This window comes from Paraburkholderia sp. SOS3 (genome assembly GCF_001922345.1).
In the GTDB taxonomy this organism is placed as follows: domain Bacteria; phylum Pseudomonadota; class Gammaproteobacteria; order Burkholderiales; family Burkholderiaceae; genus Paraburkholderia.
In genome coordinates, this window is record NZ_CP018811.1 from 745,838 (window position 1) to 802,897 (window position 57,060).

A 57,060-nucleotide genomic window follows, 5' to 3' on the forward strand; every position below is an offset into this window, starting at 1 on the left:
GCCGCCTACGAGTTCGCCGCGTGTGCCGAGCACCTGATAAAACACGCGATCGATATTGTCCGCGCGCAGGAAGTCGCTCGTCGCATCGGGCAGCTTCAGTTCGGCCACGCCGTTGACCGGCTGGATCTGCCGCGCGAGCACGTACGCATCGGTTTCGAGCGCGCGATCGAACGGTGCATTGGCAATCGACTTCGCGACCAGATAGGTCACCGCGATGCTCATCGGCCATAAGAGCAGCAGCGGCGCGAGCATCCAGTCCAGAATTTCCCCGAACAGCGAGCGCGGACGCGTCTCGGCGGCCGCCTCGGTTTCGTCGGGCGGCGCGAACGGGTTCTCGTAGCGCGCGTCGCGGTCTTCGTCGAAGTTCGCCGCGTGCGCCGGAGCAGCCGTGGCGCGATCTGCGCGGGCGGACATGGCGCGGGTGTCGGCTTACTTGAAGTGATGGCTCGCCGGCATCGCGGCCGATGCGGCGGGGTCGAGCGTTGGAGCGGCTGCGGTTTGCTGCTGCGCCGGCGCCGGTGCTTGCGCTTGTTGTTGTGCGTGCGCCGGTGGCTGTTGCGCGGGCGCCTGTTGCACCGGTGCCGGTGCGGCTTTTTCAAGGCAATAGCCAAGGCCGCGCACCGTGATGATGCGCACGCCGCTCGGCTCGATTTTCTTGCGCAGCCGGTGCACGTAGACCTCGATCGCGTTGTTGCTGACTTCCTCGCCCCATTCGCAAAGATGATCGACGAGCTGTTCCTTCGACACGAGCCGGCCGATCCGCTGCAACAGCACTTCGAGCAGCCCGAGCTCGCGCGCGGACAGATCGATGACCTGCTCGTTCACATAGGCGATGCGCCCGACCTGATCGAACGACAGCGACCCGTGCCGCACGACGGTCGGGCCGCCGCCCGCGCCGCGCCGCGTGAGCGCGCGCACGCGTGCTTCGAGTTCGTTGAGCGCGAAGGGCTTGGCCATGTAGTCGTCGGCGCCGAGATCGAGGCCCTTCACGCGTTCGTCGACGCTATCGGCGGCGGTCAGAATCAGCACCGGCAGGTTCGAATTGCGCGCGCGCAGGCGGCGCAGCACCTCGAGCCCGGACATGCGCGGCAGGCCGAGATCGAGAATCAGCAGGTCGAACGTCTGCATCGACAGCGCGGTATCCGCCTCGACGCCGTTCTTCACATGATCAACGGCGTATGCCGATTGGCGGAGTGATCGAATCAGACCATCCGCGAGTATGCTGTCGTCTTCGGCAATAAGAATTCGCATGATGCGCTGGCAGGCATGCCGGCACCGGTGTGTCCGGCACGCAGCGTCTCTTGAAACTTAATTGTGGTGGGATTGGCATCCGATTGGCCATGCGTGTTTACACAGGCGTACACGCGCGCAAATTTCGTTGGAATTGCGCTAATCGGCGGTTAATTGGGCTTGCCAGAACCACTGTTTTTTTATACAGTATCTGCGTCTGACGTGCCGCCCGGATTGTATCTATAGGGAGGGGCGCGCACAGCCTGCACAGGCGCCGTTCATCATAGCAAAGGACGATTCATGGAAGAAAGCAAGAAAGGCTCGGCTGGACTGACGGCTGAAAAGAGCAAGGCGCTTGCTGCCGCGCTCGCGCAGATCGAAAAGCAGTTCGGCAAAGGGTCGGTCATGCGGCTCGGCGCAGGTGAGGCTGTCGAAGACATTCAGGTGGTTTCCACCGGGTCGCTCGGCCTCGATATCGCATTGGGCGTCGGCGGTCTGCCGCGCGGCCGGGTAGTCGAAATCTACGGTCCGGAATCGTCGGGTAAGACCACGCTGACGCTGCAAGTCGTCGCTGAAATGCAAAAGCTCGGCGGCACCGCAGCGTTTATCGATGCGGAACACGCGCTCGACATCCAATACGCGGCCAAGCTCGGCGTCAATGTGTCGGACCTGCTCGTGTCGCAGCCCGATACCGGCGAACAGGCGCTCGAAATCGCGGACGCACTCGTACGCTCGGGTTCGATCGACATGATCGTCATCGACTCCGTCGCGGCGCTCGTGCCGAAGGCCGAAATCGAAGGCGAAATGGGCGATTCGCTGCCGGGCCTGCAAGCGCGACTGATGTCGCAGGCGCTGCGCAAGCTCACGGGCACGATCAAGCGCACGAACTGCCTCGTTATCTTCATCAACCAGATCCGCATGAAGATCGGCGTGATGTTCGGCAATCCGGAAACCACCACCGGTGGTAACGCGCTGAAGTTCTACGCGTCGGTGCGTCTCGACATTCGCCGCATCGGTTCGATCAAGAAGAACGATGAAGTGATCGGCAACGAAACGCGCGTGAAGGTGGTGAAGAACAAGGTGTCGCCACCGTTCCGCGAAGCGATCTTCGACATCCTGTACGGCGAGGGTATTTCGCGTCAGGGTGAAATCATCGATCTGGGCGTGCAGGCGAAAATCGTCGACAAGGCGGGCGCCTGGTACAGCTACAACGGTGAGCGTATCGGTCAGGGTAAAGACAACGCGCGCGAATTTCTGCGCGAGAACCCGGACATCGCGCGCGAAATCGAAAACCGCATTCGCGAGTCGCTCGGCGTCAATGCGATGCCGGCCGATGCAGTGATCGGCGCAGACGCCAACGCGGAAGTCGCAGACGAGGAGTAAGCGCCGCGTGATGCGCAAGGGCCGACCGGGGTCTGAGTCTGGCAATGCCGGCACTGAACATGCCGGTTCCAGACATGATGATGGCGGCCCATTCGACAGCGGTGATTCCCCTGTCGACGCATCCGCTCCGGCATCCGCTCCCCCGACCGCGCCGGCACTCGATCCGGCATTCGACCCCTTCGAGTCGTTTGACGCACATGATCGGGCAGCGGGCCGTGGGCCTGCTATCCCGCCCGGTCCGCGCTTTGGTTCTCGTCGCGCGCGCGATGCTGCCGGCTCCGCCGCCTCGACCGAAGGCGAAACCACCTACACCCGTTCACGGCGGCAACCTGGCGACGGCGCAACTGGGTCAACATCCACCGCGTCGCAACGCCCGCGCCCGACGCGCTCGCTGAAAGGCCGCGCGCTTGGCTACCTGTCGCGACGCGAGCACAGCCGCGCGGAACTGTCCCGCAAACTACAGCCGTTCGTCGAAGAGGGCGATTCGCTCGACACACTGCTCGACTCACTCGAGCAGGAAGGCTGGCTCTCCGACTCGCGCTTCACCGAAAGTCTCGTGCATCGGCGTGCAGCGCGGCTCGGCACGAATCGCATCGTCGGCGAGTTGAAGCGGCAAGGCGTCGGCTCGACGCTGATCGAAGAAACCGCCGCCCAGTTGCGCGAAACCGAACTCGCGCGTGCCCGCGCCGTCTGGCAAAAGAAATACGGCCAGCTTGCCGAAACGCCCGCGGAGCGCGCAAAGCAGGCGCGCTTTCTCGTCTCGCGTGGATTTTCGCAAACGGTGGTCTCTAAAATTCTCAAGGGTTTCGACGAAGACTGAAGCGCCGTCAGGCAATCGGGCGTTGCAATCCCCCAATCCAGCAAGGCGATGCCGAACGCCGCCCCGATAAGCGTGTCCGATCCGCACGGGACAAGCCGGAGCGCCAAAACTCAATATGCTAAAATCCGCTGGTTTCCAAATCCGGCCTCCTGTCCCCTCGCATGCCGCTTTCCCCGCCTGTGCCCCGTCAGTTGCGCCATGCTCGCGCAATCCGAGCGGATGCCTTTGAGCGTGCGGATGGCTTGTGGGATATCGAGGCGTGCCTCACCGACGTCAAGCCGCGCGACACCGTGCTGGCGTCGGGCGTCCGGCCCAATGGCCTGCCGATCCATGAACTCTGGCTTCGCATCACGATCGATCGCAAGCTCAATATCGTCGACGCCGAAGCGTCGTCGGCCTGGGTTCCGTATCCAGGTCTGTGCGAAGCATCGAATCCTGCCTACCGGGCCCTCATCGGGCTCAATCTCCTCGATAACTTCCGTCGTCACGCCGCGCGTCTGCTCGGCGGCACCGTTGGCTGCACGCATCTCACCGAGCTTTGCGCGGTGGTGCCGACCGCGGCGATCCAGGCATTTGCCGGCGACGTGTGGAACACCGCAAACGGAAGCGCGCAGCAAAACGGCGCGGCAGGACAGGCAAGCGCCGACGCGCACTCAAACGCGAACGCGCCTTCAGACGCCGACGCAAACGAAATTTCAAACGATAAACCGCCATTCCAGCTGGGTCGCTGCCATACGCTGCGATTCGACGGCGAGGCGGTGCGACAGTTCTATCCGCGCTGGTACGGCCATGTGCCGCGTTCGCTGCGGCCTCGCGAGGCGCAGGGCGCCGGCGCACCAGCTGCGCACGCAGCTGCCGAGGAGACAGCCGGAAAAGAAGTTCTATCCAACTCTCAGACTGAAGGGAATCACGCATGAAGATTCACGAGTACCAGGGTAAAGAGATCCTGCGGAAATTCGGAGTCGCGGTACCGCGCGGCAAACCGGTGTTCTCGGTGGACGATGCGGTCAAGGCCGCTGAGGAACTGGGCGGTCCGGTGTGGGTCGTGAAGGCTCAGATCCATGCGGGCGGCCGCGGCAAGGGCGGTGGCGTGAAGGTCGCGAAGTCGCTCGAGCAGGTGCGCGAGTATTCGAACCAGATTCTCGGCATGCAGCTCGTCACGCACCAGACCGGCCCGGAAGGCCAGAAGGTCAACCGTCTGCTGATCGAAGAAGGCGCCGACATCAAGAAGGAACTGTATGTCGGTCTCGTGATCGATCGCGTGTCGCAGAAGGTCGTCGTGATGGCGTCGAGCGAAGGCGGTATGGACATCGAAGAAGTCGCCGAGAAGCATCCCGAAGCGATCCACAAGGTGGCCGTGGATCCGTCGAAGGGGCTGCAGGACGCGGAAGCCGACGGTCTCGCGAAGAAGATCGGCGTGCCCGACGCTTCGATTCCGCAAGCGCGCGCAATTCTGCAAGGTCTGTACAAGGCGTTCTGGGAAACCGACGCATCGCTCGCCGAAATCAACCCGCTGATCCTGACCGGCGACGGCAAGGTGATCGCGCTCGACGCGAAGTTCAACTTCGATTCGAACGCGCTGTTCCGTCATCCGGAAATCGTTGCTTACCGCGATCTGGACGAAGAAGATCCGGCTGAAATCGAAGCGTCGAAGTTCGACCTCGCGTACATCTCGCTCGACGGCAATATCGGCTGTCTCGTGAACGGCGCGGGCCTCGCGATGGCGACGATGGACACGATCAAGCTGTTCGGCGGCGAGCCGGCGAACTTCCTCGACGTCGGCGGCGGCGCGACGACCGAGAAGGTCACCGAAGCGTTCAAGATCATGCTGAAGAACCCGAACCTGACGGCGATCCTCGTCAACATCTTCGGCGGCATCATGCGCTGCGACGTGATCGCGGAAGGCGTGATCGCGGCGTCGAAGGCGGTGTCGCTGAAGGTGCCGCTCGTCGTGCGCATGAAGGGCACGAACGAGGATCTCGGCAAGAAGATGCTTGCCGACTCGGGCCTGCCGATCATCTCGGCGGACAGCATGGAAGAGGCTGCGCAGAAGGTTGTCGCGGCGGCGTCGGGCAAGAAGGCTTAAGGCTACCGCGCTCATCACCGGATACGAATGGCGGCGCGAGTGCGCGGCGTAGCCGCACGGGGAAGTTCGCAACACCGCAACACCGTGTGCAGACGCAGGCGACGCGAAGCCAAACGAACAGAGGTCAATACATGTCGATTCTGATCAACAAAGACACGAAGGTCATCACGCAGGGCATTACCGGCAAGACCGGTCAGTTCCATACGCGCGCATGCCGTGAGTACGCAAACGGCCGCGAAGCATTCGTCGCGGGCGTGAACCCGAAGAAGGCCGGCGATGACTTCGAAGGCATTCCGATCTACGCAAGCGTCAAGGAAGCGAAGGCCGAAACCGGCGCGACCGTCTCGGTCATCTACGTGCCGCCGGCAGGCGCCGCCGCGGCGATCTGGGAAGCGGTCGAAGCCGATCTCGATCTCGCGATCTGCATCACCGAAGGCATTCCGGTGCGCGACATGATCGAGGTCAAGGACCGCATGCGCCGCGAAAACCGCAAGACGCTGCTGCTCGGACCGAACTGCCCGGGCACGATCACGCCCGACGAACTGAAGATCGGCATCATGCCGGGCCATATTCACCGCAAGGGCCGCATCGGCGTCGTGTCGCGTTCGGGCACGCTGACGTACGAAGCAGTCGGCCAGCTGACGGCGCTGGGTCTCGGCCAGTCGTCGGCAGTCGGTATCGGCGGCGACCCGATCAACGGCCTCAAGCACATCGACGTCATGAAAATGTTCAACGACGATCCGGATACGGACGCCGTGATCATGATCGGTGAGATTGGCGGTCCGGACGAAGCGAACGCCGCCCACTGGATCAAGGACAACATGAAGAAGCCGGTGGTCGGCTTCATCGCCGGCGTGACGGCGCCTCCGGGCAAGCGCATGGGCCACGCAGGCGCGCTGATCTCGGGTGGTGCGGACACCGCCGAAGCGAAGCTCGAAATCATGGACGCCTGCGGCATCAAGGTGACGAAGAACCCGTCGGAAATGGCGCGTCTTCTGAAGTCGGTGCTGTAAGCCGCGCGGCTTCGTGATTCGCCGCGTGAGGCTTGACTAGCCAGTTCACGGTTTGCCTCACTGCGTTTCATTCCGCCGCGGTTAATCCTAAATACGCCGGCGTACCTTGCAGGTACGCCGGCGTATTTTTTTTGTTACTCTTACGGAATTCTTTCGTCAGTCACGCCTGTCACACGAAGCGAGAGAGCGCCGCTCCCTCGCTTTTTTGTCGCCCGCCCTTCCCGCAACCTTTTATCCTGCTTTCATGCTCGATTTCCTCGCGACGCTCCATTGGGGCGCGGTTTTCCAGATCATCGTCATCGACATCCTGCTCGGCGGCGACAACGCCGTGGTGATCGCGCTCGCGTGCCGCAACCTGCCGCCGGCGCAACGCACGCGCGGCATCGTCTGGGGCACGCTCGGCGCGATCCTGCTGCGCGTCGTGCTGATTGTGTTCGCGGTTGCGCTGCTCGACGTGCCGCTGCTCAAATTCGCGGGCGGCCTGTTGTTGCTGTGGATCGGCGTGCGCCTGCTCGTGCCCGCTCACGACGCACACGCGAACATCAAGCCCGCCGACAAGCTGCTCGCCGCGATCAAGACGATCATCGTCGCGGACGCCGTGATGAGCCTCGACAACGTGATCGCGATTGCCGGCGCGGCCGAACAGGCGGACCCCGAGCACCGCATCGCGCTCGTGATTTTCGGCCTCGCGGTGAGCATTCCGCTGATCGTCTGGGGCAGCCAGCTCGTGCTGCGATTGCTCGACCGCTATCCGGTGGTCATCACGCTCGGCGCCGCGCTGCTCGGCTGGATTGCGGGCGGGCTCATCATCAACGACCCGGCCGGCGACCGCTGGCCCGTTCTCGACACGCCGGCGGCCGAGTACGGCATGAGCCTCGCGTGCGCACTGTTCGTGGTAGTCGCCGGTTATCTGATCAAGCGCCGCAACGCGCGTCTCGCCGGCCACTCGTCGCATTAGCCGTTCGTCTCCGGCCGTTCGTCTCCGGCCGGTTGTCTCGGGCCGTTTGCGCTGGCGGTGCCGGCGTTCCAAGCGTCGCGGCGGCCACTCTACGGGAGTTTTCGCGCCGTGAATATATGCCGTTCGGCTGACTAGGTGAGCGCATCGCAACTCGCTACGATTGCACGCCTGTCCTGATGTCCGGGGCAGGCGTTTTCGTTTTGAGGAGTATTGCCGATGATCGCCGCTGTCACTGCCTATTCACTTGCTTCGCTGTCTTCGCTGTTTGCCCGCCGCCGCTTCGGTCCGCCTGACGGCAGATGGCAGTGGACCTCCGGGCTCGCGCGTACCTGCTACGCGGCCTACGGCTTCACGTTGATCGAGCTGATGATCGTGCTGGCGATCGTCGGCGTGATCGCGTCGTACGCCATTCCCGCGTACCAGGACTATCTGGCGCGCAGCCGTGTCGGGGAGGGCTTGTCGCTGGCCGCGTCGGCGCGGCTCGCGGTCGCCGAGAACGCGTCGAGCGGCAACGCATTCGCAGGCGGCTATACGTCGCCGCCGGCCACGCGCAACGTGAAGACGATCAACATCGACGACGACAGCGGGCAGATCACCGTGGCGTTCACCACGCGCGTCGCACCGGACGGAACCAATACACTCGTGCTCGTCCCGTCGGTGCCCGACAACGCGGACGCGCCGACCGCACGCGTTGGCCTCGCGAAAGGCGCCGCGCAGCCGGGCGCGTTGACGTGGGAATGCTTCGCCGGCGGCAAGAACGCATCGTCGCTACCGGCTCCGGGCGCGGGACCGTTGCCTGCAGAGGCCGCGACGCTGCCATCGAATCTTGCTCCGCCCGAATGCCGCGCATGATGCACGGTTCTTGCAATAGCGCCATGGTTAGTTGATCCCATCGGCGTATTTCGGCACCACCGGCGCACAGCGCAAGGAAACTTTTGTATAGTGCGCCGGTTGCCGACGTCTTACTTTGCTCATGCCCACGACTTTTGCACGCTATCTTTCGCTATTCCTGCTGGTCTGTGCGTTGATCCTGCCGTATGCGGTCGTCAACCATACATACCCGATCCCGACGTTCTACGCGGAATTCACTGCGCTCTCGCTGTATCTGCTGACCGGCGCGGCCGTCGCGCTGATGGTCTGGACCTCGCGCCCGCGCATCGCGTTCCGCTCGCCGGCGGTCGCGCTCGTGCCGCTCGGGTTCGGCGTCGTGCTGATCGCGCAGACGGTCGTGCTGCCGCTCGCGCAACCGTCGATGAACTGGCTCGGCGCGGGGTTCCTGCTCGCTGCGTTCATGGCCGTGCATATCGGCTACGGTTTCAATCGCGCGGAGCTTACCGAGACGGTGCTATGCGTCGGCGCCGGCGCGCTGATCATCGGTGCACTCTTTGCGGTGTTCTGCCAGTTGATCCAGCTGTTTCATCTCGAAGCGAAGGTCACGCCGCTCGTCGTTGCCTACAACATCGTGGTCGACCGCCGTCCGTTCGGGAACATGGCGCAGGCGAACCACCTGGCCACTTGCATCGCGTTCGGAATGGCAGGCGCGATGTTCCTCGTGCAGACGCGGCGTCTCAATGTGATCGTCTGGGCGGTGCTCGCGTCGATCTTGTCGTTGGGTCTTGCGCTGACGGTTTCGCGCGGCCCGTGGTTGCAAACGGGCGTGATCGTGGTCGCCGGGTGGTGGATGGCGTTTGCCGAGAAGCGCAGTCACCCCGAGCGCCGCCGCAGCGATCGCGAATGGCTGATTCCGTTTGCGCTCGCGTTGCTGTTCGTGCTCGTCAACGTCGTCGTGCGCTGGGCGAATGTCCGCTACCAGTTCGACCTCGCCGTGTCGGCCGCGGATCGTTTCAGGGAGGCGGGGCAAATCGCGCCGCGTCTTGCGCTATGGAAATACGGATGGACGATGTTCAAGGGCCATCCCTGGCTTGGCGTCGGCTGGGGCGAGTTTCCGCGCTACCAGTTCGACTTCGTGCGGCAACTGGGTCACGTCGAGATCGCGAACAACTCGCACGACATCTTTATCGACCTGCTCGCGAAAACCGGTGTGATCGGCTTCGCGATCGTGCTGCTCGGCCTCTTTGCGTGGCTGGTCCGCGTGCTGCGCGCGCCGCACACCGCGGCACGGGTATTCGGGCTCGCGATGATCGGCGTGCTGGTCATGCATGCTCTCGTCGAGTATCCGCAGCAGTACATGTTCTTTCTGCTGCCGTCGATGTTCATCTTCGGGCTGCTCGATACGAAGCCGTTACCGTGGGTGCCGGCACGTGTATCGCTCGCTGTCTATTCGATCGTCGTGTTCTTTGGTCTTGCGGCGCTCTATCCGGTGCTGCGCGACTATAACCGCGCGGAAGTGCTGTACTACGGCTCGCACCCGGCCGAGGAGTACGAGGCGCACCCATCGATCCTGTTCGGCGCATGGGGCGAGTATGGAATGGCGACGCTGTTGCCGATGAACAGCATGAACCTGCCGTACAAGCTCGAGATGCACAAGCAGGCGATCGCGCTGCTGCCGGGCGAAACCGTGTTGCGCCGCTACGCGGTGCTGCAGGCACTGAACGGCGACCTGCCGGGCGCGTTCGATACCGTCGAGCGTCTGAAGCTTTTCGCGGAAGAGCTCAACGACTGGCCGTCGCAGCTCGCTTCGCTGTATAGCCTTTGCGACGAACAGAAGACGCTCGCGGGCTTCAAGGCCGACCTCGTGAAGAAGTACGGCACGCCGCCGAAAGACACGAATCAGGACGACGGCGGTGATGACGAAGACGGTTGATCAAGCCGGGGCGACCCAATCGCCCGATTTGCCGCCGTGCTTTTCCATGACGCGCACATCGGTGATGGTCATGCCGCGGTCCACCGCCTTGCACATGTCGTAGACCGTCAGCAACCCGACTTGCACGGCGGTCAGCGCCTCCATCTCGACGCCGGTCCGTCCGCGCGTCTCGACTTGCGCGGTGCAATGCAAGCCGGGCAGCGTCTCGTCGAGTTCGAAATCCACCGTTACTCGCGTCAAGGCCAGCGGGTGACACAGCGGAATCAGGTCCGCCGTGCGTTTCGCGCCCTGAATCGCGGCAATCCGCGCGACGGCGATCACATCGCCCTTTTTCGCATTGCCGCCGCGAATCAGCGCGAACGTATCGGGCAGCATCGTGATCGACCCGCGCGCGATCGCAACGCGCCGGGTCTCCTCTTTACCGCCGACGTCGACCATATGCGCCTGCCCGGCCGCGTCGAAATGGGTAAGTTCAGGCATGGGTGTACTCCGCTCCTCTTGCTATCAGATAGGCGCCGGCGATCGCCGCGCCACGTGCAGTGACGACAGCATCAGCAGCATCGGCCGAAACACCGGAAACCGCATTGTGCCGCCCACTGAATTGCGTCTTCGCGCCGCGCGCTAGAATTTGACCATATGCGGCCTGTCTTCGCACGGTCGCCACGCGGCGGGCGACTGGTTACAATCGTACGAGACCGGCAAGCCGAGCCGTCAGTAGACGAGCAGTCCGGACGCGCGGTCAAAAGTGGTAGTCAAAACGCGCAGTCGAACGCAAACTCGAAACACAAATTCGAAACGCGCTATCAAACGAACACGCCGCGGGCCGCGATCTTCGTCCCGCTCCTTCAACCACGCGAACCGCGCGAACCGCGCACCACGCAATGCGTTCGAAACGGATTCTTGCCGCGTTGTTATCCGTCGCGCTTGCCGCACCGCAGCCCTTGCTTGCGCAAGCCGCGAGCACGAGTTTGCCGCTCGAATCCGGTCCTCTCGAACAGTATGCGTCGCCCGATCTGCCGCCCGACATCGCGCAAGGCATATTCGGCACCTACGGCGGCGCGCAATCGCGTTTCTCGGGCAACGTCGGCGGCAACGCGAGTTTGCGCGCGCCGATCTCGACGCAGCAATTGCCCGACCTTGGCGACGGCTCGGGCGGCTCGCTCACGCCTCAGGCCGAGCGCAAGCTCGGCGAGCGCGTGATGCGCGAAGTGCGCCGCGATCCCGACTATATCGGCGACTGGCTCGTACGCGACTACCTCAATTCGGTGTCCCGGAAACTCGCGGCCGCGGCGAGTGCGCAATACATCGGCGGATATCGTCCGGACTTCGATCTTTTCGCGATGCGCGACCCGCAGATCAATGCGTTCTCGCTGCCGGGCGGTTTCATCGGCGTGAACACCGGGCTTATCGTCGCGACGCAGACCGAATCGGAACTCGCGGGCGTGATCGGCCACGAAATGGGTCACGTACTGCAACGGCATATCGCGCGAATGATCAGCGCCAGCGAAAAGAGCACTTATGCGGCGCTCGTGGGCACGCTGTTCGGCGTGCTGGCCGGCGTGCTCGCGCACAGCGGCGACCTCGGTACCGCGATCGCGCTCGGCGGCCAGGCGTACGCCGTCGACAACCAGCTGCGCTTTTCGCGAGCGGCCGAGCATGAGGCCGACCGCATCGGCTTTCAACTGATGTCGGGTGCCGGCTACGATCCATACGGCATGGTGTCGTTCTTCGAACGGCTCGATCGCGCGTCGATGAGCGATGCGGGCGCGCCTGCCTATGCGCGCACACACCCGCTGACCGGCGAGCGGATCGCCGATATGTCCGACCGCGCGCGCCGCTCGCCGTACCGGCAGCCGCACCAGGCGGCCGAATACGGCTTCGTGCGTGCGCGCTCGCGCGTGTTGCAGGACCGCTCGCGCAGCGAATACGCGGACGAAATCGTGCGGATGCGCTCGGAAATCGAAGATCGCACGGCGTTGAACGTCGCCGCGAACTGGTACGGCATGGCCTACGCGCAGACACTGCTCGAGCGCTACGACGATGCCGACGCGTCGCTCGCGAAAGCGCGTCAGGCGTTCGAGTCGGGCGCCCGCAGCGAAGGCAGCACCGTGCGCAGTTCGCCGAGCCTCGACGTGCTTGCAGCCGACATTGCACGCCGCGCCGGCCGCAACGACGATGCGCTGCGTCTCGCGCAGCTCGCCCAGGACCGCTGGCCTCGATCGCACGCGGCGATCGAGATGCATCTGCGCACGCTGCTGACCGCGCGGCGCTTCAAGGAGGCGCAAGCGCAGGCGCAGCGCGAAACCGATGCCGATCCGCAGCAGCCGGCGTGGTGGCTTTATCTGGCGCAGGCGAGCGCCGGCTCCGGCGATGCACTGACGCAGCATCGGGCGCTCGCGGAGCAATTCGCGCTCGAGGGCGCGTGGCCTTCGGCGATCCGGCAACTGAAGGAAGCGCGCGACCTCAAGACGGCCGGCTATTACGATCTATCGACGATTGACGCGCGCTTGCATGAATTCGAAGCGCGCTACAAGGAAGAGCGCGAAGACGAGAAGAGCTGACCGCTAGGCGGCGCGCGCAGCCGGGCTGGCTACAAACCCGAAGCGCGTCTCGACCTCCGCACGCGCCACCGGCTGCAACGGCAATGCCCGCCCATCGCGCCAAACGAAGCGGCCGGCGAGCCCGTTGGCGGATAGTTCGGCATGCTCGGAAAAGAGATCGAGATCGTGATCGTGCAGCGCGGCCACACGACGCGGCGCCGACGCATCGTCGACAAACAGCACACCGCCTTCATCGTCGATAAAAGCCGCGCCCGGCGAAAATGGCTGCCCCGTATGATCGGTGAGCGTCAGCGCGCCGCTCTCGTTATCGACAGCAAGGCGCACGATCCACGGCGTATACACGAGTTCGACATACACGCGCTGTGGCCCGTTCTGAAAAAACCACTGCCCCGCCTGATCGCTTTCGTAGTTGCGGTTGATAAAGCCGATCAGCGCCGCATGCCGGATCGGCTCGCCGAGCGCGCCGCGCGCCTGTGCGGCTTCGTCGCGCATCCGCCACGTGCCGCGCCGGTCGAGCAGCAGCCAGCCCGTGCAATGCGGTACATTCGGCCACTTGGCCAGCGCCTGTTTGACGATTTCATCCATGGTGCGTGGCGTGGCGTTGTCGTGAACTAGGCGACGAGCGGCGCGAAATAACCGAAGATCCGTCGCGACAACCAGTCGATCTTGCCGGGGAACGGCCCGGTCATAAAGCCGACGTGGCCGCCGTGCGCGGGCTGGTCGAGCTCGACCGCGCCCGATACCTCGCGTGGCGACGGCAGCACCGCGCTCGGCAGGAACGGATCGTTGCGCGCATTGAGTACCAGCGTCGGCACCGTGATTTCGCTGAGCCACGGCCGCGTCGCGGCGCGCGTCCAGTAATCGTCGGCATTGCGGAAGCCGTGCAGCGGCGCCGTGACGAGGTCGTCGAACTCGTACATCGTGCGGCTTTCGAGCACCGCGTTCAGATCGTAGATGCCCGGATATTGCGCGAGTTTGTGCGCGGCTTTCTGCTTGAGCGTCTTCAGGAAGTTGCGCGTGTAGACCATGCCAAAGCCCTGCGACAGCGCGCGTCCGCCCGCATGCACATCGAGCGGCGCGGAAATCGCCGCGGCGGCCGCGACCAGCGAAGCGTCCTCGCGCCGCTCGCCGAGCCAGCGTAGCAGCACGCTGCCGCCCAGCGACACGCCCGCGACCACGATCGGCCCCGGATGCACGTCGGCGAGCCGCCGCAACACCCAATCGACTTCGTCGCTGTCGGCAAGGTGATAAAAGCGCGGCAGCAGGTTGAGCGGCCCGCTGCAACTGCGAAAGTGCGGCACCACCGCGTGCCAGCCGCGCCGGTGCGCGGCATCGGTCAGCGCGAGCGCATAGTGCGACGTCGAACTGCCTTCGAGCCCGTGAAACAGCACGAAAAGCGGTGCGTCGGTAGGCGGCGTGCGGTGGGCATCGTGAACGAGCCAGTCGAGGTCGATAAAGTCGCCGTCCGGCGTATCCCAGCGCTCGCGGCGGTAGTTCACCGCCGGGCGGCGCCCGAACAGCGCCGGCACGATGGTCTGCGCGTGGCTGCTCGGCAGCCACAGCGGCGCGCGGTAGAGCAGGTCGACCGTCGCCTCGACCGCCGCCGCGGCGCGGTCTCGCGTGGTGCAAGCGTGGTTGTCGTGCGTCGTGCTCATTTCTTCCGGTACCGGCTGACGGCAGGCGCGCGGCCGCCGCCTAATGCAGCGGCCCCTGACCGTGCCTCATTTTGGCAGCGAACTGGCTGGCCGTTTCGTTCGGCATCGCACTCGCGTGAATATGCGCAATGCGCCATTCACCACGTTCGTGGACCATCACGTAGGTCGTAAAGACCATTGACGGCATGGCTGCCGGGTTGGCGGGCCGGTGCGCTTCGGCAATCGCATAGACGACGGTGCCGAGACTGTCGTATACGCGAATGTCGAGCGGCTCGATCGAGACGGGCTGCGCCTCGAGCTGCGCGGTCAGCCCCGCGCGGATGCTTTCGAGGCCGTGCAGATGCGAGCCGTCCGCGCAGATGCAGGTGACGAACTCTTCGTCGATCCATAGGCCCATCAGGCTCTCGATGTTGACCTCCGCGACTGCCTCGTAAAAGGCGTTGAGGGTATCCGCAGCGGCTTCGAAGATGTGGGCGAAACGTGGCATGGCTCGTCAGTCTGTTAGGCGCGGCGTGCGCGGTTGCAGGTCATACGGGCATCGACGGGCCGCAGTCGTTACACCGGTGTGGGCCTACGCGGACAATGACAACCGCGAGAATGCCCGCGCCGCAAGACGCGCACATGACGTGCCGTTCGTGCGGCCCAGCAGCCCAGCAGCCCCTGCAGCCTCGCGGACATCGCTGCTGCCGCATGCGCGGTTGCGTGCGCAGTCAGGTGCGCTGTTGTTACGTACGTTGACACGGCCATCCCGCCCGTTTGCGCGTTTTTTACCGTTGCGCGATCAACATACCGCGTAAATCGTCGAATACCTGTTCAGCGCTCAGTTGCCGCAGACAATTCAGATGGCCGAGCGGACATTCGCGTTCGAAGCACGGACTACATTCGAGATGCAGCCATTGTACCTTTGCGAGGTCCGACAGGGGCGGCGTGTGGCGCGGATCAGTCGATCCGAACACGGCGACGAGCGGCCGGCGCAGTGCCGCGGCGACGTGCATGAGGCCGGAATCGTTCGTGACGACCGCATTGGCGCGCGAGATCAGCGCACATGCCTCGCCGAGCGCGGTCTGGCCGCACAGGTTGCGCACGTTCGGCGCGCGGTCGGCAATGGCCTGGGCGATCGGCGCGTCTTTCGGCGAGCCGAGCGCGACGATCTGCGTGTACGGGAACGACTGTCCGACCATCTGCGCGAGCGCCGCGAAGTGTTCGGGCGGCCAGCGTTTCGCGGGGCCGTACTCGGCGCCGGGGCAGAACACGAAGAGCGGCACGCGCGTATCGAGATTGAAGCGCGCGGACACGCGCGACGCCTCGTTCAGGTCCGCGTCGAGACGCGGCACGGGCAGGTCGTCGGGCACCTTCGCGCCGGGCGCATAGGCAAGCGCCGCATAGTGGCCGACCATCGGCGGGCGTTCGTCCTTGCGCGGATTTGCGTGACGCACGTTCAAGAGGCCATAGCGGCTCTCGCCCGTATAGCCGATGCGCAGCGGTATGCTCGCCAGCCACGGCACGAGCGCCGACTTCAGCGAGTTCGGCAGCACGTAGGCGGCGTCGTAGCCGACGTCTCGCAGATCGCTTGCGAGTTGCCAGCGGCGCAGCATCTGCAGCTTGCCGTGCGCGAGGTCGGTCGCATAGACGTCGCGGATCTCCGGCATCCGCTCGAGCACGGGCGCAACCCAGGCCGGCGCGACCGCGTCGATCACGAGGCGCGGGTGGAGTTTCACGAGGCGCGCAAAAAGCGGCTGCGCCATCAATGCGTCACCGATCCAGTTCGGTGCGATAACCAACGCGCGACGCATCAGGATAATTTTCCGATGTCGAAAGGAATCGCCGCGCGAAACGTGTGCGGCGTTCGGGTTATGAATCTGAAAGATGCGTTGAAAGACGCACTGAAAGATGCGTTCAACGATGCGCTGAAACAGGCATCGACGGCGGCATCGAAAGCTGCGTCGACAGCGGTGTCGAAAACAGGCGCCGGAATAGACGCACGCGCTATACGCGTAAGCACGCGCTCAGGCTCGAGGCTCCCACCGTTGCCGCGGTGCGAGGCCTGGCCTGTTCCCCGCCGGCGCTCGCTTCAGTGGCCTTTGACCACTTCGCCGTCGCGCAGCTTGTAGCGCGTGCCGCAATACGGGCAGCGCGCTTCGCCGTGCGTGACATCGATAAACACGCGCGGGTGCATGCTCCAGCGCGGCATTGCCGGATTCGGGCAGTAAGCGGGCAGATCTTTTGCCGACAGTTCGACCAGCGGCATTTCCTTGATTTCGCTCATGGGACTTTCTCGTCTATGCGGGGTGCCGGGCGCCGGTCGGCTTCGTCAAGCGCAGCGCGGCGCCCGCTCGGGTTTGCGCTTGAACAGGCTTATCAGATTTTCGTGAGCCAGTGCGCGTACTTCGCGCTCCTGCCGTTCACGATATCGAAGAACCCCGACTGCAGCTTCTCGGTGACCGGGCCGCGCGTGCCGGCGCCGATCGTGCGGTTGTCGAGTTCGCGGATCGGCGTGACTTCGGCCGCCGTGCCGGTGAAGAACGCTTCGTCGCACGTATAGACTTCGTCGCGCGTAATGCGCTTTTCGATCACTTCGATGCCCGCGTCCCGCGCCAGCGTGATGACCGTATCGCGCGTGATGCCGTCGAGGCACGACGACAGATCGGGCGTGTACAGCTTGCCGTTGTTGACGAGAAAGAAGTTCTCGCCCGAGCCTTCCGACACGTAGCCGTCGACGTCGAGCAGCAGCGCTTCGTCGTAACCGTCGGCCGTGGCTTCCTGGTTCGCGAGGATCGAGTTCACGTACCAGCCCGATGCTTTCGCGCGGACCATCGACACGTTCACGTGGTGACGCGTAAACGACGACGTCTTCACGCGGATGCCCTTCGTCATGCCGTCTTCGCCGAGGTACGCGCCCCACGGCCATGCGGCGATCGCGACGTGGATGGTATTGCCGCGCGCGGACACGCCGAGCTTTTCCGAGCCGACCCAGACGATCGGGCGCAGGTAGCACGATTCGAGCTTGTTCTCGCGCACCACTTCACGTTGCGCGGCCGAGATCGTTTCCTGATCGAACGGCACGTCCATCTGGAAGATCTTCGCCGAATTGAAGAGCCGCTTCGTGTGCTCTTTCAGGCGGAAGATCGAGGTGCCGCCGTCGGCCGTCTTATAGGCGCGTACGCCTTCGAATACGCCCATGCCGTAGTGCAGCGTGTGGGTAAGCACATGGATTTTGGCGTCGCGCCAGTCGATGAGCTTGCCATCCATCCAGATCTTGCCGTCGCGGTCGGCCATTGACATACGATTCTCCAGGGCGGTGCTGTAGCGTGTGATTCGAAATGATGCAGTTGCGGGAGCCTGGCCTGCGGGCCGGTTGCGAAATGGGCTGATCGCAATTCCTGCGAGGCGGTGAAGACCGCTATTTTAGCGTCTTTTGTACGTGGACCGGGATTTCCGAGCAGAGCGGACGCTATAATTCCGCGCACGCATAACATGAATTCTTTTACGTCATCGGGTTGCAACGCGCGTTGCAAGGTCCCGGTAGCGCTTTTTTGCCGATGCGCCGCAAGACGCGCCGGCGCCTTCCTCCTGATGCTCGCTCGCCTGTCCGAACCCGATCGCCGCGCCTTTCACGAAGGTTTGCGCACCTATTCCCCGACCTTGATGGCGATCTTCTCGTGGGGGCTCGTCACCGGCATCGCGATGAGCAAATCGATCATGACGGTGCCGCAGGCGCTCGGCATGTCGCTGCTGGTCTATGCGGGCTCGTCGCAGCTGGCGGTGCTGCCGTTGCTTGCCGCGAAGCTGCCGATCTGGACCGTGCTGCTCACCGCGGCAATGGTCAACACGCGTTTCGTCATTTTCAGTGCGGGACTCGCGCCGCATTTCGCGTATCTGCCGTTGTGGCGGCGGCTGCTCGTCGGCTACTTCAACGGCGACATCATTTACCTGCTGTTCCAGAAGAAGGCGTTCGCAACCGGCTATGTGCCGGGCAAGGAGCCGTTCTTCTGGGGTATGGCCGTTGCGAGCTGGGTGTCGTGGCAGGTGTCGTCGATCATCGGCATCCTGCTCGCGAGCCTGTTTCCTGACAACTGGGGCTTGAGCCTCGCCGGCACGCTCGCGCTGATCCCGATCATGGTGTCGGCGATCGCGAACCGCTCGACGCTCGCGGCCGTCGCGGTCGCGGGCGTCGTGTCGCTGATCGCGTTTAACCTGCCGTACCGCCTCGCGTTGCCGATCGCCGTCATCGCGGCGATCGCCGCAGGCAGCGCGACCGATCTGATGGTCGAGCGCGCGGACTTGCGCCGTGTGCGCAACCGCGCCGGAGACGCGCCATGACCGCCACGCAGATCTGGCTCGCGATACTCGGCATGATGTTCGTCACGGCGTTGACGCGCGCGCTGTTCCTGATCGGCGGCGAGCGCACCGTGCTGCCCGAGCGCGTGCAGCGGATGCTGCGCTACGCGCCGGCCGCGGCGTTGATCGCCGTCGTGCTGCCCGACGTGCTCGTGACGGACGAAGGCGTGTCGTTCGCGCTGACGAATCACGATTTCTACGCGACGCTCGCGGGGTTGCTCTGGTATTTGCTGCGTCGCAGCATGGTCGAGACGATTATTGTCGGCATGCTCGTTTTCACGGCATTGCGGCTGTGGTTGTAGGCGTTCGGCGCGCATGCAGGCCGAATCGGCCCGGCAGGCGAAAGGTCGGCGAAACATAATTGTGCGGAGTTCGCATGCAGGGCAGGGGCCGCGTTTCCCGAATATTGTCAATCAGCGAGGGGGCGGATCGAAACGGGGAGGGTATCGGTTAAAATGGCAGCCTTCGGTGGACCCGCCAGCACCCGCAGGCAGCCCGCAACCCGGCCGCTGCTTGCGCCACAGCAGGGCCGCAGCACGCACCGCGACCGTCTTCCATCAACGATCCCGGCGTTCTTGCCGCTGCTTCTGATTGGCTGCAGCGTCCGCCAACCGCCTTCCAATCAACTCGCAAACACATGTCCATGAGCCACGTATTGCGTCTCTCCGATCTGATCGCCGAAGGCAAGCTGTCCGGCAAACGCGTGTTCATTCGCGCCGACCTCAACGTCCCGCAAGACGACGCGGGCAACATCACCGAAGACACCCGTATCCGCGCATCGGTGCCCGGCATCAAGGCTGCACTCGATGCCGGCGCGGCCGTCATGGTCACGTCGCACCTGGGCCGTCCGACCGAGGGCGAGCTGAAGCCCGAAGACTCGCTTGCGCCGGTCGCGAAGCGGCTCGCCGAACTGCTCGGCCGCGACGTGCCGCTCGTGCAGCACTGGGTCGAAAACGGCGTGAACGTCGCGCCGGGCCAGGTCGTGCTGCTCGAGAATTGCCGCACCAACAAGGGCGAAAAGAAAGACTCGGACGAACTCGCGCAAAAAATGGCAAAGCTCTGCGACATCTATGTGAACGACGCATTCGGCACCGCGCACCGCGCCGAAGCAACGACGCATGGCATCGCGAAGTATGCGGCCGTCGCCTGCGCGGGGCCGCTGCTCGCCGCCGAGCTCGAGGCGCTCGGCAAGGCGCTGGGCGCGCCGAAGCGGCCGCTCGTGGCGATCGTCGCGGGTTCGAAAGTGTCGACCAAGCTCACTATCCTGAAGTCGCTGGCCGAGAAGGTCGACCAGCTGATCGTCGGCGGCGGCATTGCGAACACGTTCATGCTGGCCGCGGGCCTGAAGATCGGCAAGTCGCTTGCCGAAGCCGATCTCGTCGAGGAAGCGAAGGCGATCATCGAGCAGGCCAAAGCGCGCGGCGCCTCGGTGCCGATCCCGACCGATGTCGTCACGGCGAAGGAATTTGCGCCGACCGCGAAGGCCGAGATCAAGCAGGTCGCCGATGTGCAGGATGACGACATGATTCTCGACATCGGCCCGGAAACCGCGAAGGTGCTGGCCGCGCAACTCGGCAAGGCCGGCACGATCGTCTGGAACGGACCGGTCGGCGTATTCGAGTTCGACCCGTTCGGCAACGGCACGAAGACGCTCGCCGATGCGATCGCGAAGTCGCCCGCGTATTCGATTGCCGGCGGCGGCGATACGCTCGCGGCAATCGCGAAATACGGCATTCACGACAAGGTCAGCTATATCTCGACGGGCGGCGGCGCCTTCCTCGAATTCCTCGAGGGCAAGAAGCTGCCGGCCGTCGAAGTTCTCGAATCGCGGGCCTGACCGTGGCACAGCGCTCTCCTTCCAGTACCACTCGAAAAACGCGTTCCTCGTCGCGTGCGGGATCAACGGCAGGGGAGCGCGCAACACCAGCGAAAGACGGTGCGCGGCCGCAGCGAGCGGCCGGCGAACCGATGATCGAAGCACAAACGGCGGCCGACGTGGCCGTTGCCGATGCACCCGAAGTGGCGGTGCACACCGCCCCCGCTTCGACCACGCCTGCGCACCAGCCGCAGGCGCACAATAGCCAGAATACGCAGAACACGAATAGCGTGGCCCACCGCGCGGCAATACCCCAGAACCCGACGCCGATGCCGGCCGCCGCGCTTGTCGTACGCGGCGGGACCAGCAGCACAAACGGCGCACTCGCCCCGGCAGTCACCGTCGGCGCGCAGCCTCCGCATCCGACTCAGAGCGCACTTCCCAGCGGTTCAACCCACACGAGGAGACTCATGCATCGCGCCACCAAGATAGTCGCTACCATCGGCCCGGCTTCCAGCACGCTGGAAACCCTGAAACAAATGATCGAGGCAGGCCTCGATGTGGTGCGGCTCAACTTTTCACACGGCACCGCCGACGACCATCGTCAGCGCGCCGAATTCGTACGCGAAGCGGCCCGGCAAGTCGGCCGCGAAGTCGGCCTGATGGCCGATCTGCAAGGCCCGAAGATTCGCGTCGGCAAGTTCGAGAACAGCAAGGTCACGCTCGTCGCCGGTAATACGTTCATTCTCGATGCGGGGTACGAGGAGCTCGGCAATGACGAGCGCGTCGGTCTCGATTACAAGGACCTGCCGCGCGACCTGAAGCCGGGCGATGTGCTGCTGCTCAACGACGGCCTGATCGTGCTGAGCGTTTCGCGCGTGATCGGCAACGAGATCCACACGGTCGTGAAGATCGGCGGCGATCTGTCGAACAACAAGGGCATCAACCGCCAGGGCGGCGGCCTGACCGCGCCCGCGCTGACCGCGAAAGACATGGAAGACATCCGCACGGCGATGTCGCTCGGCGCGGATTACGTCGCGGTATCGTTCCCGAAGAACGCGACCGACATGGAGATGGCGCGCCAGCTCGCGAATATCGCGGGCGCGCCGTACAACATCAAGCCGAAGATGATCGCGAAGATCGAGCGCGCCGAAGCGATTCCTGCGCTGCAAGGCATTCTCGACGCGTCGGACGGCATCATGGTCGCGCGCGGCGACCTCGCAGTCGAAGTGGGCAACGCAGCGGTGCCGGCGCTGCAAAAGCGCATGATCAAGATGGCGCGCGATTCGAACAAGTTCGTGATCACCGCGACGCAGATGATGGAGTCGATGATCCACGCGCCGGTGCCGACGCGCGCCGAAGTGTCCGACGTCGCGAACGCGGTGCTCGACGGCACCGACGCGGTGATGCTGTCGGCCGAATCGGCGGCCGGCAAGTATCCGGTGCAGACGATCGAAACGATGGCGGCGATCTGCGTCGAAGCGGAGAAGTCCGAGCACGTCGAACTCGATCGCGATTTTCTCGACCGCACGTTCACGCGCATCGATCAGTCGATCGCGATGGGCGCGCTGTTCACCGCGTATCACCTCGGCGCGAAGGCCATCGTCGCGTTGACGGAGTCCGGTTCGACCGCGCTGTGGATGTCGCGCCACTGGACGCATGTGCCGATCTTCGCGCTGACGCCGCGCATCGGCAGCGAGCGCGCGATGCAGATTTACCGCAACGTGAACCCGCTGCATCTCGACAGCTCGACCGATCGCGACATCGCGTTGCAGCAGGCACTCGAAGTGGTGGTCAGCAAGGGCTATGCGGCGCGCGGCGATATGGTCGTGCTGACGGTCGGCGAGCCGATGGGTCAGGCAGGCGGCACGAACACGCTGAAGATCGTGCGCGTCGGCGAGCCGTACTGAAACTGGACTGGCAGGACGCAGCAAACCCGCACGGGAGACCGTGCGGGTGCAAGCGCGGCGCGGGATGGAGCGCGCCGCGGTAAAGACACTTAAAAGAATCACGCCCGCAACCGGCTGACCGATCGCCTTGCAACGCGACGTCAGCGCAGCAACGGCATCGCGCGGCGGGCCGCCTATCCCGGGAGAGGCGGCGCACCCCACAGCAGGCGCGCGTCGAACGCACGACGCGCGGCGCTCGTGCGGTGCGCACGGGAACGCGGCCTGCTTCACGTAAAATTGCGCTTTTGACGCAGAGATGCCGCGGGCCAAGGTTTTCGTTTGAAATCCAAGGAGTAGCAAATGCCTCTCGTATCAATGCGTCAATTGCTGGACCACGCGGCTGAAAACGGCTACGGATTGCCGGCTTTCAACGTGAACAATCTCGAGCAGGTGCAGGCGATCATGGCGGCGGCCGATCAGGTCGGATCGCCGGTGATCATGCAGGCGTCGGCCGGTGCGCGCAAATATGCGGGCGAGCCGTTTCTGCGTCATCTGATCGAAGCCGCGGTCGAGTCGTATCCGCACATCCCGGTCGTGATGCACCAGGATCACGGGCAATCGCCGGCGGTGTGCATGGCGGCGATCCGCAGCGGTTTCACGAGCGTGATGATGGACGGCTCGCTCGAAGCGGATGGCAAGTCGGTTGCATCGTACGAGTACAACGTCGACGTGTCGCGCAAGGTCGTCGAAGCGGCGCATTCGATCGGCGTGACGGTCGAAGCGGAACTGGGCGTGCTCGGTTCGCTGGAAACGATGAAGGGCGACAAGGAAGACGGTCACGGCGCCGAGGGCACGATGACGCGCGAGCAACTGCTGACCGATGTCGAGCAGGCCGCCGATTTCGTGAAGCTCACGCAGTGCGACGCGCTCGCAATTGCGATCGGCACGTCGCACGGCGCGTACAAGTTCTCGAAGAAGCCGACCGGCGATATCCTGTCGATCCAGCGCATCAGGGAAATTCACGAGCGCATTCCGAATACGCACCTCGTGATGCACGGTTCTTCGTCGGTGCCGCAGGAACTGCTCGCTGAAATTCGCGAGTTCGGCGGCGACATGAAGGAAACGTACGGCGTGCCGGTCGAAGAGATTCAGCAAGGCATCAGGCATGGCGTGCGCAAGATCAATATCGACACCGATCTGCGCCTCGCGATCACCGGCGCGATCCGCCGTTACTTCGTGCAGAATCCGTCGAAGTTCGATCCGCGCGACTATCTGAAACCGGCCCGCGAGGCGGCGAAAAAGGTGTGTGTCGATCGTTTCGTCGCGTTCGGTTGCGAAGGGCAGGCCGGCAAGATCAAGCCCGTCGCGCTGGACAAGATGGCGGAGCGATACAAGGCGGGCGAACTCGCGCAGGTGGTTCGCTAAGGCCAAAGCAGTCGAAGAGGCGCATGCGCGCGGGCGGCGACGCGGTTTGCAACGCGGTTGCTACGTTCCCGCCCGCGCGCCGTGTAGTTTCGAAGGCATCGCCGTTCCCGCTTGCCCCGGGGAACGGCGTTTTCCCTTTGCTGTTCGCCTTCACGTTGCACCCTTTTGTCAGGGCAGTGTTTTTGCCTCATTTTCAGCACTTTTTTTACGAGCCACGACGATGTCTACCCTTTACGAATCCACGCTCCGCTCGCTGCCGCTGCTGGGCCGCGGCAAGGTCCGCGACAACTATGCGGTGGGCAACGACAAGCTGCTGATCGTCACGACCGACCGTCTGTCGGCGTTCGACGTGATCATGGGCGAGCCGATTCCGGACAAGGGCCGCGTGCTGAACCAGATGGCCGACTTCTGGTTCGAGAAGCTCAAGGACATCGTGCCGAATCACCTGACGGGCGTCGCGCCCGAAACGGTCGTCGCGCCGGACGAAGTGGCGCAGGTGAAAGGGCGCGCGGTCGTCGTGAAGAAGCTCGAGCCGATTCTCGTCGAAGCGGTCGTGCGCGGCTATCTGGCCGGCAGCGGCTGGAAAGACTATCAGGCGACGGGCGCGATCTGCGGCGTCGAACTGCCGCCTGGCCTGCAGAACGCGCAGAAACTGCCCGAGCCGATTTTCACGCCGGCAGCGAAGGCCGAGATGGGCCATCACGACGAAAACATCACCTATAACGAAATGGAGCGCCGCATCGGTACCGAGCTGTCGGCGACGATCCGCGACATCTCGATTCGCCTGTACAAGGAGGCCGCCGATTTCGCCGCGACGCGCGGCATCATCATCGCGGATACGAAGTTCGAATTCGGCCTCGACAACCACGGCAAGCTGTATCTGATGGACGAAGTGCTGACGGCCGATTCGTCGCGCTTCTGGCCGGCGGACGAATACAAGGTCGGCACGAACCCGCCTTCTTTCGACAAGCAGTTCGTGCGCGACTGGCTCGAAACGCAACCATGGAAGAAGGAACCGCCGGCGCCGAAGCTGCCCGACGACGTGGTCGCGAAGACGGCCGGCAAATACCGCGAGGCGCTCGAACGGTTGACCGGGCAGACGCTCGCCTGAAGCACGCGTGAAAACGCATCAAGGACGCATGAAGGAATCCGTAGAACATGAGTGAAGTTCAAACCGCCGCAGTACATGCTCACGACGCGCCGCTCGTCGGCGTGCTGATGGGCTCCAGCTCCGACTGGGACGTGATGAAGCATGCGGTCGCGATGCTGCAGGAGTTCGGCGTGCCGTACGAGGCGAAGGTCGTCTCCGCGCACCGGATGCCCGACGAGATGTTCGCGTATGCGCAAGGCGCGCGCGAGCGCGGTCTGCGCGCGATCATCGCCGGCGCGGGCGGCGCGGCGCACCTGCCGGGCATGCTTGCCGCGAAAACCACGGTGCCGGTGCTCGGCGTGCCCGTTGCGAGCAAGTATCTGAAGGGCGTCGATTCGTTGCACTCGATCGTGCAGATGCCGAAGGGCGTGCCGGTCGCGACGTTTGCGATCGGCGAAGCGGGCGCGGCGAACGCGGCGCTGTTCGCGGTGTCGATGCTCTCGGGCACGCTGCCCGAATACGCGGACAAGCTCGCCGCATTCCGCGTGCGTCAGAATCAGGCGGCGCATGCGATGGTGCTGCCCTCGCTGTGAACCCATCGGATCCCGAAGCGACTTTGAATATGAGTTCTGACAACACCCCGGTTTCACCGATTCTGCCCGGCGCATGGCTGGGCATGGTCGGTGGCGGCCAGCTCGGCCGCATGTTCTGCTTCGCCGCGCAGGCGATGGGCTATCGCGTGGCCGTGCTCGATCCGGACGAAACGAGCCCGGCCGGTTCGGTCGCGGACAAGCATCTGCGCGCAGCCTACGACGACGAAGCGGCGCTCACCGAACTCGCCCGGCTGTGCGCGGCGGTCTCGACGGAATTCGAGAACGTGCCGGCGGCAAGCCTCGATTTTCTGGCGCGCACGACATTCGTGAGTCCCGCGGGACGCTGCGTCGCGGTCGCGCAGGACCGGATCGCGGAGAAGCGTTTTATCGCCGCGTCGGGTGTGCCGGTGGCGCCGCATGTGGTGATCGAATCGTCCGATGCACTCGCCGCGCTCGGCGACGCCGCGCTCGAAGCGGTACTGCCCGGCATTCTGAAAACCGCGCGCCTCGGCTACGACGGCAAGGGCCAGGTGCGCGTGAACAATGCCGACGACGTGCGGCAAGCGCATGCGTCGCTCGGCGGCGTCGCCTGTGTGCTCGAAAAGCGGCTGCCGCTCAAGTTCGAAGTGTCGGCGCTGATCGCGCGCGGCGCGAACGGCGCGTCGGCCGTCTACGCGCTCGCGCAGAACACGCATCGCGACGGCGTACTGTCGCATACGATCGTCCCCGCGCCTGATGCGAGTCCGACACTCGTCATGCAGGCGCAGCAGGCGGCGCTGCAGATCGCCGCGAAGCTCGGCTATGTCGGCGTGCTGTGCGTCGAGTTCTTCGTGCTCGAAGACGGCTCGCTCGTCGCGAACGAAATGGCGCCGCGGCCGCACAATTCAGGCCACTACACGGTCGACGCGTGTGCCACGAGCCAGTTCGAGCAGCAGGTGCGCGCGATGACGGCGATGCCGCTTGGCGACACGCGCCAGCATTCGCCGGCGGTCATGCTCAATATTCTCGGCGACGTGTGGTTCCCCGGCAGCGCGAACGATGCGAAGGGCGCAGGCGCGGCGAAGGGCGGCGCGCACTGCGGCGCCGCGGTGACGCCGCCGTGGCACGAAGTGGCCGCGATGCCGGCCGCGCGCCTGCATCTGTACGGCAAGGAAGAGGCGCGGCCGGGCCGTAAGATGGGCCATGTGAATTTCACTGCGGCGACGCTCGACGAAGCGCGCACGGCCGCTCGCGATTGCGCGCGGCTGCTGCATATTCCGACGAGCTGAAGCCGGTTCCGATCATGCCGGATCAATCGAAACAGCCTGATGGCAAAGTGGGCACATCGGCGTCTCGCGATGGCGTCGCTGGCGTGAGCGGGCGCGACCGAGACGCTACGCGTGCGCCTGCGCCTTCGCCAATCGACGCCGCGCAAATCGAGCACGCGGCAGCCTTGCTCGATGCCGGCGAACTCGTGGCGTTTCCGACCGAGACCGTTTATGGTCTTGGCGGCGATGCGCAGAGTCCCGAGGCTGTCGCGCGCATTTACGCGGCGAAGGGGCGTCCGGCCAATCACCCGGTGATCGTGCATCTCGCGCCGCATGGCGACCCGCGTTACTGGGTCGACCATCTGCCGGCCGACGCGCAGCGGCTGATCGATGCGTTCTGGCCCGGCCCGCTCACGCTGATCCTGAAACGCGCGGCGCATATCTCTGCCGCCGTCAGCGGCGGGCAGGATTCGGTCGGCTTGCGCTGTCCGTCGCATCCGGTCGCGCAGGCGCTGCTCGACGCGTTCAGCGCGCGTCGCGGCGGACATGGCGGCGTCGCGGCGCCGTCGGCAAACCGTTTTGGTCACGTCAGCCCGACGACGGCGCAGCATGTGCGCGACGAGTTCGGCGCGGCGCTTCATGTGCTCGATGGCGGGCCGTCGAATGTCGGCATTGAATCGACGATCGTCGATCTGTCGCGCGGCTTTCCAGCGCTGCTTCGTCCCGGACATGTGACGCCGCAAGACATCGCCAAGGTGCTCGGCGAGATGCCGCGGCTGCCCGATGGCTCCGATGCGACGGCGCCGCGAGCATCGGGTACGTTGAAGGCGCACTATGCGCCGCGCACGCCGCTCGCGCTGTTGCCGTTCGATGCGCTCGAGCCGCTGCTCGCGGCCGCGCGCGATGCAGGCGAGCGTGTCGCACTGGTCGCGCGCGCTTCGCGCGCGGGGCGTTGGGCCGATGCCGATGGCGTTCACTTCGTCGCCGCGCCCGAAGACCCGCATGCCTATGCGCGCGATCTGTACGGACTGCTGCGCGCGCTCGATCGTGCAAACGTCGCGCGAATTCTGATCGAGAAGCTGCCGGATACGCTCGCGTGGATCGCGGTCAACGATCGGCTCGGCCGTGCCGCGGCTGCATTCGAGGCATCGGGCGCCGACTAGGCCCGAAAAAAATGCCCAACCAGGCAAACGGATTGGGCATTCTTGTCTGGCGCGACACGCGCGAAAAATAGCCGCGTAATCGTGTACTCGTGTACTCGTGTACTCGTGTAATCGCGCGCCGACCGCCGCACTACGCCTCGCGCCTCACTTCCCAAGCCCCGTCGCCGCGATGGCCTGCTCGACGTTCGCTGCGAACAGCGCGTGCAAATGCGTAGTCGGGTGAATCGTATCGGCGAACATGTAGCTCTGGTCCGCGCCCGCCACCGTGTAGAGCTGCGGCGAGCAGAACAGCGACGACGCAAACGCACTCGGATCCGATTCGCCGAACTGCTGCGCCGCGGCCTGCATCTCCGCGAGCTTGCACGCGGTGCCCGTATTGGACACGGTAAATCCGTTCGCCTGATAGTTCGCCACCGCGTTGTCGATCCACTGATCGGTCTGCACGTAGATCACCTTGCTCATCAGGCCGGTGGCGGCGAGCGTGCCCGCGAGCGACTGGTTGAACGCGCCGACGAGCGTCTTGAACAACTGCTGACCCGACGGTCCGGAACTGACACCGAGCGGTGCAACGGCAATATCGGGGACATTCGCGACCACGACATGCGTCGCGCCGGCCGCGAGGACGGGCGCGACCACTTGCTGCACCATTTGCTGCGCGGTGGCGACGAGCGTATTGGCCTGTGCGCTGACCGCCTGAAGCGTCGCCGTATTCACATCCACGCCTTGCGCGACGGCCGCCTGAATCGTCGCTTGCGCGGTTTCTGCCGCGACCAGCACGTCGTTCGCGCCGCCTTCGACGAGCACCAGTTGACCGGCATTGAAGCCGCCGTGCGCGGACAGGTAGTTCTGCACCTGTGTCACGAGCGGCACGGTTGTCGCTTGCGCATACGGAGGCAGGTTCGCGGGCGCATGTCCGATGCCGTTCGGGCCGCTCACGAGCGAGCCGCCTTGCGCATAGTCGAGCCCCGTCGATGCGACGAGCGGTTGACCGAAGCCGCCGAGATAAGCGGGCGTCAAGGCGCCGCCGTAGTATTCGGCGACTTTCTGCGTCCAGACTTCGCCCGGGTTCGTCGTGAATCGGCCGCCGCCGAAGTTTGCCGTGATGACTGGCGAATAGGTGCCGGCGTCGGAAAGGCTCGTGCCGAACGACACGACCTGCAAATTGACGCCGCCCGCCGGCGCGCTGCTCGTGTTGCTATTGTTGTCTCCGCCGCCGCATGCGGCGAGCACCGCGAATGCGGCGCTCGCAATACCGATCTGCGCGGCGCGCCGCAGGCGGGACGGCAGTGATGCTTGCTTCATGTTGTCTCCGGTCTTCTCGTTTATGTAGCGGGCATCGGAGCCCTATGCCGCAAGATGGACGCGCCGCGCGCGATGCGAGCCGCGTCTTGACGCCTGTTCGGTGCTGGGCGGTCGTCCGGTTGAACGGCATGTCGAACTGATACTTGAGTGCAATGCAATGCGGATCGCAGCACCCTGCACGGCTACGCCGGTTGCTGCAAGGCGATGACCGACGCAAAGACAGGCGCGAGCGATTCCATATTGAGTGGCATTGATGTCTCCCTCCGGGGCGCGCGCAACTGCATGCCGTTACGTCGTCGCATGCTGCCGCTGACGCGATCGTTGTAGTTTGATTTTCATAAGCGCATCGACCGCAATACGCTGCGATGAGTCGCAACAGGCCACGTTGGCCGCGTAGATCACGGCGAGCGCTGCCCGACAGCGTACACGCTTCGCTCTGCGCGCGCGCACGCGTTGCTAGAAGGATTCCTCAATGCGCGCCGCGCTTCGGGTTTTTCCTTAGCTTGCTGCGCCGCGGCTCAGTTGCCGGTTCGGCAGCAGGTTCGGCGAGCGATGCGGTCAAGGCCGCTTGCGGCCCCTGATAGACCCATTCGAGCAGGCTGTCATGCGCGGCGCGCGCGGCTTCGGCATGCGGATCGTTGATGAGGCTCACGACGACATAGCTGAAGCCATCGGCCGACGCGACGTAACCGGCAATCGCGCGTACATCGCGCAGCGTGCCGGTCTTGATATGCGCATTGCCGTTGACGGGCTCGCGCGTCAAGCGATGGCGCATCGTGCCGTCGACGCCCGCGATCGGCAGCGAATCGACGAACACCTGCGCGACCGGGCTCGCGTTCGCCGCCTGCAGCACGTCGGCGAGCGACAGCGCCGTGACCTGCTCGTTGCGCGACAGGCCCGAACCGTTTTCGAGCGTCAGATACTCGGTCGGCAGTCCGCTGCCCTGCATGAACGAATCGATCGCGCGGATCGACTTCGCCGGCGTCGCGGGCGGTTTGTTTTCGACGGCGCCGATCGTCAGGAACAGATTGCGCGCCATCGTGTTGTTGCTGAATTTATTGATGTCGTGAACGATGTCGGACAGGACCGGGCTCAGATGCGTGGCAACGAGCCGCGCGCCGACCGGCACGGCGCCTTCGCGCGTCGTGCCGCTGAAGGTGCCGCCGGTCTGCTTCCACAGCGCGAGGAAGCCGCCTGCGAAAAATGCCGAATGATCGAGCGTCGCGACGTTGATGGTCCGGTCGCCGCAGCGCATCGGGTAGTTGCCGTCGAACGATGCCGTGACGAGGCCGCCCGCTTCGGGCGTGACGACCGGATTGAGCGCGCTCAGCTCGCCGCGGCACGGACCGCCGGTCGCGCGCAGACGGTTGTCGATCTGCAGTTGCGCGAGCGCCGGCAGTACGTCGATTGCGACGCGGCCATCCGGCGACGGCGTCAGCGTGAACGACAGCGACTTGAATGCATACAGCAGCGGGTCCGGGCCGACGTTGTACGGCGCTTCGGTGTCGTCGTCGAAAGCGGGCAGGTCGCGCGTCGACGGATCGAAGAAACGCTTGTCGAGCACGAGCGCGCCGTCGATGCCGGTGATGCCCGCGCGGTGGATTTTCTGCACGAGGTCGATCAGTTCCTCGGGCACGAGCTTCGGATCGCCGGTGCCCTGGATGTACAGATTGCCGTGCAGCACGCCGTTCGGATCGACGTTGCCGTCCGCGTACGCGGTCGTGCGCCAGCGGTAATCCGCGCCGAGCATCGACAGGCCCGCGTAGGTCGTGACGAGCTTCATCGTCGAGGCCGGCATCATCGGCTTGCCGGCATTCAGTGCAAGCATCGGCGTGCGATCGCCGACCTTCTCGACGACCACGCTGACCGCCGACAGCGGCACATGCGCGCGCTGCAGGCCTGCCATCACGGCGGGCGGCAGCTCCGTCGTCACGTTGACCGACGGGTGCTGCGTTTTTTTCCGCGCCTGCGCGGGCGCCGCGCAGACGAGCGCGGCACACGCGAACAGCACGGCGGCGCTGCGTGAAAAATATCGTGCGTACGAAGAAATGCGGACAGGGCGGCGGGAGCGACGGGAGCCGCGAATAAGCGCAGAAAATGATGCGGGCGTCATGTACGGTCGATCTTCGGGAAAGCTTTCGTATTCGGGTCTTGCTGCGGCGCGCGACGCCCACGCCGTGGATTGTGTGCGGCCAGCACCGGCAGCGCAAGCGCGGCGTGCGCGCATGAAGCGCAAATGCAACTACGTGCCGGCGCGTTGCCGGCAACTCGCCGGCGCGCAAAAGCGCTCATTGTAGAGAGTTGCCGCGCCGCTGCGCAAAAAAGCCGTTCGTCGCGAGCTTTCGTAAGCGGGCGCTAGAATGCAGGCTTCTCCTCCGCGGATTACGAAAGCCATGCGCATACTGCTTGTCGAAGACGACCGGATGATCGCCGAAGGCGTACGCAAGGCGCTGCGCGGCGAAGGCTTCGCAGTCGACTGGGTGCAGGACGGCGAAGCGGCGCTCAGCGCCGTCTCGGGCGAACCGTACGATCTGATGCTGCTCGACCTCGGGCTGCCCAAGCGCGACGGCCTCGATGTGTTGCGCACGGTGCGCACGCGCGGGCTGTCGGTGCCGGTGCTGATCGTCACCGCGCGCGACGCGGTGGCCGATCGCGTGAAAGGCCTCGATGCGGGCGCCGACGACTATCTCGTGAAGCCGTTCGACCTCGACGAACTCGGCGCGCGCATGCGCGCGTTGATCCGCCGCCAGTCGGGCCGCAGCGATTCGACGATCCGCCACGGCGCGCTCACGCTCGATCCGGCTTCGCACCAGGTGACGCTCGATGGCGCGCCGGTCGCGCTGTCCGCGCGCGAATTCGCGTTGCTCGCCGCGTTGCTCGCGCGGCCCGGCGCAGTGCTGTCGAAAAGCCAGCTCGAAGAAAAAATGTACGGCTGGGGCGAGGAAATCGGCAGCAACACCGTCGAGGTGTATATCCATGCGCTGCGCAAGAAGCTCGGCGCGGACCTGATTCGCAACGTACGCGGCCTCGGCTACATGATCGCGAAGGAAGCCTGACACGATGCGTTCGATTCGTCGTCAACTGCTGTTCTGGCTGCTTGCAATCGTGCTGCTCGGCGTCGGTATCGCGGGCTGGCTCATTTACCGTCAGGCGCTCGCCGAAGCGAACGAACTGTTCGACTATCAGCTGCAGGAAATCGCGGCGGCGCTGCCGGCCGAACCGTTCTCGCAAATTCTGAGCTCGCGCGATACCGGCGATGAAGGCATCGTGCTGCAGATCTGGAATCGCAATGGCGTACTGATGTATTACTCGCATCCGCGTGCGCCGCTCGCACCGCGCGCCGAACTCGGCTTTTCCACCGAGCGCACCGAGCGCGGCGACTGGCGCGTCTATGGCGCGATCGTCGGCGACAACGTCGTGCAGCTCGCGCAGCCGCTGTCGGTGCGCAACCGGCTTGCGGCAAACGTCGCGCTGCGCACGCTGTGGCCGCTGATCGTGCTGCTGCCGCTGCTCGGCGTCGCGGTATGGGCCGTGGTCGGCCGCGGCCTTGCGCCGCTGCGCCGGGTGACCGGCGCGCTCGATACGCGCCATCCGGAAGCGCTCGATCCGTTGCCCGATTCGCGTTTGCCGCTCGAAGTGCGGCCGCTCGTGCGCGCGTTGAACGGCCTGCTCGAACGGCTCGCCGCCGCGCTCGATACGCAGAAGGCGTTTGTCGCCGATGCCGCGCACGAATTGCGCACGCCGCTCGCGGCCGTGCAGATTCAGGCGCAGCTCGTCGCGCGCGCGCATGACGACGCCGCGCGCAGCGAAGCGCTCGCCGATCTGCAAGCGGGCGTCACGCGCGCGACGCGTCTTGCCGAGCAGTTGCTTGCACTCGCGCGCGCGGAGCCCGATGGCCGCGAAGCGGCGAACTCCGTCGATCTCGATGCGCTGCTGCACGACTGCGTCATGGCTTACGCACCGCTTGCCGGCAAGCGCGGCGTCGATCTCGGCATCGAGCGCAATGAAGCCGCGCACGTGCGCGGCGATCTCGAAGCGCTGCGCGTGCTCTTCAACAACCTTATCGACAACGCGACGAAATACACGCCGAGCGGCGGGCGCGTCGATGTCTGCGTGTTGATGCAGGACGGGCATCCGGTCGTCAGGATCGCCGATAGCGGACCGGGGATTCCGCTCGAGGAACGCACGCGCGTATTCGACCGTTTCTATCGCGTCGGTGAAGGCGCGAGTCGCGTGCGCACCGATGTCGCGGGCAGCGGACTTGGGCTCGCGATCGTGCGGCGCATCGCGCTTCAGCATCATGCCGTCGTCACGCTCGGCGACTCGAAGGCAGGCGGGCTGCTCGTCACGGTCACGTTCTGAAACGCCCTGTTTTATGGCGAATTTCCGAAACAGTCTGTTTAAGATTGTTTTAAGCGACGCCGCTTACTCTGCGACACATCGAGAAATCATTCTCCCTGTCTGGAGTAAGAACGATGAACGTCAAAACGTTGTCACGCAGTGCGGTTGCCGCGGCTGTCGCCGTCGCGCTGTCCGCCGGCTATGTGGCCGGCCGCCACAATATGCAGGCGCCCGAGGTCATTCAGCCAGCCCAGGCGGCCGCGATGATGCCGGCCGAAGCGGCCGCCAAGACCGGCATTCCCGATTTCTCCGGCCTCGTCGAAACGTATGGGCCGGCGGTGGTCAACATCAGCGCGAAGCATGTGGTGAAGCGCACGGCATTGCGCAGCGGCGGCGGTGGCAATAACCAGCTGCCGATCGATCCGAGCGATCCTTTCTATCAGTTCTACAAGCACTTCTTCGGCAATGTGCCGGGCATGCAAGGCCCCGGCGGCGACGACGGCGGCGACTCGCCCGATACGCCGAGCGCAAGCCTCGGCTCGGGCTTCATCATCAGCAGCGACGGCTACATCCTGACCAATGCGCACGTCGTCGACGGCGCGAACGTGGTGACGGTGAAGTTGACCGACAAGCGCGAATATCACGCGAAGGTCGTCGGCGCGGACAAGCAGTCGGACGTCGCCGTGCTGAAGATCGATGCGAAGGATCTGCCGACCGTGAAGATCGGCGACCCGCGTCAAAGCAAGGTCGGCCAGTGGGTCGTCGCGATCGGCTCGCCGTACGGGTTCGAGAACACGGTGACATCGGGCATCATCAGCGCGAAATCGCGTTCGCTGCCCAACGAGAACTACACGCCGTTCATCCAGACCGACGTGCCGGTGAATCCCGGTAATTCGGGCGGTCCGCTGTTCAACCTGCAAGGCGAAGTGATCGGCATCAACTCGATGATCTACTCGCAGACGGGCGGCTTCCAGGGCCTTTCGTTCGCTATCCCGATCAACGAAGCGATGAAGGTCAAGGACGATCTCGTGAAGACCGGCCATGTGAGTCGCGGCCGCCTCGGCGTCGCGGTGCAGGGCCTGAACCAGACGCTGGCCGATTCGTTCGGTCTGAAGCAGCCGCAGGGCGCGCTCATCAGCTCGGTCGACAAGGATGGCCCGGCGGCGAAGGCGGGCCTGCAGCCCGGCGACGTGATCACCGCGGTCAATGGCACGGCGATTTCCGACTCGTCGGATCTGCCGACGCAGATCGCGAACCTGAAGCCCGGTACGACGGCCGACGTGACGGTGTGGCGCGACAAGGCGTCGAAGGACATCAAGGTGACGATCGGCTCGTTCTCGGACACGAAGGTCGCTTCGAACGACGAGTCGTCGTCGCAGGTGCAAGGGCGTCTCGGTGTCGCGGTGCGTCCGCTTACGCCGCAGGAGAAGAGCGGCGCGTCGGTCTCGCACGGCTTGCTCGTCCAGCAGGCGGGCGGCGCGGCGGCCAGCGCCGGCATCCAGCCCGGCGACGTGATTCTCGCGGTGAACGGCCGTCCGGTGTCGAACGTCGACCAGTTGAAGCAGGCGGTGTCGCAGGCCGGTAACAGCCTTGCGCTGCTGATCCAGCGCGACAACGCGCAGATCTTCGTGCCGGTCGACCTCGGCTGATCGGGCGAGGGCGGCCGGCGGGGCGCCGCTGCAGGGCACGTAGTCGCATCCGCGTGCCCGGTGTCCCGCCGGCCCGTAAAGGGACAGCAAGCGGGTATGCCGCTTGCTGCTCGGGTTGGATTTCCACCGTTCGGGGAAGCCCGAAAAAGGAGCTGACCAATGAAAATTTCTCCGTCCCAATTCAACCGTCGTATCGCCGTAGTCGCATCTGTGGTGGCGGCGACGGCGTTGTCCGCGGGCTTTGCATCAAGTGCGTTTGCGCAGAGCGCAAGCAGTGTCACCGGCGGCACCACGACAGACAGCACGAGTGCCGGCAATGCCAATGGCGGCGGCCTGCCGCAGATCCAGCAGCAAGGCGACGTGTCGTACACGTCCGGGGGCGTCGGCCTCGACGAGTCGCACGCGCTTCGTGCGGCCGAACATAGCTGGCCGCTATCGCTGCGCTTTACCGGCCCCGGTTCCGACTATCTGGCCGACGTGCATGTGAAGATCTCCGACGCGCATAGCGGCGACATGCTCGATGCGACCTCGCGCGGCCCCTATATGCTCGTCAAATTGCGCCCGGGGCGCTACACGGTCCAAGCGTCGTATAAAGGCGACGCGCAGACAAAAACCGTTACCGTGCCGGCGAAGGGCACCGCCAAGGCGGCTTTCTACTGGCGATCGCAGTAAGCTGTGATCCGCGACGCCCGCGCGACCGGCAGGCGCGGATCAACGGGAGCAAACCCCGGGAGCAGCCTCGGGAGCAAACCCGACACGGCGCCGATGCAAGCCCCGATGTAAGCCAACTGAAGCGAATTGTTGCGAGTGTGCGGGAGCGCGCGCAACCAGCGACGGTTTGATCGATAATTGAGCCACGGACCCTCGGTCCGTGGCTTTTTGTTTTGAAAGCGTACGTTGCGAGAAAGTCGGCTGGTCTGCTGCAACTGCACCGGCCGCTGCCTCAGGCGCGCGGCATGCAACATGCGACACGCGGCATCAGATTCATTCCGGAGCGGGTGACATGAGCGGTGTTCCGACCAACGGCGGCCAAGGCCGCGACGCCTCGCAGCAACGCGGCGCCGCGCGTCATGGCTCGACCGGCGAGCCGGCGCCGCAAGGCGCGCAGTGCGGGCATCTGGTCGGCATCTCGCGCAATCCGCACCGGGTCCGGGTCATCCATCAAGGCATCACCTTTGCCGACACCCAGGCTGCATTGACGGTCGCCGAAGCCGGCGCGCCCGATACCTTCTACTTCCCGCGCGCCGACGTCAACATGGCGCGCCTCGAACGCTCGAACCACACGTCCCGATGTCCGCACAAAGGCGACGCATCGTATTTTCATCTGCGCACTGAGGACGGAATCGTGGAAAACGCCGCATGGAGTTATGAGGCCCCGATCGACGGAGCCGAAGCAATCAAAGGCTATCTGGCGTTTTACGCGTCGCGTGTCGACCGCATCGATCAGACATCCTGATCCCGCGGTCGAGAGCTTATCGGGAGGCGGCCATGGAACTAACGAATGCGCTAAGAGTTCCGCTTGCACAGTCTGAAGTCTGGGATGCGATGCAGGATCTCGCGTTGCTGCGCGCGAGTCTCGACAACTGCGAGTCGTTCACGCGTCTCGCGGGCGGCGAATACGCGCTGACGCTGACCGTGCCGCTCGGGCCACTGCGTGCGCATTACGAAGTGCGCGCACACATTGCGAGCGACAACGGCACCGCGCCCGACCGGCCGCATCGCACGCTGAACTTCAAGGCGCGCGCGGGCGGAGTCGGCTCGCTGCGTGGCCAGATCGACGTCGCGCTGCGCGCAGACGACGAGGCGTCCGACAAGACGCCGAGCACGCGTATCGACTACTCGGTCTGGGCGACTTCGACGGGGCCGCTTGCCGAATTGCCGGCGCGGCAGATCGAGAATGCGCTGCACGAACTGGCCGACGATTTTTTCACCGAGTTCTGCGCAGTCGTGCAGGCAAAGCACGGGCAAGGCCCGAACCAGTCGCGCGACACGCTGCCGCGGCGCCAGCATGTGTTCCTTCGGCCGATCAGTCTGGCCGGCGTGGCGCGCCGCACGCGGCATGACCATGGCGGCGCGCTGACCGGCCGCGCGATGCATTCGACGTTTGCGGCGCGCGCGCATCACGATCACACGCCGCACGTGGTCCCGCATTGGGCGTGGGCCGCGATGATTTTCTTCGTCGCGTTGCTGCTGTACGTGGCGCGCTGGTTCAGCGGCAGTTAGGCGGCGCTCGCGCCGCGGATCATGGCTGCGGCGCCGGCTCGTCGCCGCGCTCGACTCTCAACGTGGGGCTGTATCGCAGCATGTCGATCACGGCCTCGACCATGTCGTGCGCGTGCTTGCCGAAGTCGACCGAACACGGCAGGAACAGCATGTCGCGTAGCGCGCCGCTCACGAACGAATGCAGGATCGAGGCGGCGCGCGCCGTATCGAGGTCCGCCGGCAACTGTCCCTTCGACACCGCGTTGCGCAACCCACCCGCGATGTTCGCCATACCCTCGCGCATATCGTTCTGATGGCGCGCCATGACCGGCCCCATTTCCTCGACGAACTCGCACTTCAGAAACAGGATGTCGAACACGCGGCGCTGCCGCGGATCGACTGCGGTGTTGCGCAGCACGGTGGTCAGGATGTCGACGAGCTTGCCGAGCGGATCCGGTTCCTGCGGATCGAGCGATGCCGCCTTCAGTTCGTCGAGCGGCATCAGCACGCGGTCGAACATGGCGGTGAAGAGATCGCCTTTGTTGTCGAAATGCCAGTAGATCGCGCCGCGCGTAACGCCCGCGGCCTGGGCGATATCTGAAAGCGAAGTGCGAGAAACCCCCTTCTCGAAGAACACCTGTTCGGCCGCATCGAGAATGCGGCTTCGCGTCTCCTGTGCTTCTTCCTTGGTTCGTCGGACCATTCTTCAGACCTGCCTGTATTGCTGGTTTTCCCTGAGGATTTTAAACGTCGATGATAAAGATCATCTCGTGTAGTCGTTCTCATGGGAACTGCTTTTGCGTAGACACCCACCGGGACATCACGAACAAACTTTTACATGCATTCGTGAACGTATCTATAATAGCACCCTAAACGATCGGATGATCCAACTCACCCGACCGGTTAACCGCTGCCATACGTGCTTTCAATAGCCTTTGCATCGCCTTTCCGACGCAGTGCGTCGGCGATGCAGGTGCGGCGGCTTTCCCGGTCTGGCGCAATTCGAAGAGTGGTGCTCCCGCAGCAATCGCATCCATGGACTTCCGGTCGCGGGCGTCGCAAGACGCCCGTGCGCGCTGTCGCGATTGCGCCGCTTTGTCCTGCCTGATCCTCGCGATCCTGCTTGATCCTGCGCCGTGATCCAGCCGCCGTCACGCGGTGGCCGTGCGCGTTTTTTTCTTCTCAGTCTCTGACAGAGGTCGCTCCATGCGCGTCAAACGGGTATCCATCCGCTGGGCATCGTTCAGCCTGCTTCCTGCCGCGGCGCTCGCCGCGCTGCTGACGGCCTGCGGACCAAAACAATCAGCTCCTCCGCCGCAAGACCCCGAAGTCGGTGTCGTGACCGTCCAGCCGACGCCGGTGCCCGTCGTCACCGAACTGCCGGGTCGTACGAGCGCGTACCTCGTCGCCCAGGTGCGCGCGCGCGTCGACGGCATCGTGCTGCGGCGCGAGTTCGTCGAAGGTAGTGAAGTCAAAGCCGGTCAGCGGCTGTACAAGATCGATCCGGCGCCGTACATCGCGGCGCTCAACAACGCGAAGGCCGCACTGGCGAAGGCGCAGGCGAATCTCGCCACGACCACCGCGCAGGCGAACCGCTACAAGGTGCTCGTTGCCGCAAATGCGGTCAGCAAGCAGGACTACGACAACGCGGTCGCGTCGGAAGGCCAGGCGGCGGCCGACGTCGCCGCGGGCAAGGCCTCGGTCGATACCGCGCAGATCAACCTGGGCTATACCGATGTCGTGTCGCCGGTCACGGGCCGCGTCGGCATCTCGCAGGTCACGCCGGGCGCCTATGTGCAGGCCAGTCAGGCCACGCTGATGTCGACGGTCCAGCAGCTCGACCCGATGTATGTCGACCTCACGCAGTCGAGCCTGCAGGGGCTGAAGCTGCGCCGCGACGTCCAGTCCGGCCGTCTCAAGACCACGGGTCCGAACGCGGCGAAGGTCACGCTGATCCTCGAAGACGGCCGTCCGTACGGCGAGACCGGCAAGCTGCAGTTCACCGACGTCACGGTCGACCAGACGACGGGCTCGGTCACGATCCGCGCGATCTTCGACAACAAGGACCGTGTGCTGTTGCCGGGCATGTTCGTGCGCGCGCGCATTCAGGAAGGCATCAACGACGCCGCGCTGCTCGTGCCGCAAGTCGGCGTGACGCACGACCAGAAGGGGCAGGCCACCGCGCTCGTCGTCGGCAAGGACAACAAGGTCGAGCTGCGCACGCTCGTCACGTCGGGTACCTACGGCTCGAACTGGGTCGTCGAAGACGGCTTGCAGCCGGGCGACCGCGTGATCGTACAGGGCGTCGACAAGGTTCATCCTGGCAACAAGGTCAAGACCGTCGCCGCGCAGCTTCCTGCCACCCCCGCTTCCGAGGCGGCCGCACAAGCCGCCTCGGGCGCCTCCGCTGCATCGGGCGCGTAACCATCGGGCGCGTAACAATAGGGAGCCTGTTACATGGCAAAGTTTTTTATCGATCGCCCGATTTTCGCGTGGGTGATCGCCATCGTGCTGATGCTGGCGGGTCTTGCGTCGATTTTCACGCTGCCCATCGCGCAGTACCCGACCATCGCGCCGCCGTCCATCCAGATCAGCGCGACGTATCCGGGCGCATCGGCGAAGACGGTCGAAAACACCGTCACCCAGGTGATCGAGCAGCAGATGAGCGGCCTCGACCACCTGCTGTATCTGTCGTCGACATCCGATGACTCCGGTACCGCGACGATCACGCTGACCTTCGCGGCCGGGACGAACCCGGACATCGCGCAGGTGCAGGTGCAGAACAAGCTGCAGCTGGCCACGCCGCTTCTGCCGCAGGTCGTTCAGCAGCTCGGCACGAAGGTGACGAAGTCGAGCAGCAGCTTCCTGCTCGTGCTTGCGTTCGTGTCGCAGGACGGCAGCATGAGCAAGTACGACCTCGCGAACTACGTCGCGTCGCACATCCAGGATCCGTTGAGCCGGATCGACGGTGTCGGCACGGTCACGCTGTTCGGCACGCAATACGCGATGCGGATCTGGCTCGACGCGAACAAGCTGACGAACTACAGCCTGACGCCCGTCGACGTGCAGAACGCGATCCTCGCGCAGAACGTGCAGGTGGCAGGCGGCTCGCTCGGCGGCACGCCGTCGATACCGGGTCAGGTGCTGCAGGCCACGATCACCGAGGCGTCGCTGCTCACCACGCCGGAGCAGTTCGGCAACATTCTGCTGAAGGTGAATCAGGACGGTTCGCAGGTGCGCCTGAAGGACGTTGCGCGCATCGATCTCGGCGGCGAAAACTATAACTTCGACACGAAGTACAACGGTGCGCCGACGGCCGGCTTCGGCATTCAGCTCGCAACGGGCGCGAACGCGCTGCAGACCGCGAAGCTCGTGCGCCAGAAGATCGACCAGCTCGCGCCGTACTTCCCGCACGGCCTCGTCGTCAAGTATCCGTACGACACGACGCCGTTCGTGCGGCTGTCGATCGAGGAAGTGGTGAAGACGCTGCTCGAGGGCATCGTGCTCGTGTTCCTCGTGATGTATCTGTTCCTGCAGAACCTGCGCGCGACGCTGATCCCGACCATCGCGGTGCCGGTCGTGCTGCTCGGCACCTTCGCGATCATGAGCGTGGTGGGTTTCTCGATCAACGTGCTGTCGATGTTCGGTCTCGTGCTCGCGATCGGCCTGCTGGTGGACGATGCGATCGTGGTGGTCGAGAACGTCGAGCGCGTCATGACGGAGGAGGGCCTGTCGCCTCGGGAAGCCACCCGCAAGGCAATGGATCAGATCACGGGCGCGCTGATCGGCGTGGCGCTGGTGCTGTCCGCGGTGTTCGTGCCGGTGGCGTTCTCGGGCGGCTCGGTCGGCGCCATTTACCGGCAGTTCTCGCTGACTATCGTCGCCGCGATGGTGCTGTCGGTGCTCGTCGCGCTGATTCTGACGCCGGCGCTGTGCGCGACGATCCTCAAGCCGATCCCGCAGGGCCATCACGAAGAGAAGAAGGGTTTCTTCGGCTGGTTCAACCGCACGTTCGACAGAAGCCGCGACAAGTATCACCAGGGCGTGCACCACGTCATCAAGCGTTCGACGCGCTGGCTCATCATCTATCTCGTGGTGATCGTCGCGGTGGGCATGCTGTTCGCGCGGCTGCCGAAGTCGTTCCTGCCCGATGAAGACCAGGGCACGATGTTCGTGCTCGTGCAGACGCCGGTCGGTTCGACGCAGGAAACGACGGCGCGCGCGCTGAAAGACATCTCCGACTACCTGCTCAACGACGAAAAGGCCATTGTCGAGTCGACCTTCACCGTGAACGGCTTCAGCTTTGCGGGCCGAGGCCAGAACGCGGGTCTCGTGTTCGTGCGGATGAAGGACTACGCGCAGCGCCAGCATTCGGACCAGAAGGTGCAGGCGCTGGTCGGCCGTCTCTTCCAGCATTTCTCGACGTACAAGACCGCCACGGTGTTCCCGGTGAATCCGCCGTCGATTCCCGAACTCGGCACGGCCGCGGGCTTCGACTTCGAGTTGCAGGACCGGGCGGGCGTCGGTCACGAGGTGCTGATGCAGGCGCGCAACCAGCTGCTCGGCATGGCCGCGAAAGATCCGACGCTCGCGCAGGTGCGCCCGAACGGCCTGAACGATACGCCGCAGTTCAAGGTGACGATCGACCGGGAAAAGGCGCTGGCGCTTGGCGTGACGCCCGCGTCGATCGACCAGACGTTTTCGATCGCATGGGCCTCGGCGTACGTGAACAACTTTCTCGATACCGATAGCCGGATCAAAAAGGTCTACGTACAGGCCGACGCGCCGTTCCGCATGACGCCCGACAATCTCAACGACTGGTACGTGCGCAATACGGCGGGCGGAATGGTGCCGTTCTCCGCGTTCACGACGGGCCAGTGGATTTACGGTTCGCCGAAGCTCGAGCGCTACAACGGTATTTCGTCGATCGAGATTCAGGGGCAGGCGGCGCCGGGCAAGAGTACCGGCCAGGCGATGGCGGCGATGGAAGCGCTCGCGAAAAAGCTGCCCGCGGGCATCGGCTACGACTGGACCGGATTGTCGTTCCAGGAAATCCAGTCCGGTTCGCAGGCCCCGATTCTGTACGGCATCTCGATCCTCGTCGTGTTCCTGTGTCTCGCGGCGCTGTACGAAAGCTGGTCGATTCCGTTCTCGGTGATCATGGTCGTGCCGCTCGGCGTGCTCGGCGCGCTGCTCGCGGCGACGCTGCGCGGGCTCGAGAACGACGTGTTCTTCCAGGTGGGTCTGCTCACGACGGTCGGTCTGTCCGCGAAGAACGCGATTCTGATCGTCGAGTTCGCGCGCGAGCTGCAGCAGGGGCAGGGCATGGGACCGATCGAAGCCGCGCTCGAAGCGGCGCGTCTGCGCTTGCGGCCGATCCTGATGACGTCGCTGGCGTTCATTCTCGGCGTGATGCCGCTTGCGATCAGTAACGGCGCCGGCTCGGCGAGCCAGCATGCGATCGGCACCGGCGTGATCGGCGGCATGCTGACCGCGACGTTCCTCGCGATCTTCATGATCCCGATGTTCTTCGTCGTGATCCGCGGCAGCTTCAGCGGTGAGAAGGAAGATCCGGACGAGGCGCTCGCGCATTACAACGAGCATCATCCGCATGATCCGTCGGGCGGCGCTCCGTCGGGCGGTGCCGGCGACGGCGGCGGCTCGGGCAAGGAAGGACACTAAGATGCTCAAACATTCTTTGATCGCAGCGTCGGTGGCGCTCTTCGCCGCCGGCTGCACGATGGCGCCGAAGTACGAGCGCCCGGCCGCGCCGGTGTCGGCGACGTTCCCGCAAGGCGGCGTCTATGCCACGCAGCCGGCGCCCGCACCGACCGAGCGCTCCGCGCACGGCGCGGCGGCGACCGACATCGGCTGGCGCGACTTCTTCGTCGACGAGCGGCTCGCGCAACTGATCGAAATCGCGCTGAAGAACAACCGCGACCTGCGCGTGTCGGTGCTGAACATTCAGGCGGCGCGCGCGCAGTATCAGATCACGCGCGCGGAGCTGTTCCCCGCTATCGAAGCAGCGGCATCGCAGTCGAAGTCGCGTACGCCGAAAAACCTGTCGTTTCTCGACAGAACCATCTCGAATCAGTATTCGGTCGGGCTCAACGCGTCATGGGAAATCGACTTCTTCGGCCGGATCCAGAGCCTGAAGGATCAGGCGCTCGCGCAATATCTCGCGACCGCGCAGGCGCGCAAGGCGGCGGAGATTGCGCTGGTGTCGTCGGTTGCGGACCAGTATGTGTCGATGCTCGGCTTCGACGAAGCGTTGAAGGTCACGCAGAATACGCTGCGCACCGCGCAGGATTCGTACAACATCACGAAGCTGCAATACGAAACCGGCACCGGTTCGGAGCTCGATCTGCGTCAGGCTGAAACCGTCGTCGAACAGGCGCGCGCGAACCTGCAGACCGAGGCGCGTGCGCGGGCGCAGGCCGAAAATGCGCTCGTGCTGCTGGTCGGCGAACCGCTGCCGGCCGATCTGCCGCCAGGCCGTACGCTCGGCGATCAGAATCTGCTCACCGATATTCCGGCGGGCCTGCCCTCCGACCTGTTGACGCGCCGTCCCGACATCATGGAAGCGGAGCAGAACCTGCTCGCGGCGAACGCGAACATCGGCGCTGCGCGCGCGGCGTTCTTCCCGCGCGTTTCGTTGACCGGCAACTTCGGCACGCTGAGCCCGACCCTGGGCGGTCTCTTCAAGGCCGGTTCGGCCGCTTGGGGCTTTGCGCCGCAGATCACGGTGCCGATCTTCGAAGGCGGTGCGAACGTTGCGAACCTCGATCTCGCGCACGTGCAGAAGAACATCCAGATCGCGCAGTACGAGAAGGCCATTCAGACCGCGTTCCGCGAGGTCGCCGATGGGCTCGCGGCGCGCGGCACGTTCGATCAGCAGATTGCCGCGCTCGAGCGCGACACGTTTGCGGAACAACGCCGGCTCGATCTATCGGATCTGCGATATCGGAATGGTGTGGATAGCTACCTGTCGGTGCTGACTGCGCAGACCGATCTCTATCAGGTGCAATTGCTGCTCACCGACGCGCGCGTTCAGCGTCTCACGAACCTTATCGATCTCTATCAGGCACTAGGCGGAGGATGGATCGAGCGGGCCGGCGACACGCCGAGGCCGGCCGATGCGCCTGTCGACTACGGCGATGCGCCGGCGGCTGTGCCTGCTGCTGCATCGTCGGCCGCTGCCAGCTGATTCGATGGTCGAAACAGCGGGAAGGTTGAGTTGACGAGGGGCGGGGGCGGCGATAGAATCCTTACTCGAAAACTACGTACAAGCGAGTGCGAAAAACGTAGCGCCGCCCGGTCAACTGGGTCCCATCATGGAGTGGGAGTTCTGCCGAAAGGTAGATAGAGAATCTCGCATACAACGGCCACCGGAAGGTGGCCGTTGGTTTTTCCGGGCCGTATGTCGAGCTCTGCCTCGGTTCTGCATGAATGTTGCATGAGCGCCGCGTCGCCGGTTGGCCTCGGTTCGGCCTGCACGCATTACGCTCGAATCTTCTTGCCCAGATACGTTGCGCGTAGCAGCGTCGCAAAGCCGATCCTTCTTGCGCCCGTCTGGCGCTTGGTCAGTCCGTTGTCGAGCAAGTAGGCGGATTGAATGCGCAGAACCATGCGGTGCTTGCGGCTCTTGTCCTTGCGCACCTCGAAAAATATCGCATAGAGCGACGTGGTGCCGTCGAATTGACGCTTTCCGTCGTAACGAAATTCGGTTGCCGGTCGTCGGCCAGCACGATGCGACGCGAAGGCATCGTCATCACGACTTCTCTTAAGAAGCGTCGCGATAATTCGTATCTCTGAACATCTAGTACGCGCTGTTCTTTGCCGTCATTGTAGATTTCACGCTCGGGTATCAGGCCTTGCGCGCGTTTGTCCCAACGAAGGCTATGCGTGAAGCAGTGACATGAGAACAGCACAAGCACGGTGATGTCCGTGCCGAGCCCAAGATCGATTTTGAACGCGAACGAGTCGAGGTGACTCAGGTCCCATCGAACACCGCGAAACGAGATGTCGCCAAAGCGATGCGCGTGTTCGGATGGTTCATCGACGGCGACCTGCAGTGCGTTCTGCGACATTTGACGGAATGGAGAAGCGAGCGGTCCATTCTATGAATGTCACCGCTGCGCCACCATTCGGCCGAACGGCCAGGTGTGGCCGCCAGTCGCGGCATGACGCCTCGCTGCCGGTCTGTTAGTCGGCGGCGCGCATCATCGCATCGTCCGCAGCGGTATCGCGTGCGCCTGCGCTCGCGTCGAAGTCGTGGTCCGCGCGGCGCAGTTCGCGCGCGGCGGCACGCTCGCTCCGCACGCCATTGAAGATCAGATTCAGCAGAACCGCCGATACCGACGCGAGCAGAATGCCGCTATGAAGCAGCGGCGACAGCGCCGACGGCAGCTTCGCGAAGAAATGCGGCGACACGACCGGCACGAGCCCAAGCCCGATACTGACCGCAACGATAAACAGGTTGTGGTGGTTCTTCGTGAAGTCGACCTTCGACAGCACCTTGATGCCGTTCGCCGCCACCATGCCGAACATCACGATGCCGGCGCCGCCGAGCACGAAGGCCGGCACCGAAGCGACGACCTGCGCCATCTTCGGAAAGAGGCCGAGCAACACGAGAATGACGCCGCCCATCGCGCACACATAGCGGCTCTTCACACCCGTGACGCCGATCAGCCCGACGTTCTGCGAAAACGATGTGTGCGGGAACGAGTTGAAGATGCCGCCGATCAGCGTGCCGAGGCCGTCGACGCGCAGTCCGCGCACGAGCGTCTTCTGGTCGACGGGCCGCTCGACCATATCGCCGACCGCGAGGAACATGCCGGTCGACTCGATAAACGTGACGAACATCACGGTGACCATGGTCGCGATCGACAGCGGATCGAAGTGCGGCAAGCCGAAATGAAACGGCACGACGAAACCGACCCACGGCGCGTGCGTGACGCCTTCCATATCGACGCGGCCAAGCAGCGCCGCGATCGCGAAGCCCGCGACGATGCCGAGCAACACCGAGATGTTCGCGATAAAGCCCTTGCCGAATCGGTTGATCAGCAAAATGAGCATCAGCACCGCGAGCGACAGCCCGAGATATACCGGATTGCCATAGTCGGGATTGCCGACGCCGCCCGCGGCCCAGTTGATGCCGACTTCCATCAGCGACAAGCCGATCACCGAAATGACGACACCGACGACCACCGGCGGAAAAAAGCGCAGCAGCTTGCCGATCGCAGGCGCGAGCACGATGCCGATTACGCCCGCCGCGATCGTCGAGCCGAAGATATCGAGAATGCCGAGGTTCGGATTCGTGCCGATCGCGATCATCGGGCTGACGGCGGCGAACGTGCAACCCATGATGACCGGCAGGCGGATGCCGAAGATCCACAGGCCGAGCGTCTGGATCAATGTCGCGATGCCGCACGAGAACAGGTCCGCGCTGATCAGGAACGCGATCTGGTCTTTCGGCAGCTTCAGCGCGCTGCCGATGATCAGCGGTACCGCAACGGCGCCCGCATACATGACGAGTACGTGCTGAACGCCCAGCGTCAGCAGGCGGCCCGCGGGAAGGTGCTCGTCGCACGGGTGGACCGTGTTCGCGTGCATTGTCTCTCTCCATATCGATTTAGGAATATTCCTAACGGTAGGCGCGCCGAAAAAGCGCAACAAGCCCGCTGACGGCTATTTCGGGCTTCGCGCCGCCGATATGCATCGAGAGGTATTCGCGCATGCTGCGGGGCGCGCTCGGGCGCGCCGCGAGGTGTCGGTCAGGCTGTGGGTGCCTACCGCATCGGTTGCCGAGCCCGCGATTGCGCGCCGTCCGCGGTGCGTGCGCCGCCTCGCGCCTCGTGCGTCGTTTCAGCACATGGCCGGGCGAGCAAACCGGGGACGTATCGGATTCGACATGGTGTGTATTTGCCGCCGCATATCTTGCGGCTTCGCCTTCCGTTCGCGCTTCTTTTGCGTTGCTTATATGCCGCGAAATGCCGGTGCGCGTTTTTCCGCAAACGCGGCTCGTCCTTCGCGAAAGTCGTCGCTCTGCGCGGCCTCGTCGAGCAGCCGTTCGACGACACCGTCGCGCAGCGCGCCGTTACCCGATGCGAGCGCATCGAGTATCGTCTTCGCACCGGAGATCGTAAGCGGCGCGCACGCGTTCAGGCGCTGTGCAAACGCAAGTGCCGCGGCGAGCGCATCGTCGGTGATTTCATCGAGAAAGCCGATGCGCAGGGCGCGCTCGGCGTCGAACGTCTCGGCGCTGTAAAGAATGCGCTTCGCGTTGGCCAGGCCGACCAGCGACAGCAGCCGTCGCGTGCCCGCGATACCGTAGACGATCGACAGCTTCGCGGCCGGAATCGCGAATTTCGCACCGGGCACCGCAAAGCGGAAATCGCACGACATCGCCACATTGCAGCCGCCGCCCATGCAGTAGCCATTGATCGCGGCGATGGTCGGCTTCGGCGATGCGGCGATGCGATTGCAGCATCCTTCGTACGCATCTTCGTAGGCGCGCGCCTGCTCGACGTTGGCACGCACCTCGCCGAACTCGGAGATGTCGGCGCCCGCGCAGAAGCTGTTGGCGCTGCCGGTCAGCACGATCGCGCGTATCTCGGGCCGCACGCTCAAGGCGTCGAATGTGTCGCCGAGACGCCGCCACAGCGCGAGGGTCAGCGCGTTGCGACGCTCGGGGCGATTCAATGTGACGCGCGCGATGCCGTCGTCGACGGTCAACTGGATCGCATCGTTGCTTGCCTGGATATCGTTTGTATCGCTTGCCATAAGTGAGCGTTCCGAAAGTCAAAGCGCTGCCGCTGCCGCGTGCCGGTGCGCGACGGGGTTCGAGGGCGGCAGTTTGATATAAGAAAGCGCGAACCCGTGCCCGGTCAATAAGGTAAACCTGTTGCACAATGCGCCACGCGGCACCGCGCATGCGCGCATTGCGGCGCCTGCACATGGAAGGTGCGCCGCTCGGTGCCGCGAGCCGCCATTATCGATCGCAACCTTTACATATCGGCTTCGCACCGCCAACATGCACGATGCGCATCCGAGACGCATTCGCTATCCGCTTCGCAAGACACAAGGAGATCCGCTGATGAAAACCAAAGCCGCCATCGCATGGAAAGCCGCTGCCCCGCTGACGATCGAAGAAGTCGATCTCGAAGGCCCGCGCGCCGGCGAAGTGCTGATCGAGGTTAAGGCGACCGGCATTTGCCATACCGATTACTACACGTTGTCCGGCGCCGACCCGGAAGGTATCTTCCCGGCGATCCTCGGTCACGAAGGTGCAGGCGTGATCGTCGACGTCGGACCCGGTGTCGGCACGCTCAAGAAGGGCGATCACGTCATTCCGCTTTACACGCCCGAGTGCCGACAATGCAAATTCTGTCTGTCGCGCAAGACCAACCTGTGTCAGGCCATCCGCGCGACGCAGGGCAAAGGCCTCATGCCCGATTCGACGTCGCGTTTCTCGCTTGGCGGCAAGCCGCTCTTTCACTACATGGGTACGTCGACATTCTCGAACTACATTGTCGTGCCGGAGATCGCCGTCGCGAAGATCCGCGAGGACGCGCCGTTCGACAAGGTTTGCTACATCGGCTGCGGTGTGACGACCGGTGTCGGCGCAGTCGTCTATTCGGCGAAGGTCGAAGCGGGCGCGAACGTCGCGGTGTTCGGCCTCGGCGGCATCGGCCTCAATGTGATCCAGGCGGCGAAGATGGTGGGCGCCAACAGGATCATCGGCGTCGACATCAATCCGGGCCGCGTCGAACTGGCGACGAAGTTCGGCATGACCGACTTCATCAACCCGAAGGAAGTCGGCAATGTCGTCGACCGGATCGTCCAACTGACCGACGGCGGAGCGGACTACTCGTTCGAGTGCATCGGCAATACGAAGGTGATGCGCGATGCGCTCGAATGCACGCATAAGGGCTGGGGCCAGTCGTTCATCATCGGCGTCGCGGCGGCGGGCGAGGAAATCAGCACGCGGCCGTTCCAGCTCGTGACGGGCCGCCAGTGGAAGGGCTCCGCGTTCGGCGGCGCGCGCGGCCGCACCGACGTGCCGAAGATCGTCGACTGGTACATGGAAGGCAAGATCAATATCGACGATCTGATCACGCATCATCTGCCGCTCGAGCGGATCAACGAGGGTTTCGATCTGATGAAGAAGGGCGAATCGATCCGCTCGGTCGTGATGTACTAAGCCAGGGAGCCCGCGATGCTCGAGACGCGTTCGTCCCACGCGTGCCATGGCGGCATGCAGCAGTTCTATCAGCACGATTCGCGCACGATCGGCCTGCCGATGCGCTTTGCCGCATATCTGCCGCCGCAGGCCGCGCACGGCAAGGTGCCGGCGCTGTTCTATCTGGCTGGCCTCACATGCACCGAAGAAACCTTTCCGATCAAGGCGGGCGCGCAGCGCTTCGCCGCGAAGCACGGCATCGCGCTGATCGCGCCGGACACGAGCCCGCGCGGCGCCAATGTGCCCGGCGAAAGCGATGCATGGGACTTCGGCGTCGGCGCGGGTTTTTACGTCGATGCGACGCGCGAGCCATGGGCGATGCATTACCGGATGTACGCGTACGTGCGCGACGATTTGCGCGAGACCGTCTGCGCGAATCTGCCGATCGACGCGGCCCGGCTTGGCATATTCGGCCACTCGATGGGCGGGCATGGCGCGCTCGTGCTCGCGCTGCGCAATCCGGCGCTGTACAGGTCGGTGTCGGCGTTCGCGCCGATCGCGGCGCCGATGCGCTGCCCGTGGGGCGAAAAGGCATTCAGCGGTTATCTCGGCGAAAACCGCGACGCGTGGCGCGACTACGATGCGAGCGAACTGGTCGGGCGCGCGTCAGCGAAGTTCGCTGCCGGCATTCTGATCGATCAGGGCCTTTCCGATCAGTTTCTCGACGAACAGCTGAACCCGGATGTGTTCGAGGCCGCCTGCGCGGCGGCCGGTCAGCCGCTGACGCTGCGGCGGCATGCGGGCTACGACCATGGGTATTACTTCATTTCGACGTTCGTCGAAGATCATCTCGCGCATCACGCGAAGGTGTTGCTTGCGTGAGGATGAACGCGCGCGGCGGCCGGGTTAGCGCCGCGCAACCAGACTCGCGCCATAAACGATTGCCGCGAGCAGCGTGATCCAGAAGCTCGTGGGCCAATCGGTATAAAACGCCAGCGTGACGCCGAGCCACGCTTGCGCGAGCGCGAGCGCCGCGGCGAGCACGAGGCCCGTCGACAGCCGCGTCGTGATGTTCTGTGCGGCCGCGGCGGGTCCGACCATCAAGGTGAACACGAGCAGCACGCCGACGATCTGCGTACAGGCGGCCACCGCAAGCGCGGCGATCGCGAGAAACAGGACCGACACGAGCCGCAGCGACACGCCTTTCGCTTCTGCGAGCTCCGGCTGCAATGACGCGAACAGCAGCGGCCGCATGATCGCCGCGAGCGCTCCGAGGCTCAACACGCCGATCACCGCGAGCACCGCGAGTGTCGAGGTATTGACGCCGAGCACATTGCCGAATAGCAGCGCGGTAACCTGCGTCGCGTACGCGGTGAAGAAATGCAGAAACAGCAGCCCGAAGCCGAGCGAAAGCGAGAGCGTCACCCCGATCGCCACGTCGCGTCCGGCGAGACGCTCGCCGAGCGCACCCATACCGATGCCGGCCGCCAGCGTGAAACCGATCATCCCCCAGATCGGCGAGATGCCGATCAGCACGGCGCCGGTCGCGCCGGTGAAGCCGACGTGCGATAGCGCGTGGCCGGCAAACGTCTGGCCGCGCATCACGAGGAAGTAGCCGACGATCCCCGACAGCAGCGCGACGATCCCCGACGCCGCGAATGCGTTGACCATGAAGTCATATTCAAACATCGTGTGTGTGCCCGTCGCGTGACGCGTGGTTATCGTTGTGTGCGTGACCGCGCCCATGCGCGGGCGCGGCGGCGCTGTGCTCATGTGGGTGCGCATGAGCGTGCCCGCCGTCGTCTTCGTGTTCGTGGTCGTGCTTTTCGACTTCGACGTCGCCGGACATCACGAAGATGCGGCCATTCATGCGGATCACGTCGATCGTCGATCCATAGAGACGCGATAGCACGGGCTTCGTGATCACTTCGTCGACGGTGCCGAGCGCCGCGACGCCGTTGCCGAGATACAGCACGCGATCGAGCGCGTGCAGCAGCGGGTTCAGCTCGTGCGCGGAGAACAGGACGGCGATGCCGAGTTCCTGCTGCACGCGCCGCACGAGTTCGACGACGCTTCTCTGATGATGCGGATCGAGGCTGATCAACGGTTCGTCGAGCAGCAGCAGACGCGGATTGCCGAGCAGGCACTGCGCGAGCAGCAGACGCTGCCGCTCGCCGCCCGACAGTTCGGACAGCGGCCGGTCGGCCAGTGCGCTCGCGCCGACGAGGTCGAGCACCCGCGCGACGTCGGCGCGCGTCTTCGCATCGGCGTGCGGCAGGCCCCAGCGATGGCCATCGGCCGCCATCGCGACGAAATCGCGTCCGCGCACGCGCCGGCCGGCGAGTGCGCTGCGTGTCTGCGGCATATAGCCGATCGACGGATTGCCGCAGGCGACCGGCTCGCCGAGCACGCGCACGACGCCGCTCGCGGCTGGCACGAGGCCGAGCACCGCGCGCATCAAGGTGGTCTTGCCGGCGCCGTTGGGCCCGAGCACGCCGATAAATTCGCCCTGTCCGATCGCGAAGCTCGTGTCGGTCAGGATCGTGCGTCCGCCGAGTTCGAGCGTGACGCGCTCGAGCTCCAGTACAGGCGCCGCATCCGCTGCTGCTTTCGTGGTCGTGTCTGCGGAAGGTGCGGAGGGCGGACGGTCGGATTCGATCATTGAGAGGTTCCTTTGCTGCCCGCATGCTCGCCAGCCGCGAGCGCCGCGCCAAGCGCATCGAGTTGCGCGAGCATCCATTGCTGATAATTCTTACCTGCTGGTTCCGTCTCTGTCACGCTCATCGCCGGCACCTTCGACTGCTGCGCGAGTTTCAACATCCTTCTGGTCAGCGCCTCGGTAGCCTGACTGTTATAGATCAGCACGCGCACGCGCTTTTCGCGCAAGTCGCGTTCGAACGCGGCGATGTCCGATGCGCTCGCTTCCGTATCGTTCATCGTCGCCAGCTGGAAGCGCAGATTGCGCATAGCGAGGCCGATTGCGTCCGACATATAGCCGAACACCGGTTCGGTCGCCGTGACCGGCACGCCTGCGTAGCGCGCATGCAGCGCGGCGACCTTCGCGTCGATCGGCTTCAATGAATCGAGAAACGTGACGAGATTCGCATCGTAAGCGCTCTTGTGCGCCGGGTCGGCGGCTGCGAGCGTGGCGCTCACGGCGCGCGCGACGGCAGGCATCGTCGACGGGTCGTACCAGAGGTGCGGATTATCGCCGCTTTTCCTGCCGGTGAGGTCGGCCGCAACGATCACCGTGCGCTTCGAGTTCTTCGACGCGGCGAGCAGCTTGGCCATCCACGGATCGTAGTCGGCGCCGTTATAGACGACAAGGCTCGCGTGCTGCAACGCGCGAGCGGTCTTCGGGCTCGCTTCGAACAGATGCGGATCCTGGTCCGGATTGCTGAGGATGCTCGTCACGTCGACGTGGTCGCCGCCAAGTTGCTGCACGACGTCGCCATAGAAATTTTCGGCTGCGACAACGGGGATCTTGCTGCCGCTCGTGGCCGAGGACGCCGTTTGCGCATAGGCCGCCGTCTGGCCGATGGCAAGCGCGAGCGCGGTTGCGAACAGATATTTCGTCAGTCTTGACGCGGCGCGTGCCGCAATCCACTTCGGGTTCTTGTTGTTCATCGTGCTGCCCTGTTCGAGGGTGATCGGGTTGATTGAAAGTTGCATGGACGACGGGGTGCTATCGCGCGGCACGCCGGCAGGCAGCGCACAGACCGCTCAGTTCGACGACCTGCCGGTGGACTTCGAAACCATGCGCAGGCGCGCTGCCGGCCAGCTGTCGCGCAAGTTCGGCACCGGGAATCTCGACCGTGTCGCCGCACGATTCGCAGATCAGGAACTGGCCCTGATGCGGGTGCTCGACGTCGCAGCACGCGAAAAACGCGTTTTTCGACTCGATCCGATGTACGAAGCCGTGTTCGACCAGAAAGTCGAGCACGCGGTACACGGTGGTCGGCGGCACGCGGCCGCGCTGCGGTTCGAGCGCGGCGAGCAGGTCGTAGGCGCCGATCGGCCGCTCGCTTGCCGCAATCAGCGTGTAGACCTGGCGGCGCAGCGTGGTAAGCGCGAGACCGCGTGCGTCGGCGACGGCCTGAGCGCGCGCGAGTCTGTGAGCAAGGCGATCATCGGATGAAGCGGACATGGTGCTGCTCCGGTGCAAGGCCGCAATGATATAACGTATCTAAACATCTTGCCATTGATAGAACGCGCACGCCGTCTAAATTGATAGAGCAAGGAGGGCGAGCGGCGCAGCGGCTGCGCCCACCACGGCCGCAATGGATTAGCACCGGCCCGATCGCGGTTCCGGGGCATTCGCTTCGACGAACTCCGGCTAAACCCTGAGCAATCCCCGGAAACACCTGCAACTGCCGCGCTGCACCATCGAAATCTTGTAGCGCGCCTTGACATGGTCGGACACGTATCCGATCATTCGATCACAAAGAGAGCAATTGATCGCGCAACGAGCGTTCGCTCACCAGCGCAAAAGCTCACACCAAGGCGAACGATTGGGAGACACGGCGTGGCAGCGCGATTGCAAGACAAGGTGGCCATCCTTACCGGCGCGGCAAGCGGCATAGGCGAAGCGGTCGCGCGCCGGTATCTGGACGAAGGCGCGCGCTGCGCGCTGGTCGACGTCAAGCCGGCCGCGGACTTCGCTCACGCGCTGCGTGAAACGCACGGCGACCGCGTGCTCGCCATCACCGCGGACGTGACGCGGCGCGAAGACATCGCGCGCATCGTCGCTCAAACGGCCGAACGATTCGGCCGTATCGACATCCTGTTCAATAACGCGGCGCTATTCGACATGCGGCCGCTGCTCGACGAATCGTGGGACATCTACGACAGGCTTTTCGCGGTCAACGTGAAGGGCATGTTCTTTCTGATGCAGGCGGTCGCCCAGCGCATGGTCGAGCAGGGCCACGGCGGCAAGATCATCAATATGTCGTCGCAGGCCGGGCGCCGCGGCGAGGCGCTCGTTTCGCACTATTGCGCGACGAAGGCAGCGGTACTCAGCTATACGCAATCGGCGGCGCTCGCGCTCGCGCCGCACAGGATCAACGTGAACGGCATCGCACCGGGCGTCATCGATACGCCGATGTGGGAGCAGGTCGATGCGCTTTTCGCACGTTATGAGAACCGGCCGCTCGGCGAGAAGAAGCGACTCGTCGGCGAAGCGGTGCCGCTCGGCAGGATGGGGCTGCCGGCGGATCTGACCGGCGCGGCGCTGTTCCTCGCATCGGCGGATGCGGACTACATCACCGCGCAAACCCTGAATGTCGACGGCGGCAACTGGATGAGCTGATCTTTTTACCACCGCCAGCGACTCGGCTGCCCGCCGGAATTTGCGAGGATCCGTGAGTCGCCCATCGCAAGCCAACACGAACGTACGATAAAGGAGACAAACGATGAAACGTGCCCTGAAACGCACCTTGAAACCCGCATCGAAACCCACCTTCGCGGTCATCGGCGCGATGGCGGCCGCATGCGTGGCGGTCCACGCGTCGGCGGCGTCGACCGTGACGATCGCGACGCTCAACAATCCGGACATGATCGAGCTGAAGAAGCTCTCGCCCGCGTTCGAAAAGGCGAATCCGGACATCAAGCTGAACTGGGTGATTCTCGAGGAAAACGTGCTGCGCCAGCGCGCGACGACCGATATCACGACCGGCAGCGGCCAGTTCGACGTGATGACGATCGGCGCCTATGAAACGCCGCAATGGGGCAAGCGCGGCTGGCTCTCGCCGCTCACGAACCTGCCGGCGAGCTACGACCTCAACGACGTCGTGAAGACGGCGCGCGACGGGCTGTCGTACAACAACACGCTGTACGCGCTGCCGTTCTACGTCGAAAGCTCGATGACGTTCTACCGCAAGGACCTGTTCGCGGCGAAGGGCCTGAAGATGCCCGATAACCCGACCTACGACCAGATCGCGCAATTCGCCGACAAGCTGACCGACAAATCGGCCGGCACGTACGGCATTTGCCTGCGCGGCAAGGCGGGCTGGGGCGAGAACATGGCCTACGTGACGACGCTCGTCAACACGTTCGGCGGCCGCTGGTTCGACGAGAAGTGGCATGCGCAGCTGACCACGCCGGAGTGGAAGAAGGCCGTGTCGTTCTACGTCGACCTGTTGAAGAAAGACGGGCCGCCGGGAGCGAGCTCGAATGGCTTCAACGAAAACCTGACGCTGATGTCGTCGGGCAAGTGCGCAATGTGGATCGACGCGACCGTGGCGGCCGGCATGCTGTACAACAAGCAGCAATCGCAGATCGCGGACAAGGTCGGTTTCGCCGCGGCGCCGACGCAGGTCACGCCGAACGGTTCGCACTGGCTGTGGGCGTGGGCGCTTGCGATTCCGAAGACGTCGAAGCAGCAGGACGCCGCGAAGAAGTTCATCGAGTGGGCGACCTCGAAGGAATACATCGAGATGGTCGCGAAGGACGAAGGCTGGGCATCGGTGCCGCCGGGTACGCGTCAGTCGACGTATCAGCGCCCCGAGTACAAGCAGGCCGCGCCGTTTGCGGACTTCGTGCTGAAAGCGATCGAATCGGCCGACCCGAACCATCCGACGTTGAAGCCCGTGCCGTACACCGGTGTGCAGTTCGTCGGGATTCCCGAGTTCCAGTCGTTCGGCACCGTGGTCGGCCAGAGCATCTCCGGTGCAGTCGCCGGGCAGATGAGTGTCGATCAGGCGTTGCAGGCGGGCAATGCGACCGCGGACCGCGCGGTGCGTCAGGCCGGCTTGCAGAAGTAACGCACAGGCAACGCGAAGCGAGATGCGCACGAAGCGCGCGCGTCTCGCTGTAGAAAGCGATGTAGAAGCAATGAACGTTTGAAGCAAACCCCGGCCGGGCGGCAATGCCCGGCCGGACCCCCGGCAGCACAGCGCACCGCCGCGCGTGGTCTGAAACAAACGCAGCGGCTCGCGCAATTCCGAACAGGTGGCCCATCATGCCTCATCTGCGCCTTCCTCTGTCGCACGCCGAACCCCAAACCGAACAGCAACGCGAATCGCGCAAAGCCGCGTCCGCGCGCTGGCTCGTTTCGCCGTCGGTCGCGGTCCTGTTGCTATGGATGGCGATTCCGCTCGCGATGACGATCTGGTTTTCGTTCACGCGTTACAACCTGCTGAATCCCGATGAAAAGGGCTTCGCCGGTTTCGACAACTACCACTATCTCGCCACCGATCCGTCGTTCTGGCCGTCCATCCTGCATACGCTGCAGCTGATCGTCGCGGTGCTCGTCATCACGGTGGTGGGCGGCGTGCTGATGGCCGTGCTGTTCGACCGCAAGTTCTACGGACAGGGCATCGCGCGCCTGCTTGCGATCGCGCCGTTCTTCGTG

Annotated in this window: 51 protein-coding genes (2 of these 51 only partly in view); 32 read left to right on the forward strand and 19 right to left on the reverse strand. The window is 64.5% G+C overall.

The window, feature by feature from the left end:
• Positions 1-414: the start of a sensor histidine kinase gene (locus BTO02_RS03405; RefSeq protein ID WP_075155840.1), read on the reverse strand. It extends 1,143 nt beyond the left edge of the window; 414 of the gene's 1,557 nt are visible here — the first part of the coding sequence; the start codon lies at positions 412-414; its stop codon lies off the left edge, out of view.
• Positions 415-429: 15 nt separating this feature from the next.
• Positions 430-1,251: a response regulator transcription factor gene (locus tag BTO02_RS03410; RefSeq protein ID WP_075155841.1), complete on the reverse strand. Its 822-nt coding sequence runs from the start codon at positions 1,249-1,251 to the stop codon at positions 430-432.
• A gap of 279 nt (positions 1,252-1,530) precedes the next feature.
• Here BTO02_RS03410 and recA point away from each other — a divergent pair, with 279 nt between their 5' ends.
• The 8 genes from recA to BTO02_RS03450 all read left to right on the forward strand — a co-directional run bounded on the left by recA (position 1,531) and on the right by BTO02_RS03450 (position 10,254).
• Positions 1,531-2,613 carry a recombinase RecA gene (recA, locus tag BTO02_RS03415; protein WP_075155842.1) on the forward strand — a complete coding sequence of 361 codons (1,083 nt, stop codon included), beginning with the start codon at positions 1,531-1,533 and terminating at the stop codon, positions 2,611-2,613.
• 10 nt (positions 2,614-2,623) lie between these two features.
• Entirely contained in the window at positions 2,624-3,433 is an 810-nt protein-coding gene (gene recX / locus BTO02_RS03420) for a recombination regulator RecX (protein WP_156883738.1), read from the forward strand.
• 161 nt (positions 3,434-3,594) lie between these two features.
• Positions 3,595-4,350 carry a DUF2889 domain-containing protein gene (locus BTO02_RS03425; protein ID WP_075155844.1) on the forward strand — a complete coding sequence of 252 codons (756 nt, stop codon included), beginning with the start codon at positions 3,595-3,597 and terminating at the stop codon, positions 4,348-4,350.
• Positions 4,347-5,519 carry an ADP-forming succinate--CoA ligase subunit beta gene (gene sucC, locus BTO02_RS03430; RefSeq protein ID WP_075155845.1) on the forward strand — a complete coding sequence of 391 codons (1,173 nt, stop codon included), beginning with the start codon at positions 4,347-4,349 and terminating at the stop codon, positions 5,517-5,519. The genes BTO02_RS03425 and sucC overlap by 4 nt, the downstream gene beginning before the upstream one ends.
• Positions 5,520-5,650: 131 nt before the next feature.
• Complete coding sequence (gene sucD, locus BTO02_RS03435) at positions 5,651-6,532, forward strand: succinate--CoA ligase subunit alpha (protein ID WP_075158554.1); 882 nt, start codon at positions 5,651-5,653, stop codon at positions 6,530-6,532.
• Between the two features lie 244 nt (positions 6,533-6,776).
• On the forward strand, positions 6,777-7,490 hold the full coding sequence (locus BTO02_RS03440; protein WP_075155846.1) for a TerC family protein: 714 nt from the start codon (positions 6,777-6,779) through the stop codon (positions 7,488-7,490).
• A gap of 216 nt (positions 7,491-7,706) precedes the next feature.
• Complete coding sequence (locus tag BTO02_RS03445) at positions 7,707-8,342, forward strand: pilin (RefSeq protein WP_075155847.1); 636 nt, start codon at positions 7,707-7,709, stop codon at positions 8,340-8,342.
• Between the two features lie 121 nt (positions 8,343-8,463).
• Positions 8,464-10,254 carry a PglL family O-oligosaccharyltransferase gene (locus BTO02_RS03450; RefSeq protein ID WP_075155848.1) on the forward strand — a complete coding sequence of 597 codons (1,791 nt, stop codon included), beginning with the start codon at positions 8,464-8,466 and terminating at the stop codon, positions 10,252-10,254.
• Here BTO02_RS03450 and moaC read toward each other — a convergent pair whose 3' ends face one another.
• Positions 10,255-10,734, reverse strand: a complete 480-nt coding sequence (gene moaC, locus BTO02_RS03455; RefSeq protein ID WP_075155849.1) for a cyclic pyranopterin monophosphate synthase MoaC — start codon at positions 10,732-10,734, stop codon at positions 10,255-10,257. It lies immediately after the preceding gene.
• 401 nt (positions 10,735-11,135) lie between these two features.
• On the opposite strand from moaC, the gene BTO02_RS03460 reads away from it, so the two are divergent.
• A complete protein-coding gene (locus BTO02_RS03460) occupies positions 11,136-12,815 on the forward strand; it encodes a M48 family metalloprotease (RefSeq protein ID WP_075155850.1) in 1,680 nt (559 codons plus the stop codon).
• Positions 12,816-12,818: 3 nt separating this feature from the next.
• On the opposite strand, the gene BTO02_RS03465 is transcribed toward BTO02_RS03460, so the two are convergent.
• From BTO02_RS03465 to BTO02_RS03490, 6 genes are all read right to left on the reverse strand, one after another.
• Positions 12,819-13,400: a DUF2946 family protein gene (locus BTO02_RS03465; RefSeq protein ID WP_075155851.1), complete on the reverse strand. Its 582-nt coding sequence runs from the start codon at positions 13,398-13,400 to the stop codon at positions 12,819-12,821.
• A 26-nt stretch (positions 13,401-13,426) separates the two neighbouring features.
• The gene (locus BTO02_RS03470; RefSeq protein ID WP_075155852.1) at positions 13,427-14,470 is read right to left on the reverse strand and encodes a hydrolase; all 1,044 of its coding nucleotides are present in this window, start codon (positions 14,468-14,470) and stop codon (positions 13,427-13,429) included.
• Between the two features lie 40 nt (positions 14,471-14,510).
• Complete coding sequence (locus BTO02_RS03475; protein ID WP_075155853.1) at positions 14,511-14,957, reverse strand: nuclear transport factor 2 family protein; 447 nt, start codon at positions 14,955-14,957, stop codon at positions 14,511-14,513.
• Between the two features lie 280 nt (positions 14,958-15,237).
• Positions 15,238-16,263 (reverse strand): lipopolysaccharide heptosyltransferase II, encoded by a 1,026-nt coding sequence (gene waaF / locus BTO02_RS03480; RefSeq protein WP_075155854.1) that lies wholly within the window; start codon positions 16,261-16,263, stop codon positions 15,238-15,240.
• Positions 16,264-16,541: 278 nt separating this feature from the next.
• Positions 16,542-16,736, reverse strand: a complete 195-nt coding sequence (locus BTO02_RS03485) for a zinc-finger domain-containing protein (RefSeq protein WP_075155855.1) — start codon at positions 16,734-16,736, stop codon at positions 16,542-16,544.
• 92 nt (positions 16,737-16,828) lie between these two features.
• Entirely contained in the window at positions 16,829-17,752 is a 924-nt protein-coding gene (locus tag BTO02_RS03490; protein WP_075155856.1) for a branched-chain amino acid transaminase, read from the reverse strand.
• A gap of 291 nt (positions 17,753-18,043) precedes the next feature.
• On the opposite strand from BTO02_RS03490, the gene BTO02_RS03495 reads away from it, so the two are divergent.
• From BTO02_RS03495 to BTO02_RS03535, 9 genes are all read left to right on the forward strand, one after another.
• Complete coding sequence (locus BTO02_RS03495) at positions 18,044-18,790, forward strand: AzlC family ABC transporter permease (protein WP_075155857.1); 747 nt, start codon at positions 18,044-18,046, stop codon at positions 18,788-18,790.
• Positions 18,787-19,110: an AzlD domain-containing protein gene (locus BTO02_RS03500; RefSeq protein WP_075155858.1), complete on the forward strand. Its 324-nt coding sequence runs from the start codon at positions 18,787-18,789 to the stop codon at positions 19,108-19,110. Before BTO02_RS03495 ends, BTO02_RS03500 begins: the two co-directional genes overlap by 4 nt.
• Before the next feature lie 341 nt (positions 19,111-19,451).
• Positions 19,452-20,645 carry a phosphoglycerate kinase gene (locus BTO02_RS03505; RefSeq protein ID WP_075155859.1) on the forward strand — a complete coding sequence of 398 codons (1,194 nt, stop codon included), beginning with the start codon at positions 19,452-19,454 and terminating at the stop codon, positions 20,643-20,645.
• Positions 20,646-21,094: 449 nt separating this feature from the next.
• Positions 21,095-22,534 (forward strand): pyruvate kinase, encoded by a 1,440-nt coding sequence (gene pyk, locus BTO02_RS03510; protein WP_075158555.1) that lies wholly within the window; start codon positions 21,095-21,097, stop codon positions 22,532-22,534.
• Positions 22,535-22,873: 339 nt separating this feature from the next.
• Positions 22,874-23,938, forward strand: a complete 1,065-nt coding sequence (fba, locus tag BTO02_RS03515) for a class II fructose-bisphosphate aldolase (protein ID WP_075155860.1) — start codon at positions 22,874-22,876, stop codon at positions 23,936-23,938.
• Between the two features lie 220 nt (positions 23,939-24,158).
• Positions 24,159-25,049 (forward strand): phosphoribosylaminoimidazolesuccinocarboxamide synthase, encoded by an 891-nt coding sequence (locus BTO02_RS03520; protein ID WP_075155861.1) that lies wholly within the window; start codon positions 24,159-24,161, stop codon positions 25,047-25,049.
• Between the two features lie 47 nt (positions 25,050-25,096).
• Positions 25,097-25,621 (forward strand): 5-(carboxyamino)imidazole ribonucleotide mutase, encoded by a 525-nt coding sequence (gene purE / locus BTO02_RS03525; protein ID WP_075155862.1) that lies wholly within the window; start codon positions 25,097-25,099, stop codon positions 25,619-25,621.
• Between the two features lie 29 nt (positions 25,622-25,650).
• On the forward strand, positions 25,651-26,889 hold the full coding sequence (locus tag BTO02_RS03530) for a 5-(carboxyamino)imidazole ribonucleotide synthase (protein WP_075158556.1): 1,239 nt from the start codon (positions 25,651-25,653) through the stop codon (positions 26,887-26,889).
• 14 nt (positions 26,890-26,903) lie between these two features.
• Entirely contained in the window at positions 26,904-28,031 is a 1,128-nt protein-coding gene (locus BTO02_RS03535) for an L-threonylcarbamoyladenylate synthase (protein WP_442953433.1), read from the forward strand.
• A 144-nt stretch (positions 28,032-28,175) separates the two neighbouring features.
• On the opposite strand, the gene BTO02_RS03540 is transcribed toward BTO02_RS03535, so the two are convergent.
• Together BTO02_RS03540 and dacB are read right to left on the reverse strand one after the other, a co-directional pair.
• The gene (locus tag BTO02_RS03540; protein ID WP_442953452.1) at positions 28,176-29,357 is read right to left on the reverse strand and encodes an SGNH/GDSL hydrolase family protein; all 1,182 of its coding nucleotides are present in this window, start codon (positions 29,355-29,357) and stop codon (positions 28,176-28,178) included.
• A gap of 445 nt (positions 29,358-29,802) precedes the next feature.
• Positions 29,803-31,446, reverse strand: a complete 1,644-nt coding sequence (gene dacB / locus BTO02_RS03545; RefSeq protein WP_198039181.1) for a D-alanyl-D-alanine carboxypeptidase/D-alanyl-D-alanine endopeptidase — start codon at positions 31,444-31,446, stop codon at positions 29,803-29,805.
• 280 nt (positions 31,447-31,726) lie between these two features.
• Between dacB and BTO02_RS03550 the strand changes: the two genes are divergently transcribed.
• From BTO02_RS03550 to BTO02_RS03575, 6 genes are all read left to right on the forward strand, one after another.
• Positions 31,727-32,389, forward strand: coding sequence for a response regulator (locus BTO02_RS03550; RefSeq protein ID WP_075155865.1), 663 nt, complete (start codon positions 31,727-31,729; stop codon positions 32,387-32,389).
• 4 nt (positions 32,390-32,393) lie between these two features.
• Entirely contained in the window at positions 32,394-33,695 is a 1,302-nt protein-coding gene (locus BTO02_RS03555; protein WP_075155866.1) for an ATP-binding protein, read from the forward strand.
• 113 nt (positions 33,696-33,808) lie between these two features.
• The gene (locus BTO02_RS03560) at positions 33,809-35,323 is read left to right on the forward strand and encodes a DegQ family serine endoprotease (protein WP_075155867.1); all 1,515 of its coding nucleotides are present in this window, start codon (positions 33,809-33,811) and stop codon (positions 35,321-35,323) included.
• Between the two features lie 159 nt (positions 35,324-35,482).
• Positions 35,483-35,995, forward strand: coding sequence for a carboxypeptidase-like regulatory domain-containing protein (locus tag BTO02_RS03565; protein ID WP_075155868.1), 513 nt, complete (start codon positions 35,483-35,485; stop codon positions 35,993-35,995).
• A gap of 331 nt (positions 35,996-36,326) precedes the next feature.
• Entirely contained in the window at positions 36,327-36,779 is a 453-nt protein-coding gene (locus tag BTO02_RS03570; RefSeq protein ID WP_083614966.1) for a DUF427 domain-containing protein, read from the forward strand.
• A 32-nt stretch (positions 36,780-36,811) separates the two neighbouring features.
• Positions 36,812-37,546: a CoxG family protein gene (locus BTO02_RS03575; protein ID WP_075155869.1), complete on the forward strand. Its 735-nt coding sequence runs from the start codon at positions 36,812-36,814 to the stop codon at positions 37,544-37,546.
• A 19-nt stretch (positions 37,547-37,565) separates the two neighbouring features.
• Here BTO02_RS03575 and BTO02_RS03580 read toward each other — a convergent pair whose 3' ends face one another.
• Complete coding sequence (locus BTO02_RS03580; protein WP_075155870.1) at positions 37,566-38,228, reverse strand: TetR family transcriptional regulator; 663 nt, start codon at positions 38,226-38,228, stop codon at positions 37,566-37,568.
• Between the two features lie 503 nt (positions 38,229-38,731).
• On the opposite strand from BTO02_RS03580, the gene BTO02_RS03585 reads away from it, so the two are divergent.
• From BTO02_RS03585 to BTO02_RS03595, 3 genes are read left to right on the forward strand one after another with little or no spacing between them, the layout of a single operon-like run.
• A complete protein-coding gene (locus BTO02_RS03585; RefSeq protein ID WP_075155871.1) occupies positions 38,732-39,949 on the forward strand; it encodes an efflux RND transporter periplasmic adaptor subunit in 1,218 nt (405 codons plus the stop codon).
• Between the two features lie 33 nt (positions 39,950-39,982).
• The gene (locus tag BTO02_RS03590) at positions 39,983-43,207 is read left to right on the forward strand and encodes an efflux RND transporter permease subunit (RefSeq protein WP_075155872.1); all 3,225 of its coding nucleotides are present in this window, start codon (positions 39,983-39,985) and stop codon (positions 43,205-43,207) included.
• Between the two features lies 1 nt (position 43,208).
• Positions 43,209-44,732, forward strand: coding sequence for an efflux transporter outer membrane subunit (locus tag BTO02_RS03595; protein WP_075158559.1), 1,524 nt, complete (start codon positions 43,209-43,211; stop codon positions 44,730-44,732).
• Positions 44,733-45,108: 376 nt separating this feature from the next.
• Here the strand turns inward: BTO02_RS03595 and BTO02_RS03600 are convergent, their stop codons facing one another.
• The 3 genes from BTO02_RS03600 to BTO02_RS03610 form a co-directional block, all read right to left on the reverse strand.
• Positions 45,109-45,615 (reverse strand): hypothetical protein, encoded by a 507-nt coding sequence (locus BTO02_RS03600; protein WP_232243433.1) that lies wholly within the window; start codon positions 45,613-45,615, stop codon positions 45,109-45,111.
• A gap of 115 nt (positions 45,616-45,730) precedes the next feature.
• Positions 45,731-47,140 carry a nucleobase:cation symporter-2 family protein gene (locus tag BTO02_RS03605; RefSeq protein WP_075155873.1) on the reverse strand — a complete coding sequence of 470 codons (1,410 nt, stop codon included), beginning with the start codon at positions 47,138-47,140 and terminating at the stop codon, positions 45,731-45,733.
• Positions 47,141-47,503: 363 nt separating this feature from the next.
• Positions 47,504-48,310 carry an enoyl-CoA hydratase-related protein gene (locus BTO02_RS03610; RefSeq protein ID WP_075155874.1) on the reverse strand — a complete coding sequence of 269 codons (807 nt, stop codon included), beginning with the start codon at positions 48,308-48,310 and terminating at the stop codon, positions 47,504-47,506.
• Positions 48,311-48,623: 313 nt separating this feature from the next.
• Between BTO02_RS03610 and BTO02_RS03615 the strand changes: the two genes are divergently transcribed.
• Positions 48,624-49,730 carry an S-(hydroxymethyl)glutathione dehydrogenase/class III alcohol dehydrogenase gene (locus tag BTO02_RS03615; protein WP_075158560.1) on the forward strand — a complete coding sequence of 369 codons (1,107 nt, stop codon included), beginning with the start codon at positions 48,624-48,626 and terminating at the stop codon, positions 49,728-49,730.
• 15 nt (positions 49,731-49,745) lie between these two features.
• Positions 49,746-50,591 carry an S-formylglutathione hydrolase gene (gene fghA / locus BTO02_RS03620; protein ID WP_075155875.1) on the forward strand — a complete coding sequence of 282 codons (846 nt, stop codon included), beginning with the start codon at positions 49,746-49,748 and terminating at the stop codon, positions 50,589-50,591.
• Positions 50,592-50,615: 24 nt separating this feature from the next.
• Here fghA and BTO02_RS03625 read toward each other — a convergent pair whose 3' ends face one another.
• Genes BTO02_RS03625 through BTO02_RS03640 form a run of 4 tightly spaced genes read right to left on the reverse strand, consistent with a single transcriptional unit; the run spans position 50,616 to position 53,856 of the window.
• The gene (locus BTO02_RS03625) at positions 50,616-51,398 is read right to left on the reverse strand and encodes a metal ABC transporter permease (protein WP_075155876.1); all 783 of its coding nucleotides are present in this window, start codon (positions 51,396-51,398) and stop codon (positions 50,616-50,618) included.
• Positions 51,391-52,371: an ABC transporter ATP-binding protein gene (locus tag BTO02_RS03630; protein WP_075155877.1), complete on the reverse strand. Its 981-nt coding sequence runs from the start codon at positions 52,369-52,371 to the stop codon at positions 51,391-51,393. Before BTO02_RS03630 ends, BTO02_RS03625 begins: the two co-directional genes overlap by 8 nt.
• Entirely contained in the window at positions 52,368-53,336 is a 969-nt protein-coding gene (locus tag BTO02_RS03635; protein WP_075158561.1) for a metal ABC transporter solute-binding protein, read from the reverse strand. Before BTO02_RS03635 ends, BTO02_RS03630 begins: the two co-directional genes overlap by 4 nt.
• 58 nt (positions 53,337-53,394) lie before the next feature.
• A complete protein-coding gene (locus BTO02_RS03640; RefSeq protein ID WP_075155878.1) occupies positions 53,395-53,856 on the reverse strand; it encodes a Fur family transcriptional regulator in 462 nt (153 codons plus the stop codon).
• 378 nt (positions 53,857-54,234) lie between these two features.
• On the opposite strand from BTO02_RS03640, the gene BTO02_RS03645 reads away from it, so the two are divergent.
• From BTO02_RS03645 to BTO02_RS03655, 3 genes are all read left to right on the forward strand, one after another.
• Positions 54,235-55,017 (forward strand): L-iditol 2-dehydrogenase, encoded by a 783-nt coding sequence (locus BTO02_RS03645; RefSeq protein WP_075155879.1) that lies wholly within the window; start codon positions 54,235-54,237, stop codon positions 55,015-55,017.
• 169 nt (positions 55,018-55,186) lie between these two features.
• Positions 55,187-56,470: an ABC transporter substrate-binding protein gene (locus tag BTO02_RS03650; RefSeq protein ID WP_232243502.1), complete on the forward strand. Its 1,284-nt coding sequence runs from the start codon at positions 55,187-55,189 to the stop codon at positions 56,468-56,470.
• 197 nt (positions 56,471-56,667) lie between these two features.
• Positions 56,668-57,060, forward strand: partial view of a carbohydrate ABC transporter permease gene (locus BTO02_RS03655; protein WP_075155880.1) — the beginning only. The gene runs 543 nt beyond the window's last position; only the first 393 of its 936 coding nucleotides appear in the window; its start codon is at positions 56,668-56,670; its stop codon lies off the right edge, out of view.

What these genes read in the sequence shown, in the direction of transcription:
- BTO02_RS03410 (WP_075155841.1), bottom strand. Translation starts at nt 1,251, where the DNA reads ATGCGAATTCTTATTGCCGAAGACGACAGCATACTCGCGGATGGTCTG.
- recA (WP_075155842.1), top strand. Translation starts at nt 1,531, where the DNA reads ATGGAAGAAAGCAAGAAAGGCTCGGCTGGACTGACGGCTGAAAAGAGC.
- recX (WP_156883738.1), top strand. Translation starts at nt 2,624, where the DNA reads ATGCGCAAGGGCCGACCGGGGTCTGAGTCTGGCAATGCCGGCACTGAA.
- BTO02_RS03425 (WP_075155844.1), top strand. Translation starts at nt 3,595, where the DNA reads ATGCCGCTTTCCCCGCCTGTGCCCCGTCAGTTGCGCCATGCTCGCGCA.
- sucC (WP_075155845.1), top strand. Translation starts at nt 4,347, where the DNA reads ATGAAGATTCACGAGTACCAGGGTAAAGAGATCCTGCGGAAATTCGGA.
- sucD (WP_075158554.1), top strand. Translation starts at nt 5,651, where the DNA reads ATGTCGATTCTGATCAACAAAGACACGAAGGTCATCACGCAGGGCATT.
- BTO02_RS03440 (WP_075155846.1), top strand. Translation starts at nt 6,777, where the DNA reads ATGCTCGATTTCCTCGCGACGCTCCATTGGGGCGCGGTTTTCCAGATC.
- BTO02_RS03445 (WP_075155847.1), top strand. Translation starts at nt 7,707, where the DNA reads ATGATCGCCGCTGTCACTGCCTATTCACTTGCTTCGCTGTCTTCGCTG.
- BTO02_RS03450 (WP_075155848.1), top strand. Translation starts at nt 8,464, where the DNA reads ATGCCCACGACTTTTGCACGCTATCTTTCGCTATTCCTGCTGGTCTGT.
- moaC (WP_075155849.1), bottom strand. Translation starts at nt 10,734, where the DNA reads ATGCCTGAACTTACCCATTTCGACGCGGCCGGGCAGGCGCATATGGTC.
- BTO02_RS03460 (WP_075155850.1), top strand. Translation starts at nt 11,136, where the DNA reads ATGCGTTCGAAACGGATTCTTGCCGCGTTGTTATCCGTCGCGCTTGCC.
- BTO02_RS03465 (WP_075155851.1), bottom strand. Translation starts at nt 13,400, where the DNA reads ATGGATGAAATCGTCAAACAGGCGCTGGCCAAGTGGCCGAATGTACCG.
- BTO02_RS03470 (WP_075155852.1), bottom strand. Translation starts at nt 14,470, where the DNA reads ATGAGCACGACGCACGACAACCACGCTTGCACCACGCGAGACCGCGCC.
- BTO02_RS03475 (WP_075155853.1), bottom strand. Translation starts at nt 14,957, where the DNA reads ATGCCACGTTTCGCCCACATCTTCGAAGCCGCTGCGGATACCCTCAAC.
- waaF (WP_075155854.1), bottom strand. Translation starts at nt 16,263, where the DNA reads ATGCGTCGCGCGTTGGTTATCGCACCGAACTGGATCGGTGACGCATTG.
- BTO02_RS03485 (WP_075155855.1), bottom strand. Translation starts at nt 16,736, where the DNA reads ATGAGCGAAATCAAGGAAATGCCGCTGGTCGAACTGTCGGCAAAAGAT.
- BTO02_RS03490 (WP_075155856.1), bottom strand. Translation starts at nt 17,752, where the DNA reads ATGTCAATGGCCGACCGCGACGGCAAGATCTGGATGGATGGCAAGCTC.
- BTO02_RS03495 (WP_075155857.1), top strand. Translation starts at nt 18,044, where the DNA reads ATGCTCGCTCGCCTGTCCGAACCCGATCGCCGCGCCTTTCACGAAGGT.
- BTO02_RS03500 (WP_075155858.1), top strand. Translation starts at nt 18,787, where the DNA reads ATGACCGCCACGCAGATCTGGCTCGCGATACTCGGCATGATGTTCGTC.
- BTO02_RS03505 (WP_075155859.1), top strand. Translation starts at nt 19,452, where the DNA reads ATGAGCCACGTATTGCGTCTCTCCGATCTGATCGCCGAAGGCAAGCTG.
- pyk (WP_075158555.1), top strand. Translation starts at nt 21,095, where the DNA reads ATGCATCGCGCCACCAAGATAGTCGCTACCATCGGCCCGGCTTCCAGC.
- fba (WP_075155860.1), top strand. Translation starts at nt 22,874, where the DNA reads ATGCCTCTCGTATCAATGCGTCAATTGCTGGACCACGCGGCTGAAAAC.
- BTO02_RS03520 (WP_075155861.1), top strand. Translation starts at nt 24,159, where the DNA reads ATGTCTACCCTTTACGAATCCACGCTCCGCTCGCTGCCGCTGCTGGGC.
- purE (WP_075155862.1), top strand. Translation starts at nt 25,097, where the DNA reads ATGAGTGAAGTTCAAACCGCCGCAGTACATGCTCACGACGCGCCGCTC.
- BTO02_RS03530 (WP_075158556.1), top strand. Translation starts at nt 25,651, where the DNA reads ATGAGTTCTGACAACACCCCGGTTTCACCGATTCTGCCCGGCGCATGG.
- BTO02_RS03535 (WP_442953433.1), top strand. Translation starts at nt 26,904, where the DNA reads ATGCCGGATCAATCGAAACAGCCTGATGGCAAAGTGGGCACATCGGCG.
- dacB (WP_198039181.1), bottom strand. Translation starts at nt 31,446, where the DNA reads ATGACGCCCGCATCATTTTCTGCGCTTATTCGCGGCTCCCGTCGCTCC.
- BTO02_RS03550 (WP_075155865.1), top strand. Translation starts at nt 31,727, where the DNA reads ATGCGCATACTGCTTGTCGAAGACGACCGGATGATCGCCGAAGGCGTA.
- BTO02_RS03555 (WP_075155866.1), top strand. Translation starts at nt 32,394, where the DNA reads ATGCGTTCGATTCGTCGTCAACTGCTGTTCTGGCTGCTTGCAATCGTG.
- BTO02_RS03560 (WP_075155867.1), top strand. Translation starts at nt 33,809, where the DNA reads ATGAACGTCAAAACGTTGTCACGCAGTGCGGTTGCCGCGGCTGTCGCC.
- BTO02_RS03565 (WP_075155868.1), top strand. Translation starts at nt 35,483, where the DNA reads ATGAAAATTTCTCCGTCCCAATTCAACCGTCGTATCGCCGTAGTCGCA.
- BTO02_RS03570 (WP_083614966.1), top strand. Translation starts at nt 36,327, where the DNA reads ATGAGCGGTGTTCCGACCAACGGCGGCCAAGGCCGCGACGCCTCGCAG.
- BTO02_RS03575 (WP_075155869.1), top strand. Translation starts at nt 36,812, where the DNA reads ATGGAACTAACGAATGCGCTAAGAGTTCCGCTTGCACAGTCTGAAGTC.
- BTO02_RS03580 (WP_075155870.1), bottom strand. Translation starts at nt 38,228, where the DNA reads ATGGTCCGACGAACCAAGGAAGAAGCACAGGAGACGCGAAGCCGCATT.
- BTO02_RS03585 (WP_075155871.1), top strand. Translation starts at nt 38,732, where the DNA reads ATGCGCGTCAAACGGGTATCCATCCGCTGGGCATCGTTCAGCCTGCTT.
- BTO02_RS03590 (WP_075155872.1), top strand. Translation starts at nt 39,983, where the DNA reads ATGGCAAAGTTTTTTATCGATCGCCCGATTTTCGCGTGGGTGATCGCC.
- BTO02_RS03595 (WP_075158559.1), top strand. Translation starts at nt 43,209, where the DNA reads ATGCTCAAACATTCTTTGATCGCAGCGTCGGTGGCGCTCTTCGCCGCC.
- BTO02_RS03600 (WP_232243433.1), bottom strand. Translation starts at nt 45,615, where the DNA reads ATGTCGCAGAACGCACTGCAGGTCGCCGTCGATGAACCATCCGAACAC.
- BTO02_RS03605 (WP_075155873.1), bottom strand. Translation starts at nt 47,140, where the DNA reads ATGCACGCGAACACGGTCCACCCGTGCGACGAGCACCTTCCCGCGGGC.
- BTO02_RS03610 (WP_075155874.1), bottom strand. Translation starts at nt 48,310, where the DNA reads ATGGCAAGCGATACAAACGATATCCAGGCAAGCAACGATGCGATCCAG.
- BTO02_RS03615 (WP_075158560.1), top strand. Translation starts at nt 48,624, where the DNA reads ATGAAAACCAAAGCCGCCATCGCATGGAAAGCCGCTGCCCCGCTGACG.
- fghA (WP_075155875.1), top strand. Translation starts at nt 49,746, where the DNA reads ATGCTCGAGACGCGTTCGTCCCACGCGTGCCATGGCGGCATGCAGCAG.
- BTO02_RS03625 (WP_075155876.1), bottom strand. Translation starts at nt 51,398, where the DNA reads ATGTTTGAATATGACTTCATGGTCAACGCATTCGCGGCGTCGGGGATC.
- BTO02_RS03630 (WP_075155877.1), bottom strand. Translation starts at nt 52,371, where the DNA reads ATGATCGAATCCGACCGTCCGCCCTCCGCACCTTCCGCAGACACGACC.
- BTO02_RS03635 (WP_075158561.1), bottom strand. Translation starts at nt 53,336, where the DNA reads ATGAACAACAAGAACCCGAAGTGGATTGCGGCACGCGCCGCGTCAAGA.
- BTO02_RS03640 (WP_075155878.1), bottom strand. Translation starts at nt 53,856, where the DNA reads ATGTCCGCTTCATCCGATGATCGCCTTGCTCACAGACTCGCGCGCGCT.
- BTO02_RS03650 (WP_232243502.1), top strand. Translation starts at nt 55,187, where the DNA reads ATGGCGGCCGCATGCGTGGCGGTCCACGCGTCGGCGGCGTCGACCGTG.